We start from the raw sequence: 44,873 nt of genomic DNA, 5'->3' as shown, positions 1-44,873 counted from the left end.
TTTCAAGCCGTCGCCGAAAGATCGGGATCGAAGAAAGTCGGCATCATCGCCGTCGCCAGAAAGCTTCTCACTGTTCTCAACGCCATGCAGAGAGACAGAAAGGCGTTCGAATGAACACAGTTGCCAGGAACGTTATACACAACAGAAGCTTAAACGGCGCACTGGATGCTCGGGACGGAGCCCGAGCATGACGAGCGCGATAGAAGCGGACGCCTAATCTCAGACTGTCAGGCACTCGATATGCGCCGTTCGACGAGACTGCCGTGTGCACTGAATGGACGCACAAAGGACGCTCTAACCTGTTGAATCACCACATCGTGCTTTCCGAAAAACGATTCCGATTTTCGGGCCGATGCTTTAGCGAAAACCGGCAGCGCTGAGTGAAACAGATCACCTCGAAGCCATTCGAACGGCAACGCCGGCTCGATGTGTTCGCCGGCATGCGATAAGCTCTCCCGTCATCACCGACTGCCAGGAGATTGCAGCCGTATGAGAGCCGTGCGTTTCGAGCAGTTCGCGACACCGCCGAAAGTCGTCGAGGTCGATGACCCCGTGCCGACGGCCAAAGGCTGCGTCATCAAGGTCGAGGCGACCGGGATTTGCAGGAGCGACTGGCACGGCTGGATGGGACATGACAGCGGCATTGCGTTGCCGCACGTCCCGGGCCACGAATTTGCCGGTGCGATAGCGGCAGTCGGCAAGGATGTCAGAAACTGGAAGGTGGGCGACCGGGTCACGGTCCCGTTCATCTGCGGCTGCGGCGCGTGCAGCGAATGCCATGCGGGCCATCAGCAGGTGTGTTCACATCAGGAGCAGCCCGGCTTCACCCATTGGGGTAGCTTCGCGGAATATGTACCGATCCATCAGGCCGATCTGAACGTCGTGGCTCTGCCCGAAGCCATGGATTACGCCACCGCTGCAAGCCTTGGATGCCGTTTTGCAACCTCGTTCCGGGCCGTGATCGACCAGGGCAAGGTCAGCGCAGGCCAGTGGGTCGCCGTGCATGGCTGTGGTGGCGTCGGTCTCTCGGCCGTGATGATCGCGAATGCCGCCGGGGCGAATGTGATCGGGGTGGATCTCGACCCGGCCAAGCTGAAGCTGGCAAGGGACCTCGGTGCGGTGGCCGCGATCGACGGCAGGGGCGATGTGGTCGAGGCAATCCAGGAAATCACCAAGGGCGGCGCGCATGTCTCGCTCGACGCCTTGGGGCACCCGACCACGATGACCAATTCGATCCTCTGCCTGCGCGCGCGCGGCAAGCATGTTCAGGTCGGCCTCATGCTGGGCGACCACGCAGCCCCCGCCGTGCCCATGCCGAAAATCGTCGCAAAGGAGATCGAACTGCTTGGCTCCCACGGAATGCAGGCGCATCGCTACGGCGCGATGCTGGATATGGTGAGGAGCGGCAAGCTGGATCCAGCCCGGCTGGTCGGCGACAGGATCAGCCTCGACAGGGCCCCCGAAGCCCTGATGACCATGAATCGATTTCAATCCGTGGGAGCAACGGTCATCACGGATTTCGCAGCCTGATATCGCGCTGGGCTGTCAGCGACCGATCCGCTTGAACTGTTTCAAAAACGCGCGGTCGAGCGGAAAGGGGAGGGAGAAGCCGACTGGCTCGATCGGCTCGTACTCGACTTAAGGTGTTGCGTAGATGCTGGCGCAGCCGAGGTCGGTTCGAACCGCCAAACTGTCTTCAGCGATCCAGGCCATCGCGCATCTCTTTGCAAGGTGCTCCAGCACAAAACTGCGCGGCCGTTCGTCGTTGAAGATATCGTGAATTGAAGCATGGTCACGCCAAGCCACCGCTAGGCGGCTGCCTGAAGGCGACAATGCGATGCTGGCTCCGTCGAGTTTCAATTCTGACCAGTCTTGAGCGGGCCCTCCGGTGCCAAGATCGAGGCAACGCAGTGACCCGCGCCCATATTGCTCGACCACTAGCAGCCTGTTTCCATCTGGCAAAAAGTCCATTTGACGAACCATGGCAAAATCGCCGCGAAGCGTCTGGCGCACCTGCCCCATCGCCATATCGAAGACGGTGATCTCTCCCGGCACCGCGCACAGCGCCAACAGGCTGCCATCCCGGGATAGGGCACCCTCCATCTGAGGAGAATGGCCGCCGTAGAGTTCTGGCTGGGATGGAATTCGCATGATCTCGGCACCGTCATGAAGGTCCAGCACCACCGCAGCGCTCCCGTCGTAGCAAGCAAGACGGTTTCCACCGACGCTAAGGAAGCCGGGGGACGGGCGATACTGCAGCACCTGCGTAGCGATGTTGCTGCCCGGTTCCCATCGCGTAACTCCGCCATCAACTTGCAGCATCATCGACCCAATGGCGGGCACCCATGCGGCCTTCCATACCAATTGTCCGTTCGGCAAGGCGAGACCGGCCGTAACCTCCCCCTCCGTGCTGACATGGACCATGGCGTCGCTCCCGGAACCGTCCTCTTCCTCCCCGTCCACGAAGCGATTGCAAACGAAACCACCTCCATCGAAGGGGGCGATGGCCATGGCGCCGGTGTAAGCGCCGACGATGAAGCGATGCAGCTGCGGCTCGCCCGAAGGTGCATCGGGGGCGCGCAACACCATGCCCTTCTTCAAGCGAGTCCATTCTTCCTTGAGCGCCCAGCGGCGTGCAGCTTCCGCGTCGACGTGGTCCCGGGTGGCTGTTCTCTCGCGTCCCGGGGCACCTTGGCGGACCGTGGTCCCGGCTCCGTCGAGGCAGGTCGTCCAAGTTTTCCCGGACGAAGGATCATGAAGGGCTCTGACGCGCTGCATCCATACTTTCCATCATATGCCTGCTGATACTAGCAGATGGTGGCGGACGGGAAAGAGCGGCGTTGCGCGATGCTGGATATGGTGGAGAGCGGCAAGCTGGATCCAGCCCGGCTCGTCGGCGACAGGACCAGCCTCGACAGGGCCCCGAAGTCGTGATGACCATGGATCGATTTCAATCCGTGGGAACAACGGCCATCACGGATTTCGCAGCCCGATATCGCGCTGAGCTATCATCGATCGAGCCGCCTCAATGCTGAAACAGAATACAATGAAAGTGTTTCAATTTCGAGCGCGACATGGGGCAAAGGAACCCGCCTTCGCTAGTGCGGGTTTGCTAATTCAGCGAAGCCATCGTCGTGCAACGAAATCGGAATATCCAATCATATTTCCAATAAGGCTGAGCGCGGCTGTAATTAAAATAATTATGAGGAATGTAAAATTGGAAGGAAATGGGAAGTTTTGGTAATTTATCACGGATACAAACATTATTACGTCCAAAATAAAAGCAATTGACGTACTAATCGATACCATGAGCCAATATTCTCTTCCGAGTGGTGGACTGCTTTCGCGTCGAGTATAAAAATAGAGGGTTGTGAAACACGATAGCAGAACCGTAATGCCGCTTACGGCTGATCCGGATGCTGGAACAGTAGGAAGATAAAAAAGCAATGCAACAATAAAAATTCTCCAGAAAATAAAAGCCGACGTATATATCAGCTGATAGCCGAGCAATTCTTTTAATGGCATCCGAAAATTTCCTCGCCTTGAGCTACATCAGAGAGCGAGAGAATGCGCCGTGACGGCTATCGCGGTTCGCCCTCCTGCTTTCAGCTATGCGATCTGAAACGGAATTGGAAATTCTGTTGCAGGCCCCCGCATCCGTCCTCTCTCCCATCCTACTCCAGCAACTCGCGCTTGAACAACGCATACAGCGCCGCCTTCCGCTCGAACCCCACGCCCGGCGCGTCGGGTAGCCCGACCTGGCTGTCGACCACTGCGACGTCGTCGGCGAAGCCGCCGAAGGGCTGGAAGACGTCCGGATAGGATTCGTTGCCGCCGAGATGCAGGCCGGCGGCGATGTTGAGGGACATCTGGTGGCCGCCATGGGGCACCACCCGGCGGGAGGACCAGCCGTTTTCCGCCATCATCTCCAGCGTGCGCATATATTCGACGAGGCCGTAGGAGAGGGCGCAGTCGAACTGCAGGATGTCGCGTTCGCGGTTCATGCCCCCGTGGCGGATGAGATTGCGGGCGTCCTGCATGGAGAAGAGGTTCTCGCCGGTCGCCATCCGGCCGGAATAATGCTGCGAGAGCTCGGCCTGGAGGGCGTAGTCGAGCGGATCGCCGGCTTCCTCGTACCAGTAGAGATCATAGGGCTCGAGCGCTCTCGCATAGGCGAGGGCGGTCTTGAGATCGAAGCGGCCATTGGCGTCGACGCAAAGGTTCTGGCCTTCGCCGAGGACGGATAGCGCGGCCTCGACCCGTTTCATGTCGTCCGCCAGCGGGGCAAGGCCGATCTTCATCTTGGCGACCTTGTAGCCGCGATCGCGGTAGGACTTCATCTCGTCCTTCAGGCCCTCGATCTCCTTGCCCGGATGATAGTAGCCGCCGGCGGCATAGACCCAGACGCTGTCGTCGGCGATGCCCTCCCGGTAACGATCGGCGAGGAGACGATAGAGCGGTTTTCCCGCGATCTTGGCGACGGCGTCCCAGACCGCCATGTCGATCGTGCCGACGGCGACCGAGCGCTCGCCGTGACCGCCGGGCTTCTCGTTGGTCATCATCACCTTCCAGATGGCGAAGGGGTCGAGATTGTCGTTCTCACGGTCGATCAGGGCCTCAGGATTGGCCTCCATCAGCCGCGGAATGAAGCGCTCGCGCATCAGCGCGCCCTGGCCGTAGCGGCCATTGGAGTTGAAGCCGAAGCCGATGACGGGTTCCCCGTCGCGGATCTGGTCGGTGATCACCGCGACGACCGAGCAGGTCATCTTCGAGAAATCGATGAAGGCGTTGGCGATCGGGCTGGCGATCGACACGGTCTTTTCGCGGATCTCGGTGATGCGCATGGGGTGTGCCTTCCTGAGTGGCGGGGAATGCGTCTACCCCCCTCTGCCTGCCGGCATCTCCCCCACAAGGGGGGAGATCGACGTTTTCATTGCCTCGGCCAGCCTTCCTGCCGATCTGCACGGACAGACCGTTGGAGAGACGCTCCGCCATTCGGGCAGGCCCGATCTCCCCCCTTGTGGGGGAGATGCCCGGCAGGGCAGAGGGGGGTGCCTCGCGCCACACAGCCGGGCAGTCGGCGCAATGTCCTAGCCCGCGATTACGCTGGCGATCGCCTCGCCGCATTCCTTCGTGTTCGCCTTGCCGCCCATGTCCTTCGTGCGCGAGGCCGTGTCGGCGATCACCGTTTCGATGGCCTCGATCACCGCCTGTGCGGCTTGCGGATGGCCGAGATGGTCGAGCATCATCGCCGCCGACCAGATCTGGCCGATCGGATTGGCGATGCCCTGTCCGGCGATGTCGGGGGCGGAGCCGTGCACCGGCTCGAACATCGAGGGGAAGTCGCCTTCCGGATTGATGTTCGCCGACGGCGCGATGCCGATCGAGCCGGCGACGGCGGGCCCGAGATCGGAGAGGATGTCGCCGAAGAGGTTGGAGCCGACGACGACGTCGAACCAGTCCGGGTGCTGGACGAAATGGGCGCACAGGATGTCGATGTGGAACTGGTTCGTCTCGATGTCCGGATAGTCCGCCTTCACCGCCTTGAAGCGCTCGTCCCAGAACGGCATCGTGTGGACGATGCCGTTCGACTTGGTCGCCGAGGTCACGCGCTTGCGCTCGCGGGTCCTTGCGAGTTCGAAGGCGTAGCGCATCACCCGATCGACCCCGCGCCGCGTGAAGATCGCCTCCTGAATGGCGATCTCGTCCTCCATGCCGCGATAGAGCCTGCCGCCGGCCTCCGAATACTCGCCCTCGACATTTTCGCGCACCACGTAAAAGTCGATGTCGGCCCGGCCGCGTCCTGCAAGCGGGCTGGTTGTCCCCTTGAGCAGGCGGCAGGGGCGCAGATTGACATATTGATGGAAGGTTCGCCGGATCGGGATGAGCAGGCCCCAGAGCGAGACGTGATCGGGCACGTCCGGCCAGCCGACGGCGCCGAGAAACACCGCATCGTGCTGCTTGAAACGCTCCAGCCCGTCGTCGGGCATCATCTTGCCGGTCTTCTTGAAGACGTCGCAGCTCCAGTCGACCTCGTCGAACTGGAAGGCGATGTCGAACTTGCGGCCGACGGCCTCGAGGACGCGCATGCCCTCCGGCACGACCTCGCGGCCGATCCCGTCACCGGGAATGGTCGCGATCTTGAAGGCGTTCGTCTTGTGCATCGATGATTACTCCGCAGGTCGGTCGGCCCGAAACCGCGCGCCGAGGCGCGGCTTCGGAGGGTCAGAAGAACAGGCCGCGCGGCATCGGGATCAAAAGGACGTCGGCCATCAGGAGATAGAAACCGGTGAGGATTGCGAGCCCGATCACCAGAAGGACGACGATCTCCTTGGCCGGCAGCCGCTCGTGTGTGGCAACGGCCATGATGGAGAAGAAGCCGAGGACGCTGGCGACGAAGAAGCCAAGCACCGGAATGAGCGCCACCCAGGCTGCGATCAGGATCAGGAAGGCGATCCGTCTCGCCATGGAGCCGGGTGTCTCCGCTTCTGCCCCGGCACCCGCTTCCGGCATGTCGGCCGCTTGCGCCTGACGCATCCCGATGAACAGGTTGCGCGCGATCAGGATCAGCGAAAAGACGATCATCGCCACCGAAATCGTGATCGGAAACACCGAGCCGAGTGGCGACATCGTCCCGGTCGAGCTGATCAGCAGCGCTCCGAAGGCGACGAAGCCGACGGCGACCAGCGTCCCGGAAGGATCATGCAGCTTCATCGCCCGTCCTTTCGCCGTTTCAACGCGATCTGCCATCGCCGCTCTCCACCATGATGTCGGTTTGGGACCGTCTCGCCCGTGCTGCGCCGATCGCCTTGGCGATGAGGGGGTAGAAAAGCGTCAGTGCCGAGAAGACGATGATCACCAGCGAAATCGGCCGTCCGAAGAACATCCCGAGGACGTTCTGCTGGGCATTGCCGATCAGATAGCTCTGGACGAAGCCCTGCTCGGCGATCTGCCCGAGGACGAGGCCGAGGACGATCGGCGAAGGGGCGTAGCCGGCACGGTTCAGCACCCAGCCGACGACGCCGAGGCCGATCATGACGGCGGTGTCGTTGAGGTTGTTGTGGATCGCGAAGGAGCCGATCACGGTCAAAAAGGCGATGGTCGGGACGAGAGCGGCCTTCGGAATGGAGATGATGCTCTGATAGGCGTAGCGGCCGACCATCAGGCCGATCGGCAGCATCAGGATCGTGCCGATGATCAGGCCGAAGATGAAGGTGTAGACGATCTGGCTTTGCGCGGTGAAGAGCGCCGGGCCGATCTTGATGCCCTGGACGAGAAGGGCGCCCAGAATGACGGCATCCGGCGGGGTGCCGGGAATGCCGAGGACGAGGGTTGGAATGAAGCCACCGCCGACGGTCGCGTTATTGGCCGATTCCGTGGCGATGATACCGCCCGGGTGGCCCGTGCCGAAGCGCTCCGGCGTCTTCGAGGAACGTCTCGCTTCGGAATAGGACACGAGGCTTGCCACCGATCCACCGGCGCCCGGCAGGATCCCGACGAGCGTGCCGATGACGGAAGAGCGCAGGAGATTGACCTTGTCGCCCATGACCAGCCGGAAGGCTTCCTTCAGCCTGAAGCCCGTCTGCGCCCCCTCCACGCGAAGGTGGGGGTCCTTGGTGGCGATCAGATCGATCAGCACCGGAATGCAGTAGAGCCCGATCAGGCCGGCGACGATGTCGATGCCGCCGAGGAGGACGTGGCTGCCCATGGTGAAGCGGACGTCGGCGCCGATGACCGCGACACCGACCATGGAGAGGATCAGCCCGAAACAGGCGCCGATCAGCCCCTTCATGAGATTGCCGACGGACAGCGCGGAGATCAGTGTCAGCCCGAAGACCGCCAGCCAGAAATATTCCGGCGGCCCGAAGGCGAGGGCGATGCGCGCCAGGGGCGGCGCCAGGAACATCAGGAACAGCGCGCCGACGAGGCCGCCGGTGACGGAGGCGATGGTCGACAGCGTGACCGCCAGCGCGCCATCGCCGCGCTTGGCCATCGGGAAGCCGTCGAAGGTCGTTGCGATGGCGGAGGGCGTTCCCGGCGTGTTGACGAGGATCGCAGAATAGGAGCCCCCGTAGATCGCGCCCGTATAGATGGCTCCGAGCACGATCAGGCCGGAAGCGGGATCCATGGTGAAGGTAAAGGGCACCAGCACCGCCACCGCCATCGTGGCGGAGAGGCCGGGAAGCGCGCCGATGACGATACCGGCCAGCACGCCGACGGCGGCGAGCATCATGTTGATCGGCGTCAGCGCCTCTGCCAGATAGCCGAGCTTGTCCATTGCGAAGGCCTCGATGGGTCGCGGGCATCACACGGGCGGAGGCTCCGGTGTCGAAGCTCCCGCCCGACGAGATCGGGTGAAGGCTATTTCTGGGCGATGCCCATCAGCTTGGCGGTCGCCTGGTAGTCTTTCTCGCGCTCGGCCATGAACTTCGGCACGTCGGCGTAAGGCACGTTGATCACGACGAAGCCGCCATCCTCCATCTTCTTGATGAAGTCCGGATCCTTGTTCACCGCGTCGAGCCGGTCGGACACCGCCTTGCGAACGTCCTCAGGAGTCGACTTGGGCACCGCGACGCCGCGATAGGCGCCGCCCACCATGTCGTAGCCGAGCTCCTTGAAGGTCGGAACGTCGGGGAAGCTCGGAACCCGCTCGTCGGCGGCAACCGCCAGCACCCGCACGGCGTCGCCCTGCGAGATCGCGGCGGTCGTGTAGCTGAAGCCCGCCAGAACCTGGCTGCCGAGAACCGCGGCCGTTGCCGGGCTGGTGCCAGAGAACGGAATATAGGTGGTGGTGACGCCGGCGAGCTTGTCGAACTTGGTCTGCGCGACGTCGTTCGCCGAATTGGTGCCGGAGCCGGAGAACGTCACCAGGCCGGGATTGGCCTTGGCATAGTCGACGAGATCCTTCAGCGTCTTGAACTGGCTGTCCTTGGGAACGATGATCGCATCGGGCGTATACTGGAAGAAGTAGACATTGGCGATGTCGTCGGTCTTGTAGCCGACGTCCTGGGCCATGGGCTGCAGGATGATGTGGGGCAGGTTGGTGCCCATGATCGTATAGCCGTCGCCTTCCATGCCGTTCAGCTGCGACCAGGCCTGCGCGCCGCCCGCGCCGGTTACATACTGGATGACCATGGGCTGGCCGGTGAGCTTTTCCCAGACCGGCTGCTGCAACCGCGCCGCCACGTCTGATTCACCGCCCGCATTGAACGGGATGATGTAGTTGACCGGTTTCGTCGGATAGTCCTGAGCGCTGGCGGCGGCGGTGAAAAGACCGGCGGCCAGAACGACGCTCGTGAAAAGCGAACTGATGCGCATGAATTGTTCTCCCTGACACGCGACCACCCGTTGAAAGGGGCACTTCCTCCAAAGTGCGCCCGGGCGACCCGTTTCCGCATCAGGACCGAAGCGGTGCGGGTTGTCAACAATGCATTCGTTGTTCCATGCATCAGGGAATGCAAGGATGCCTTGTAGGGTATGGATACGAAGGCTACTGTCCGTTCCCGGGAGGACGAGATTGCATGACGAGCAAACGGTTGCTGTATGACAGCAGCGTGGCCGCGCGTCAGCCGACCCTGGTCGGGGCGGCCTATTCGGCGATCAAGGACGCCATTCGCGACGGCTTCTTCCCGCCCGGCTTTCAGGGCTCGGAGCTGGAGATCGCGCAGCGGCTCGGCATGAGCCGGACTCCCGTTCACCAGGCGATCATCCAGCTGCAGGCCGAAGGCATGGTCGAATTGCGGGCCAAGCGCGGCGTCGTCATCGTCGCGCTGTCACCGGACGACATGCGCGAGGTCTACGATGTCATCATCGCCGTGGAGGGCATGGCGGCGCAACTGATCGCGGTCATGCCGCCGTCGACGCGTGAACGCGTCTGCGCGTCCCTCGACCTTCTCAATCGGCAACTCGGCGCAGCGCTCGCAAAGGACGATCTTTTGGCCTGGGCCGATCATGACGGGCGCTTTCACGCAGCGCTCGTTGCCGGCGCGGGCAACGGGCGCCTGGAAAGGATCGCGACGATCAACATCGACCAGTCCTATCGGGCACGCCGCGTCACACTGGGGCTGCGCCCCAAGCCCTTCCACTCGCTCGGCGAGCATCAGGCGATCATCGACGCCCTGCGTGCCGGCGATGCCCGCCGTGCCAGCGATGCGGCCCAGGCGCACAAGGTGAAAGCCCGCGATCTTATCATCGAGCTCCTGGTCCGCCACAATATGCGCCACCTTTGACCGGCAGGTGCGTTTTTTGTACTCGCAAGAGCCGCGTGTGCCATATGCCCCAGCCTTCGCCCGAAGATGCGAAACCGTCCCTGTCTGGCAGGCGACATGTGAAAGCCAGGAATTGCCGGCAAAGGCCGCTGGACGATCTCAGGATCGGGGCACGCCTTTCGCCCAGTCCTTTCTCAAGAGCCTTTCAGGGGCCGCTTGTCGGCCCGTGTCCGCTATTTCTAGCGGAGCGGAGGTGTTCATGTTTTGGTTTTGGTTTTTGGATGACAGAAGTGTCACCCCCTTGTTTCTTGACTGAAGAACGCCCTTGAAGGGTTCGAACATTACCCTCGGCGTCGTCGCGAGCCACTTCGCCAGCCCCCTCGCCTCCTCGAAGAACGGCGCCACCTGATCGGTGATCCTGACGATCAGGCCGAGATGCATGCCGCGCGAATTGCGAAGCGTTTCGAGTTCGACATAGCCGAAGCGCACGAGATCGATCAGGTAGCGCCTTATCGTGCGCGTCGAGCGGGCCATGATGTTTCCGGCCGTGCCCTTGGTGATCGTCGTCTCCCTCCCCTTCCCGCAGCGGGCGCGCAGCACCTGGAGGAAGGCCTTGGCGTTGGGTGTCAGGCGATCGTCGCGGGCCGCGGTCGTCGCCATCGGCTGGGCATATTGGCGGCTTTCATTCGGCGACGGGCGCTGATGGCGCGGCCGGGCGACCGGCGGGCGGCTTTTGCCCCGCGCGCCCTCTGTCCTCGCCACGGGCTGCGTCGGCGCCGCGCCAATCGCGGCGGACCGGCGCTGTGCCTCCGCGAGCGAGATCAGACCGGCGCGCTGATCGCGCCAGATCGCTGCACGCGCCGTGAAGGTCGGGTGCGGGGCCGCCACTTCCTTGGGTGTCCAGGCAAACAGATCCGTTCCCGCCCCCTCCCCCGTGTCCGAGGCATGGGTGGGCATTGGCACGCCTTGCGGCGCACAGAATTGTTCTTCCGCCATCGTCTCTTCCTTGCGCGAGGCAAAGCAACGCCGTGGCGGGAAACCGCGATTTCAGTTGACGATGTCAGCGAAGGAGGCTAAGTCTGAATTCGACCAAGATATCCAGAACAGGCTCCGCGGCTCCCGCTTCGGGGCCTTTTCTTTTGCCGTTCACGTCTCCTTCGTTTTCGTTTCACGCCCTGACGGCGCCCTCTTCATCCGGCGGCGGTCGCCGCCGGCATGGTCCGATCGAGCCGCCGAGCATCCGGCCCGGCTTCAAACGACATGATCCAGGGTCTGAGCCCGTTCCGCCCGGCGCCACCGCATTGCGGCTTGGGCGGCTCAAATCTTTCCCCGTCCCGAAGGATGCGGATCGCGTCGTTGCCCCTGCCTCATCGCGCTTTTCGACCTATCCTGTCCGAAACTGAACGCGACTCGGCTGAGTCTGTGCTAAAGCCTAGCGGTATCGCGAAGCTGACGCTATAGACCTGCTAAACGAAGTTTTTCCGTCAGGAGACGCCTTGACCGCGAGTGCTGAAAATCCTGCGGGCGGCAAAGATGCCGCTGCCGTCATCGCCCGTCATTCCGACATCCTGTCGCGGCAGCTCCATGCCATGCGCCAGAGCCTGTTTCCGCCCGAAGCGCGCAAGTCGCTGCGCAGCTTCACCAGCCGGGAGGTCGCCGACCTTCTGAACATCGGGGAATCGACGGTCCGGCAGATGGCGATCGACGGCGAAGCGGTGACGCCGACCCAGCTCGACAATGGCCGCAAGCTCTACACCCTCGCCCAGGTCAACGGTCTGCGGCGTCACCTCGCCGAGAAGCGGCCGAACCAGGCCCACAAGTTCCTTCCCGGACGGCGCGAGGGCGACCACCTGCAGGTTCTGGCGGTGGCCAATTTCAAGGGCGGCTCGGCCAAGACGACGACCTCGATCCACCTTGCCCACTATCTCGCCTTCCAGGGGCTTCGCGTCCTCGTCGTCGATCTCGATCCCCAGGCCTCCCTCACCTCGATGTTCGGCATTCAGCCCGAATTCGACGTGCCGGCTGACAAGACGCTTTACCCGGTGATCCGCTACGAGGACACGTTGGACTTGAGCGAGGTGATCACCGAGACCTATTTCCCCGGTCTCGATCTCGTGCCTGGCAATCTGGAACTGATGGAGTTCGAGCACGACACGCCGCGTGCCATCGTCGAGGGGCGCTCGCGCGGCGATCAGATGTTCTTCCGGCGGCTGAAGGCAGCGCTGCGCTCGGTCGACGACCGCTATGACGTCGTCCTCATCGACGCCCCGCCCCAGCTCGGCTATCTGACGCTCTCGGCGCTCTATGCCTCGACCAGCATCGTCGTCACCATTCATCCGGCGATGCTCGACGTCGCCTCGATGAACCAGTTCCTGGCGATGACCAGCGATCTCCTCTCCGTCATCGAGGGTGCCGGCGGCACAATCCGGCAGGACTTCTTCCGCTATCTTCTCACACGGCACAATCCGCATGACCTGCCGCAGGTGAATGTGGCGACGCTTTTGCGCACCCTGTTCGGCGAGCATGTCTGCGTCACCCCGGTCCTCGAGACGACGGCCATCGCCAATGCCGGGCTCGAGAAGAAATCGCTTTACGAGATCGAGCGCGGTACGATGAATCGCGATACGCTGAGGCGGGCGCTCGACGCCGTCGATGCGGCGAATGCGGAGATTTTCGGTCTGATCAAACAGGCCTGGGGGCGATCATGAGCAAGGCGAGCGAGCGGGCCAAACGGATGAAGGCGATGTTCAGCGAGGCGCCATCGGCCCCGGATGAGACGTCGCAGCCGCCTGCCCGCAGCGCGCCGGCGGGCGCCGTGCGCTCGCTCGAATCCTCGCTTTCGCGGATCGAGCAGGAGAACGAGGCGCTGCGTCGGCGCATCGCCGAGGAACACCACGTCGTTGATCTCGACCCGCAGATGATCGAAGCTTCCTTCGTCCAGGACCGTCTCGTGGCGATCGAGGCGGACACCGGCTTCGGCGAACTGATCGACAGCATTCGCGAACACGGCCAGCAGGTGCCGATCCTGGTTCGGGCGCATCCGAAGACGCAGGGACGCTATCAGATCGCCTACGGCCATCGGCGCTGGAGAGCCTGCGCGCATCTCGGCCGGTCGGTGCGGGCGATCGTCACCGATCTCAGCGACGAAGAGATGGTGGTCGCCCTCGGCAAGGAGAACACCGAGCGCAAGGATCTCACCTTCATCGAGCAGGCCTTGTTCGCGAGCGAACTCAAGCGACGCAACTACAAGCGCGAGACGATCGCGGCTGCGCTGTCGCTTCCGCCCACCAATGTCTCCAAGCTGACCAAACTCGCCGAAGCGGTTCCGCGCGAGATCATCGAGGCGATCGGACCGGCGCCGAAGATCGGTCGGCCGCGCTGGGAAGCCTTGGCGAAGGTGATCGAGCAGTCCGGCGTGGCATCGGCCTTGGCCAGCATGACGGCATTGATCGAGGCTGCGGACTGGATCGACCTCGACAGCAACGCCCGCTTTGCGCGCTTCTACAAGAACTACGCGGCAACGCCCCGTGAACCGGGCGAGCGACTGTTCAAGGGGCAGGGGGTCACGGTCCTCCAGAACGGCTCGGACAGCTCGGCGACCTTCCGGATCAGCGACCCGAACGACACCGGCCTCGTCGCGCATCTGCGCGATGCGCTTCCCGGTCTCGTCGAAGCCTATCTTCAAAAGACCGGTTCGAACCGCCGGAGGTGAAGACGGCGCCCATGCGCCATGGTTGACCCGTCGCCGGAGAGGTGGCAGCTGCCACCTCGATCCGAAAGTGGCAGCTGCCACCTTTTCCAAAAGATACCAATCCCGGCTCGGAATGCGCATCCGGCTACCGGCTCTCCGACCTCCGCATCACGACACGCGGCCGGTTCATTCGTCATCCGTACCGGTTCGCCCTTTCAGCGGAACTGCTCGACCTTCAGTCCGAGGTCGGCGGCGACCTTCGACCACGCCTTGTCGGCGGTGACGACGGGAACGGCAAGCTTCTGGCCGAGCGCGAGACAGGCGCGATCGCCATGGCTGAGACCATAGGGTTTCGTCAGTGCGAACATGGCACCGGCGCTGAATGCGAGGTCGAGATCGAGAGGCTGGACGATCAGCCCCAGCGACAGGAACAGCTCTTCCGCCTCATTGCAGCTCATGCCGTTCTGACAAAGCTTGGAGACGGTCTCCTGGACCGTCAGGGTCGAGACCGCCGCTCCGGCATCGATCCAGCCCTCGACCGTCCCGGCGCCCCGTTCCGCGAAGGCGTAAGCGAGGATCGCCGACGTATCGACGACGCAGGCGATCACGCGCCGTCGCCCGTCTCGTCCGGTCGCGTCGCGGCATCGGGTTCAATGCGGGCGATTTCCCGCTCGGCTTCGTCGCGCTTTTCGGCGAGAAACTCGTCGACGACGCTGACGCCGGGACGGGCGTATTTCCGGGCAATGGCCTGCGCGCGCTTGCGCCGAAGCCGCGCCGTGGTCAATCTGACCTCGTCGCCCTCCGCCTCGATCAAGACCCTGTCGCCCTTCGAAAGCCCCAGGGACTTGCGCAAATCGGCAGGCAGCACGACACGCCCGTTCTCCTGCATCGGCAATTCGTAGAGTTTCATCACACTCTCCACAGGCTGGTCGCTCACCGCTCAGGGGACGACCTCAGGATATCGATCCTTCGATCGAGGAACCGGCCAGATTATCCTGGACTGGCCGGGACGCTCGACTGGTAAAAGATGCCCCAATGGGTCAAGCACTCTTGATATGGCACATCGGCGCAACAATGGCCATAAAGCACCGACAGGTCCGGCCTGTCACAATGACAGGCCGGGCAGGATCTGAGGAGGATCTCGACGTCGGAGTGCTCTGCGTCCCGCGGGACGCCATAGAACACGATGCTCGAAGGCGGGCCACGCCCTGAGCGAAAAGGCGCACCATTCGACGCGACGTCAGTCTCGGACCTCGCGCCGAGCATCCAGGAACGTTCGACCAAACAGAAGCTTCATCGGCGCACTGGATGCTCGGGAGGATCGCGGCGTTGTGCGACGAGGCAGGGCCGTGACGTGTCGATTGCAAGGGGAAGAGCAGCCGGCGGTGCGCGGCGGGACCAACCCCATGGAAGACGCTTGCCGCCGAAGGACCATCCGCGTCGCACGTTGCGATCAAGGATGACGAGGGGCGAGGAGAGGCGCCTCGAATGTGATGCGGTGGTTGCGGGGTTTCGAAAAAGCCGCCTGCGCCGAATTCTCCTTTGCCGCGACCCGTCCGAAAAGGCCGTCCAGCGGCCGATCGTCCGTCGTCGGGCCGACACGAAGGCCGCTTGACAGCTGTCGATTTCCCGATCAACATCTACAATTATGGAGTTTATTACCTAATAGAGGAACATGGCGATGCTCAAATCCGTGACTGTGATCCTGGCCGCGGCGCTGGGATCGGTGGCAACGCCGAGCCTCGCCGGCGGCGTCGTCAACGTTGCCATCGTCGGCGAGCCCGATACCCTCGATCCGATGGTCTCCACCAAGGACGTCGTCTCCATCGTCACCCAGCACGTCGTCGAGACGCTCTACACCTTCGACGGATCATGGAACGTGGCGCCGCTGCTTGCCAAGGATCTTCCGACGATATCCGAGGATGGCAAGACTTACGACATCGCGCTGCGCGAGGGCGTCACCTTCTCCGACGGCTCCAAGCTCGATTCCGCCGATGTGGTCGCCTCCCTGGAGCGCTGGCTGAAGATCGCCTCGCGCGGCAAGACGGTCGCCGACAAGGTCGAGAGCATCACGGCGAAGGGCCCCGACGCGGTCGAGATCAAGATGACCTCGCCCTATGCGCCGCTTCTGTCGCTCCTCGCCTTTTCGAACTCGGCGGCGGCGATCTATCCGTCCGAGATCGTCCCCAAGGGCGACGCTCCGATCGACAAGGTGATCGGCACCGGCCCCTACAAATACGGCAAGCACGTCCCGGATCAGTATCTGCAGCTCGTGCCCTTCAAGGGCTTCGTGCCCCGCAAAGACCCCGCCAATGGCGGCGCCGGCAAGCGCGGCCAGGGCCCGGACGAGATCCGCTTCATCCCGGTTCCCGATCCCAACACCCGCGTCGAGGGCCTCGTCTCCGGCCAGTTCGACTTTGCCGACTCGCTGCCGGCGGAAAGCTACGATCGGCTGGAGCCCAGCGACAAGGCCAAGCCCGTTCTCCTGAAGGATTTCGGCTGGCCGGTCTGGGCGATCAATCACAAGGCCGGCCTTCTCACCAACAAGACGATCCGCCAGGCGCTGCTCGCGGCTCTGCCCTTCGACGACATGCTTTATGCGGCCTTCGGCGACGACAAGTTCTTCAAGGTCGATGGCGCGCTCTATCCGGAGGGCTGGAAATGGCACACCGAAGAGGGCACCGAAGCCTATAATCAGAACGATCCTTCGAAGGCGGCCGAACTCCTCAAGGAGGCCGGTTACGACGGCAAGCCGCTGCGCATCCTGACCTCGCGCCAGTACGAGTTCCACTACAAGATGGCGGAAGTCGCCAAGCAGGCGCTGGAAGCGGCGGGCTTCAAGGTTCAGATGGACGTCGTCGACTGGGCGACCCTCGGCCAGCGCCGCAACGACCCGGCGCTGTGGGACATCTACATCACCCACTCGCCCTTTCTGCCTGAGCCGGCGCTGACCGACATGTGGTTCCCCGCCTCGCGCATCGGCTGGTCGAATCCACAAAAGGACAAGACGGTCGACGCCTTCGTCGCCGAGACCGATCCGGCCAAGCGCGAGAAGCTGTTCGCCGAGATGCAGAAGGAAAACTACGACGACGTCGGCTTCATCAAGGTCGGCAACTTCAACGCCCTTCTCGGCGAAGCCAAGACCCTCGGGGGCGTGCCGCCCTCGCCGTGGCCTTACTTCTGGAACGCCTCCAAGAAGTGAGGCCCGGGGCCGGACGGATCGAGGGTGGAGCGGGCGGCATTGGGGCGTCCGCCGGCTCCACCCGAACCCGTCCCGATCCCAAGTCCCGTTTCCCAGCCCCGTTCACGATGACGGACGCTGCTCGCCTTTCACCTCTCCCACGACACGCATTGCTCCCCCGAAACGGCTCGTGCGCATGCTGAAATACATTCTGAAGCGTCTGTTCGGCATGCTGGTGGTGCTGTTCCTGGTGCTCACCATCACCTTCGTCATCGTGCGCGTCGCGCCGGGCGACCCGGCAGCGCTGATGCTCGGCCCGGACGCCACGCCCCAGGATGCGGCGGAGCTCCGTGCCACCCTCGGCCTCGACCAGCCGATCCTCGTCCAGTACGGGAAATTCATCCTCAGCGCCGTGCAGGGCGATCTCGGCCAGTCGCTGTTCTTCCACCGGCCCGTCCTCTCCGTCATCGCCGAGCGGGCCGAGCCGAGCGCCTTTCTGGCCCTGTTCTCGCTCATCATCTCGATCGTCATCGCCGTGCCGATCGGCATCTTCGTCGCCTATCGGCGCGGCGGCGTCGCCGATCAGGGCGCGGTCTCGACCGCCATGCTCGCCGCCTCGGTGCCATCCTTCTGGACCGGCCTCGTCCTGCAACGCTGGCTCGCCTCGGATCTCGGCTGGTTTCCTGCCTCGGGCTATGGCGGTCCAGCCGCCGGTTTTCTCGACCGGATGGGCTATCTCGTCCTGCCCGCCATCGTTCTCGGCATCGTCAATTCGGCGCTGATCTTGCGCTTTACCCGGGCCTCGATGCTCGACGTTCTCGGCGAGGACTACATCCGCACCGCCCGTTCCAAGGGCATGTCGGAGGGCCGCGTCGTGATGAAGCACGGCCTGAAGAACGCCGCGATCCCGATCGTCACCGTCGTTGGCCTGACCTTCGCGCTGCTCGTCTCCGGCGCGGTCGTGACCGAGCGCGTCTTCAACATTCCCGGCATGGGCAGCCTCGTCGTCGGCGCGGTCCTGAGGCGTGACTATCCCATCATCCAGGGCACGCTGATCGTCGTCGCGACCCTCTACATCCTGATCAATCTGTGCACCGACCTCCTCTATCTCCTGATCGACAAGCGAGTGCGTTACTGATGACCGCGGCAGCGTCGACCTCTGAGGATCCCGGGCTCTGGAAGACCCTTACGGCACGGCCCGCGGTGCTCGTCGCCCTCGTCGTCTTCGGGGCGATCCTGGCCGCCGCGATCCTCGCGCCCTGGATCGCGCCCGCCGATCCTGCCCGCATGTCGGTCCGCGCGCGGCTTTCGCCGCCGCTCGGCGACTACATCTTCGGCGCCGACGCCTTCGGCCGCGACGTTCTCTCACGGCTGCTCTTTGCCGGTCGGGTGTCATTGTCGATCGGGCTCGGCGTCGCGGTCCTGTCGACGGCGCTCGGCATCGTCATCGGTCTGGCGGCGGGCTTCTTCCGCCGGCTCGACGCGCCGCTGTCGCGGCTGATCGATGCGATGATGGCCTTTCCCGACATTCTCCTCGCCATCGCCCTCGTCGCGATCCTCGGCGGCTCGGCCGCCAACGTCGTTCTGGCCCTGTCGATCGTCTACACCCCGCGCATCGCCCGCATCGTGCGCGCGGCAACGCTGGTTATCCGGGAATTGCCCTATGTCGAGGCGGCGAGGGCGCTGGGCTCGTCGAACCTGTCGATCATGGTCTGGCACGTCCTGCCCAACATCGTCTCGCCGATCACCGTCCAGGCGACCTTCATCTTCGCCTATGCGATGCTCGCCGAGGCCGGGCTGTCCTTCCTCGGCGTCGGCGTCGATCCCTCGATCCCGACCTGGGGGACGATGGTCAACGAGGGCCGGCAATATATCGACCAGGCGCTTTATCTCATCCTCTTTCCCGGCATCGCCATCTCGCTCGCCGTCCTCAGCCTGCAGCTGATCGGCGACGGCCTGCGCGATGCGCTCGATCCCCGTCTCGCAAAGGACGTCTGACCTTCTATGGCCTTCACTCTCACCAATTTCCGGCCGATCGGCCTTCGCAGCGGACCCGCCAGCCTTCACGTCGGCGACGACGGTCTGATTGCGGAAGCCCCGCCAGCGGGCGCCGAGACGGTCGATTGCGGCGGCGCCTATCTCTCACCGGGCTGGTGCGATCTGCACGTCCATGTCTGGCACGGCGGCACCGACATTTCGATCCGGGCCTCCGAGGCCGGGCGCGCGACGGGCGTGACCGCCATGGCGGATGCCGGCAGCGCCGGCGAGGCGACGTTCCACGGCCTGCGTGAATATGTCATCGATCCCGCCGCCGAGACCATCAAGGCCTTCCTCAACATCGGCTCGATCGGCCTCGTCGCCTGCAACCGGGTGCCCGAGCTGATCGATCTGCGCTCCATCGACATCGACCGGACACTCGCCGTCATCGAGGCCAATCGCGACGTCATCTGCGGGGTGAAGGTGCGCGCCTCCGGCGTCATCGTCGGCGACTGGGGCATCACGCCTGCCAAGATCGCCAAGCGTGTCGCCGAGATCGTCAACCTGCCGCTGATGGTGCATGTCGGCGAGCCGCCGCCGCTGATCGACGAGGTCTTCGACATCCTGACCGAAGGCGACATCGTCACCCATTGCTTCAACGGCAAGAAGGCCGGCTCGATCGCCGATACCGAGACTTTGTGGAACCATGCGATCAGGCTGGCCGGCGAAGGCATCCGCATGGATGTCGGCCACGGCGCGGCGTCCTTCGACTTCGCAGTGGCGCGCAAGGCCATCGAGCGGGGGCTGAAGCCATGGTCGATCTCCACCGACCTCCATCTCAACAGCATCCGCTCGCCGGTCTACGACATGGCGACGACCATCGCCAAGCTGCTCGCCGTCGGACTGCCGATGGAAGACTGCATCGCCGCCGTCACCGAGCGTCCACGCCAGCTGCTCGGTCTTTCCTCGGGCTTTGAGGTCGGAGCGAAAGCCGATTTCACCGTCTTCGACGTGGCGGAATCGGAAACCGAGACCGTCGATTCCATGGGCAATCGCCTGCGCCTTCAAAAGATGCTCGAACCGCGCCTGACCGTCGTCGGCGCGAGTGTCATGGAAGCGGCGCGGCGCCAGCCATGAGCGAGGCTCCGATCCTCGAAGTCGCAAAGCTCAGCGTCGCCTTCCGCTCGCGCGGGCGGGCGGTGACGGCGCTGCGCGACGTCAGCTTTGCGATCGAGGCGGGCAAGACCCTCGCCCTCGTCGGCGAAAGCGGATCGGGCAAGTCGGTCACGTCGCTCGCTCTCCTCGGCCTGTTGCCGCCCAACGGCAAGGTCACCAGCGGGCGGGCAAGCTACCGCGCCCGCTCCGGCGACAGCCTAGACCTTGCCGGGCTGTCGCAGCGCGATTTCCGCAAGATCCGCGGCAGCGAGATCGCGATGATCTTCCAGGAGCCCATGTCCTCGCTCAATCCGCTCTATTCCATCGGCGACCAGATCGGCGAAATGCTCGATCTGCACGAAAACCTCGACGGCGCGACCCGCCGCCGGCGGGTGATCGAGATGCTGGAAATGGTGGAGATCCCCGCCGCCGCCTCGCGGCTCGGCAACTATCCGCACGAGATGTCCGGCGGCATGCGCCAGCGGGTGATGATCGCTCTCGCGCTGGTCTGCGCACCGCAGCTTCTCATCGCCGACGAACCGACGACGGCCCTCGACGTCACGGTGCAGGCGCAGATCCTCGACCTGATGCGCCGGCTGCAGCGGGACATGGGCATGTCGATCCTGTTCATTACCCACGATATGGGCGTCGTTGCCGAAATGGCCGACGACGTCGCCGTGATGTATGCCGGCGCGGTGGTGGAGGCGGCCAGCGTGAAGACGCTGTTTGCCAACCCCGCCCATCCCTATACGCGCGGCCTGCTCGCCTCGATCCCGCGGCCGGGCCGTCCCGAGGGCGAGCGGTTGAAGGCGATCCCCGGCCAGGTCCCGCCGCTGACGGCCTTGCCGCGCGGCTGCGCCTTCGCGCCCCGCTGCGATCTGGCGCTCACCGCCTGCGAGGAACCGGTCAGTCTCGAAACGGTGGCGGCCGGGCATCGCGCCGCCTGCATCCGGGCCAGCGAGGTGATGGCCGATGCCTGACACGTCAGCCGCCATCAGAGAGGAGACAACGAGCGCCGACGCGCCGCTCCTTGCCATCCGCAATCTGTCGAAACACTACCACACGCCCGGCGGCACGGTTCACGCCGTCGAGGATGTCAGCCTCGACATTCCGCGCGGCTCGATCACCGGGCTGGTCGGCGAGAGCGGCTCGGGCAAGACCACCCTCGGCCGCACGCTGCTGCGCCTTGTCTCGCCCACCGCCGGGACGATCCGCTTCGGGGGGGCCGAGCTCACCACCCTGTCGGATCGGGAGATGGTGGCGATGCGCAAGCGCATGCAGATCATCTTCCAGGACCCGGTATCCTCGCTCAATCCGCGCCTCAAGGTCGAGCATATCGTCGCCGAGGGTCTGCGCGCCCACGCCGTGGGAAATCGCGGCGAAAGGCGGGACCGAGTTGCCGCGCTGCTGGAAGAGGTCGGCCTTTCGGCCGACCAGATGAAGCGCTATCCGCACGAGTTTTCCGGCGGCCAGCGCCAGCGTATCGGCATTGCCCGGGCCTTGGCGCTGGAGCCGGAATTCATCGTCGCCGACGAGAGCGTTTCGGCGCTGGACGTGTCGATCCAGGCGCAGATCCTCAATCTTCTCCTCGATCTGCGCGATCGGCGAAACCTGACGATGCTGTTCATCGCCCATGATCTGTCCGTCGTCGATTATCTCTGCGACCGGATCGCGGTGATGTATCTCGGCCGGATCGTCGAGACGGGACCTGCCCGCGACCTCGCGCGCGCGCCTGCCCACCCTTATACGCGAGCGCTTCTGTCGGCGGTGCCACAGCCGGACCCGACCCTTGCGCGCAGCCGCGACGTCCTCGAGGGCTCGATCCCGAGCCCGCTCGATCCGCCGTCGGGCTGCGTCTTCCGCACCCGCTGCCCCCGCGCCCTGCCGGCCTGCGCCGAGCGCTTTCCCGCGCCCTTTGCCATCGGCCCGGGCCGCCACGCCCATTGCATCAATCTCGAGGTCTCATGACTGCGAATCCCACCGCGACGCACCCTGAAGGCGAAAACCCTGTGACCCGGCCGGAGGCCGGTCCCGAGGCGAGGCTGAAGGCCGTCAACATCAAGCTGCCGGCGCTTCCGCCGGCGCCGATCGGCTCTTTCACCAACGTCCGCGAAAGCGGCAATCTCCTCTACGTCTCCGGCCAGGGGCCGGTTCTGCCGGACGGGAGCCTGATGCGCGGCAAGGTCGGCGCCGATGTCGATGCGCAGACCGCCCGCCAGCATGCGGAGATCGTCGCCATCAACATCCTCGCCGCTCTGCGCGGCCATTGCGGCAGTCTCGACGAGATCGGGGGCGTGGTGAAGCTCCTCGGCCTCGTCAACGCGACGCCAAGTTTCGACCGCCACTCCTTCGTCATCGATGGCGCGTCGGACCTTCTCGCCTCGGTGTTCGGCGCAGCGGGGGTGCATGCCCGCTCGTCCTTCGGCGTCTCGTCGCTGCCCAACGGCATCACCGTCGAGGTGGAGGCGATCTTCGAACGTGCCTGAGGCGGGCGCCCTTGTTGCAAGGCCAGTACGAGCTGCCTCAGCGGCCGAGCGAGCGCTCGACGGCGGAGGCTGCCGCGCGCACCGCATCGGCGAGCTCGCTCTCTCGCTCTTCGGCCTTGCGGTCGGGCAGGACGATCGAAATCGTGGCGATGCACGCCCCCGTCTCGCCGCGAATGGGGGCGGCGATACAGGCGACGGAATATTCGCTGGCGTTGAACTGCACGGCGAGGCGGTTCTCGAAATCGATGCGCGCCTGGGCCGAAAGCCTTTCGGGGTCGGTCTCGGCGATGCCCGTCGCCGACGGGCGGGCAGAGGCGGCAAAGGCGGCGAGCCGCTCGCCGTCGCCAAGATGGCCGAGCAGCAGGCGGCCGGACGCCGTCCAGTTGAGCGGCACACGGGTGCCGACGCGCGAGGCCACCTGAAAATGGCCGGGACCTTCCTCCATGCCCACGACCAGCATCATGCCGCCGTCACGGGTGCAGATCTGCACCGTCTCGCCGGTCGCCGCAACGAGGCGCTTCATCTCCTCCTCGGCCCGGCCGAAAGCGTCCAAGCGCTGGCGGTAGATCAGGCCGTAGCGCATCAGGCGAGCGCCGAGCCAGACCGAATTGTCGGGCCCGCGCGACAGCATCTCACGCTCGACCAGCTCGTCGACGAGCCGGTAGATCGTCGAGATCGGCGCGCCGACGGTCTTGGCGATATCATAGGCCGACATCGGCGCGCGCCGCTCCGCCAGCATGTCCATGACCTGCAACGTCCGGTCGATGCCGCTGGTCCGGGTCCTGGCTGTGGTGGCGCTCATGCTATCCTCGCTGAAAGAACCTTCCATAAGAAGGGAACAGGTGTCCGGTCAAGCGATGATCGAGGCCGCTCCCGATTTCAACCGCCATGCGCGCCGCCTTCGCGCCTGCCTCCCTCGATGCCGACAGGAACCTGACGATGCCGACAGCTCCCAACCACAACACCGACTACCGCTCGCGCCTCAATCTTCGCCCCGTCATCAACGTCTCGGGCACGATGACCTCGCTCGGCGCCTCGATCATGCATGCGGACGCGATCGCCGCGATGGCCGAGATCGCCCCGCAATGGATCGAGATGGACGACCTGCAGCGGCGAGCGAGCGCGGTGATCGCGCGGCTGACCGGCGGCGAGGCCGGATTCGTCACCGCCTGCTGCGCGGCCGGGATCTCGATGACCATCGCCGGCACCATGACCGGTACCGACATGCTGGCCATTGAGCAGCTGCCCGACCGGACCGAACGCCTGAAGGACGAGGTCATCCTGCAGCTCGGCCACGCCGTGAACTACGGTGCCCCCGTGGAACAGTCGATCCGGCTGGCCGGGGGCAAGCCGGTCTATGCCGGCACGGCGACGCAGGTGATGCCCTACCACATCGAGAATTCGATCACCGACCGGACGGCGGCGCTCCTGTTCGTCGTCAGCCATCACACCGTCCAGATCGGCCAGGTGAGCCTGGAAGAGGTGGTCGAGATCTGCCGCCCCCGCGGCATTCCGGTGATCGTCGATGCGGCATCGGAATATGATCTGCGCAGCTTCCTCGAGCGCGGCGCCGACATCGCCATCTATTCCGGCCACAAGTTCCTTTCCGGCCCGACCAGCGGCATCGTCGCGGGCCGAAAGGATCTGGTGCGCGCCGCCTATCTGCAGAACAAGGGGATCGGCAGGGCGATGAAGGTCGGCAAGGAATCCATTGCCGGCGTCATGGCCGCCCTTCAAGCCTGGGAAAAGCGCGACCACGTCGGCATTCGCGCCCGCGAGACAGCCGCTCTCCACCTCTGGCAGACCACCGTGAACGCGCTTCCCGGACTTCACGCCAAGATCATGCCCGATCCGACCAACAACCCGCTCGACCGGCTGGAAATCACCGTTGCGCCCGAAAGCGGCTTCACCGCGAACGGCCTCGCCAAGGCGCTCGCCGCCGGCGACCCGCCGATCATCGTGCGCGATCACGAGAGCGAGCTCGGCTTCTTCTATCTCGATCCCTGCAATCTTCATCCTGGCGAGGCCGAGGTGGTGGCGGACGCATTCGAGAAGGTCTTTGCCGCAGAGCGCCCCGCAAACGCCATGGCGCTGCCCCGCCACAGTCTCGCAAGCGCGCTGCGCTGGCCGGACTGAGGCTGGGTCTCCGCGAAAGCCGGTCCGGTGAACGTGGTATCCCGCGGATTGCGCAAGAAGATCCCATCTTCTCGGCGCTGAGTGTCAGGCACTCGATATGCGCCGTTAGCAACGCATCTGCGCAACGTTCCCTGATCAAATCACCCACCAGGTCGACGTCAGCGGGAATGTGGTTGCGCTACCCAGTCGGGAATTGACATCCAGCGCTAAAGGGACCGTTTTCGTGCGCCTCGCCGGCGCCACGACCAAAATATAGCGTCACGTATTTCTGCGCATGCCCGATATGATCGGACATGGTTTTGATGCAGATTGGCCGCCCTGCGGCCCGCTTCGATGCGCCGCCCGATGTAAAAAGGGGCGGGCTTCTTTCTTATCGAAATTGTCTGGCCTTGGGCCCTTGCTCCGTGTTGTCCTGCGATGCGTTGAAGTTCGCGGGTCGCATCGACACATGATGAGGCGAGAAACGAAGGAGGCTCGACCATGACTGACAAGACCGAACGCGCAATTCTTGCCGGCGGGTGTTTCTGGGGCATGCAGCAGCTCATCCGGCGGATGCCGGGCGTCGTCTCGACCCGCGTCGGATATTCGGGCGGCGACGTCGCAAATGCCACCTATCGGAACCACGGCACCCATGCGGAGGCGATCGAGATCGTCTTCGATCCGGACCAGACCAGCTTTCGCGATCTTCTGGAATTCTTCTTCCAGATCCACGACCCTTCGACCCTGAACCGGCAGGGCAACGATCTCGGCGTGAGCTATCGCTCGGCGATCTTCTATACGAGCGACGAGCAGAAGCGCGTTGCCGAGGAGACGATCGCCGACGTCGACGCGTCCGGGATCTGGCCAGGAAAGGTCGTCACGGAAGTCGCCGAGGCCGGTGATTTCTGGGAGGCCGAGCCGGAGCATCAGGACTATCTGGAGCGCATCCCGAACGGCTATACCTGCCATTTCGTCCGGCCGAACTGGAAATTGCCGCGTCGTCAGACGGCCGCGTGACAGCCAAAAAACCGCCGGCTCGCAAGGGCCCGGCGGCTTTGCCCGACAAAGACGGCGAACGGCCCCCGTTCGCCCGGCGGCAGGCCTCAGCCGGGGATCAGAATGATCTTCGGCGCCGGGGCGTCGCCCGCCAGAATGTCGGCGAAGGCTTGCGCCCCGGCCGCGAGCGGCCGCATCTGCGGCCAGTCGAGCGCCCCCAGACGGCCGTCGAAGATCGCCGCCGCCGTCTGCCTGAAATCCTCCTTCGTGTAGGTGTAGGTGCCGACGAAGGTGATTTCCTGAAGCGTCATGCGGCGAATATCGAGCCCGCCTTCGGCGCTGCCGAGGCCGATATGAACGATGATGCCCCCCGCTCTTGCGGCCCGCGTCGCAAGCGCCCGCGTCGCCTGGAAACCGACGCCGTCGACGATCACGTCGAAAGCTGCTGAAGATGGCTGCGCGGCCGCGTCGAAGATCTCGAAGGGCCCGGCCGATCTGATGGCGTCGTGACGCCGGGGATTGGTCTCGGCCACCGTCACCCGTTCAGCGCCCGCCGCCCGCAGCGACAGCGCCGCGCCAAGGCCGATCGCGCCACCGCCGATGACGAGGCACGATCCGGTCCGCACAGCGTCGGCGTCGTGGCGGAGCGCGACTCGCGCCGCGTGCCAGCCGCAGGCGATCGGTTCTGCGAGGCAGGCCTGTTCGGCCGAGACGCCATCGGGAATTTCGACGAGGTTCGCCGGCGGAATCGAAACATATTCGGCAAAAGCGCCGGGTCGCGGAGCCATCGAGATGATCTGCCGGTCGGGGCACAGGTTCTCGCGGCCCTTCAGGCAGGCCGCACATCGCCCGCAGGTCACGAGCGGATTGATGGTGACCCGCTTGCCGGCCATCGCGCCAGTCTTGACGGTGCCCGCCGCCTCATGGCCGAGAATGAGCTGCGGCGGGCGGCGCTCGTCATGGCCGAGATAGGCGTGCATGTCCGAGCCGCAGATGCCGACGGCCTCGACCTTGACGACGACCTCTTCCGCGCGCGCTTCGGGGTCGGGCACGTCGCGGTAATCCAGTTTCTCCGGAGCCGTATAGACGAGCGCTTTCATCGGGCCGTAAATCCTCCGTCGACGAAAAGCACCTGTCCGGTGACATAGGCCGAGGCGTTCGAGGACAGAAACAGAAGCGGTCCGCGCAGGTCCTCCATCTCGCCATTGCGGCCGATGCAGGTCTGGCGGGCATTCCTCTCGGCGAGTTCGGGGTCGGAGAAGACCGGCCCCGTCAGCTCCGTTGGAAAGAAGCCCGGCGCCAGCGCGTTGGCGTTGATGCCATGCTTCGACCAGGCCTCGGCCATGGCCCGCGTCAGCTGTTCGACGCCGCCCTTCGAGGCTCCATAGGCGATGCCGCCCGCAAACGCCCGGCGCGACTGCAGCGAGGCGAAGTTGACGATCCGGCCGAAGCCGCGGGCCTTCATGGCGGGCGCGAAGCGTTTGGCGAGCATGAAGGTGACCGTCAGATTGAGATGGATGGTCCGGTCCCAGCCATCGTCGGTGACGTCGTCGGCCGCTTCCCGTGTGTTGATCCCGGCGGCATTGATCAGGATGTCCGGCCCGCCGAACGGTTCCGCCGCCAGTTCCGCAATGTCGGCCAAAGCGTCGCGGTCGCCGAGATCGGCGGCGACGATCGCCGTCTCGCCGGTGGTCTCGGCCTGCCACGCCTCCAATCGCCCGACGCGGCGGGCGACACCGACGACCCGCGCGCCGGCCTGCGCCAGCATCGTCGCTGCGGCGCGGCCAAGACCGCTGCTCGCGCCGGTCACGCAGGCGACGCGGCCGGTGAGATCGAGGAGGTTCGTTGCGTCTGCCATGGCCAGCTTCAATCCGTCGCCGAAAGGTCGAAATTGGTGGTCGGAAAGTATTTCCTCAGCCGGATGTCGGCCGTGCGGGCATGGCCTTCCATGCCTTCGAGCCGCGAGATCCGGGCCGTCGCTTCGGCCACCGGACGCGACCCCTCGCGGGTGGCCCGCTGCCAGGTCACGATCTTCATGTATTTGTGCACCGACAGGCCGCCGGTGTAACGCGCCGCGCCCGATGTCGGCAGGACATGGTTGGTGCCGGACGCCTTGTCGCCATAGGCGACCGTCGTTTCCTCGCCGAGGAAGAGCGAGCCGTAGCATTTGAGGCGGCCGAGCCACCAGTCGAGATCCTCGGCCTGCACGGTCAGATGCTCGGGCGCGTAGTCGTCCGAGGTTTGCGCCATCTCTTCGCGATCGGCGCAAAGGATGACCTCGCCGAGATCGCGCCAGGCCGTGGCCGCGCTGTCGCGGTTGGGCTCGGGAAGCTCGGCGATCACCTTCGGCACGCGGTCGAGCACGGTCTCGGCGAGCTTGCGGTCGTCGGTCACGAGCCACACCGGCGAATTGTAGCCGTGCTCGGCCTGGCCGACGAGGTCGGCTGCGACGACGTCGTGATCGGCCGAGGCATCGGCGAGGATCAGGCTGTCGGTCGGGCCGGCGAACATGTCGATGCCGACGCGGCCGAAAAGCGCGCGTTTCGCCTCGGCGACGAACTGGTTGCCCGGGCCGACGAGGATGTCGGATGGCGGGGTCTCAAACAGCCCGAAGGCCATCGCGGCGACGCCCTGGACACCGCCGAGCGCCAGGATCGTGTCGGCGCCGCAAAGGTCGGCGGTGTAGAGGATCGCCGGATTGACGCCGATATCGGGGCGCGGCGGCGAACACACCGTGATATGCTCGCAGCCAGCGACCTTCGCCGTCGTCACCGTCATGATCGCCGAGGCGACATGGCTGTAGCGCCCGCCGGGCACATAGGCCCCGGCGGCTCTGACGGGGATGCTCTTCTGGCCGGCGACGAAGCCCGGCACGACCTCGTATTCGACGTCGCCGAGCGTTGCGAGCTGGCGCTCGGCAAAGCGTCGGACATTGTCGTGTGCGAAGCGAATGTCGTCCTTCAGCCGCTGCGAGACCTTCGAGCCGGCTTCGGCGATGGCGTCCTTGGTCACAACAGGCGGGCCATCGTAGCGGTCGAACTTAGCCGCATAACGAAGCGCGGCCTCCTCGCGTCCCGTCTCGATCTCGTCGAGGATCGAAAGGACAGTGTTACGGACGTCCTGGGCACTCGAGGCCGGTGCTTCGGCGGCTTTCTTCAGATATTGGCGGCTCATCGTGAATGACCTCTCGGCAGTGGCAATCGTGGCGGGGCGGGTTCGGTGGCGGTCAGAAGACCGGCATGGAAAGCGCCGGGATATAGGCGATCATCAAGACGATGATCAGCATGAACAGGACGAAGGGCACGGCCCACCAGGCGATCTTGAGGATCGGCTCGCCGGTGAGGCCCGCGGTGACGAAGAGGTTGAGCCCGAGCGGCGGCGTGATGAAGCCGACGCCGAGCGCGGTGATCATCATGACGCAGAACTGCAGCTCGCCCATGCCGATCTCGTCGGCGAGGGGCTTCAGGATCGGCGCGAGGATGACGATGTTGGGCGTCGTCTCCATCACGCAGCCGGCGGCGATCAGAACCACGATCATCAGGGCGATCACGAAGACCGGCTCGCTGGTGATCTGGGTGATCGAATAGACGAAGCCCTGGGGCACGTTGAGGGCCGCGAGCGCCTGGGCGAGCGGCAGCGAAAAGGCGATGATCGGCAGGATAACGCCGTTCACTTTCGCCGAGGAGAGCAGCATCGACGGGAAGTCCGCAAAGCTGAGAGTTCTGAGGATGAAACCCATGATGATGGTGACGACGACCGCGACGGCGCCGGCTTCGGTGGGTGTCAGGCGGCCCGAGAAAATGCCGTAGAAGATGATGCCGGGCACGAGAAAGGCATACCAGCCGCGCTTCAGCGACGAGCCGACATTGGATCGCCATTCGGCGAAGGAAATCGCCTCATTGTTCTCGAACGCCTTGATCCGGTTCATCACCGAATTGGTGACGAGAATGGACAGAAGGATCATGATGCCGGGGATGAGCGCGGCTTCGAAGAGGGTCGATGCCGAGATGCCGAGAACGAGGCCGATGACGATATAGGCGATCGACGGCGGGATCAGGATGCCGGTGCAGGCGCCGGCTGCCACCAGCGCGCAGGCATAGGGCCGGGGGTAGCCGGCTTCCGTCAGCCGGTCGATGGTCATCCGCCCGACCGCGGCAGCCCCCGCGGCGTCCGACCCCGAGATTGCCGAGAACATGCCGCAGACGAGAACCGTCGCCGAGCCGAAGCCGCTCCGTGACCACGAGGTGATCGCATCGGCGACGTCGAGAAACTTGCGGCTGAGACCGGTCCTGACCAGGACGTCGCCGGTGAGGATGAACAGCGGGATCGCCGTCAGGGCGAAGGCGTCGATACCGTCGAAGAGGGCCTCGCCGACCAGGGACAGCGGCAGAACGCCGGAAATGTAGAGCATCAAACAGGCGGCGACGCCGATCGCGGCCCAGACCGGCACCGCCAGCCCGCAAAGGACGACGAAGGCGATGACCGGGCCGTAGAAGGACCAGCCGAGATCGACCGTCTGTTGCTGAAGTTGTTGCCAGAGCATCGCGTCAAACCTCAATCGAACAGACGTTCGCCTTCATAGACCGGGGTTCCCGCAACAAGGCTGCGGGCATCGCGGATGATGGACTGGACGAGCCGGAAGACGACGAGCGCGAAGCCGATCGGCACGGCGGCGAGGAACCACACCATGGGAAGGCGCAGGCCATGGCTGACCGAGCCGAACTTCCATGAGACGGCGACCGTCTCGAAGGACCAGTAGAGCGCGATCACCGCGACGAGAAGCATGACGATGTCGCCGAAAATGTAGATCGCCGTCTTGGCGCGCCGGGGCACCAGCGCGGTCAGGATGTCGATGCGGATATGCGCTCTTTCCTTGATGGCCGCGGCAACACCGATCCAGGAGAGATAGATGAAGGAGTAGCGCACGACCTCCTCACCCCAGATCGAGGAATAGGAGAACACCTCGCGCCGCACGACCTCCACGGCCATGACGAGAACCAGGAGCGTGTAGAAGACGAGCAAGGCCCATCGTTCCAGATTTTTATCGACAGAAGCGAAGAAGGGACGCATCGGCGCCTCCTTTTTTCAGCGGGACGAAGACGGAACCGCGCAGGATCCGGTCCATCGGCAGGCCGTCGGGCGGGTCTGGAAAGACCGACAGCCGGGCGAGCCACGCGCGGCCGGGCGAGGGGGCGGGAGGTGGGGCGGTTGAGCCCGCCTTGCCGTCCCGGCCTGCCCGAAAGCGCCGGCGATGCGGCACTTTCAGGCCAGGGCGACAGGTCAGGCGTCGTTGACGTAGTATTTGCTGTCGGTCCCGGCGGCTTCCTCGAGCTTGGCGAAATTGTCCATCGAGCCTGCAAGATCGGCCTTGTAGCTGTCCCACTCGCTACGCTGATAGCCGCCCGCATCCTTCCACTCGGCAAGCTGATCGTCGCTGAGCGTATGGAACGCGACCCCGGCCTTGCGCATCTCGTACATGGCAAAGGCCCGGGCCGAGGGGACCTTGGCGAGGTTCTGCGCGGAGGTCATTTCCGAGGCCTCCTCGATCGCCTGCTTGAGCGCGTCGGGCAGGCCGTTGAACCATTCGAGATTGCAGGAATAGATCTGCGCGTCCGGCACCGCCTGGGTGAAGGTGACATTGGACAGGATGTCCTTGAAACCGAAGACGTATAGCGCTCCGACGGCGGGATCGAGAGCGTCGGCGACGCCCTGCTTGATGGCCGAGGGCGTTTCGCCCCAGGCGACCGGCGTCGGGTTGGCGCCGACCATCCGGTAATATTGCTGGAGCATCTCGGAGCCCGGCACGCGGAACTTCACGCCATTCAGATCGCCGGGCACCAGGACGGGCTTGTCCTCGCCCTTGCGCATGGCGACGACGCGCGGATCGATGACGACGTAAAAGAGCGGCTTGAAGCCACGCTCCTCAATCTTCGGATGGACCTCGCTCTTCCAGGCCTCGGACTTGACCAGATTGACGAAGCGCTGGTTCGATCCGCAGAAATAGGGAAGGTTGATGAGGTCGACCGCCGGGGCGAAGGGCGCGAAGTTCGAAATCGAATGCTGCGCCGCCTGAATGGTGTCGCTCTGCACCTTCTGGACCAGCGCGCCGCCGGCGCCCAGTTGCCCGCCCGGTGCGAGCTTCACATAGATGCGGCCATCGGAGAGGTTCTGGATGTTCTCCTTCAGGTCGAGCTGCATGATCGGATAGCTGCGCGATGCGCCGAGGACATAGGCCGTCGCGATCGTCATGGTCTGTTCGGCGGCGGCCTCGCGCTCGCGCTCTTCATTGGCGGTTCGAGCAGCGGCCGCGTCGGACCACAGCGTTCCCGCCGCCCCCGCGACGAGAGCGGCGGTGAAGCTTCCCGCCGCCGTGAGCTTGAGAAAGTTGCGGCGCTCGTTGCTTTCGATTTCAGCTTTCACAGTCTTGCTGGTCATGCGATCTCCTCCCGAGATAACGTGTCAGTGCTGGTGTGATCTGGGCTCGTGCGAACTGGGCTCGTTTGATCTGGCCCTGGCTTCGCTGCACAGCGTCCCGATGACGAACAGGACGCTCACCGCGATCATCATCAAGAGCTCGCCCGTCCGCCCGACGACGACCGTTCCGGCGGACGCGCCGACGAAGACGTTCGCGATGAAGGCGAGAAAGACGACGAGCGCGGCGACGAGCCAGATTTTGGGATTTTTCATCAGTCAGGCCCTCCCAAGCCGAACTGGATTTTTTGTAAGCGCTTACATTTCATTTGGCAAGCGCTTTCATTGCCGGCAAAACGGGCTATCTTTGCAAAGAGCCTCAGCCAGCGCCGAAAAGCCGCATGTCTCGAGGCACATGGGGCGATAATTCATGGACGTGTCCGCCAAGCCGAAACTCGACGACGTCGCGCGTGTGGCGGGTGTTTCGACGGCGACGGTGTCGCGGTGCCTCAACGAGCCGGCAAAGGTCACCTCGAAGACGCGGGAGAGGGTTCTTTCAGCGGTCGAGGCGCTGGGCTACACCCCGAATTTCGGCGGTCGGGCGCTGGCTTCCCGCAAGACGCATACGGTCGGCGCCGTCATTCCGACGATGGAGAACGCGATCTTCGCGCGCGGTTTGCAGGCCTTTCAGGAGGCTCTCGCCGAGGCTGGCGTCAATCTGCTCGTGGCGAGCTCGGGCTATGACGCCGAACGCGAAGCCGCGCAGATCCGGGCGCTCGTCGGGCGCGGGGCGGATGGCATCCTCCTGATCGGAACGGCGCGTCCTGAAAAGACGCGCGCATTCCTCAAGCGCTTCGCCACCCCTTGCGTGATCGCCTGGTCGATCGGCGGCCCCGGCGACGTCTATGTCGGCTTCGACAATGTGGCGGCGGCCAGGGCCATCGCAGAGAGGGTGATCGCCTTCGGCCATCGAAGGATCGCGATGATCTCGGGCATCACGGCGATGAACGATCGCGCGGCGGGCCGGATCGCGGGCGTGCGGGCGGCTTTGAGCGAGGCCGGGCTTTCGCCCGAGGGTCTCGTCGTCGAGGAAGTGCGATACGCCTTCGACGAAGCGGGCGTGGCGTTGCACCGCCTGATGGCGGCCCCGGAGCCGCCGACCGCGATCATCTGCGGCAACGACGTTCTGGGCGTCGGCGCGATCGTCGCCGCCAGGCGGCGCGGCCTGACCGTACCTTGCGACCTGTCGATCACGGGCTTCGACGACATCGACATCGCCGCCCTCGTCGAGCCCGGGCTGACGACCGTGCATGTTCCCCATCGCCGCATGGGCCTGGCTGCCGCCAAGGCGCTGCTGGACCTCATCGAGGGGCAGCCGCAGGACCGCCACGTCTCGATCGAGACATCGATCATCGAGCGCGGCTCGCTCGGGCCGGCGCCGCGATCCTCCAGCATCGGGCGTTAACTTCGCATCGCCCGATGCTGGAAATTCTCTCTGGCGCGCCGGCTTTTCGAAAAACCGGATTCCACTTTTTCGCCCGGCGCTCTCGGGAAAATCGAAACCGGTTTTCGGGCCGATGTCTTCGTCAGCCGGCGAGGCCGATCTCGACGGCGGTGATCGCCAGGGACAGGAGCACCAGCGTCTCGCCGACGACCATCGCCACATGGCGCCAGCCGAGCTGCAGCATGTCCTTCATGTTGGTGCGCACGCCGAGGGCCGAGATGGCGATGACGAGAAGCCAGCCGGACAGGTCGACCGCAACATCGGCGACGACCGGCGGCAGCAGGCCGAAACTGTTGATCGCCGTCAGAACGGCGAAGCCGATGACGAAGGGCGGCAGGCGGACCGACTTGGTGCTGCCCTTCCGCTTGCCTGCGAGCGCGAGCACGATGATGACCAGAACGACCGGCAGCATGGTGACGCGCAACAGCTTGATGATCGTCGCGACATCGCCGACCTCGGTCGAGATCGAATAGCCCGCGCCGACGACCTGCGCGACGTCGTGGATCGTCGCCCCGACCATGAAACCGCTCTGGTTCTGGGAAAAGCCGAGAAGCGTGAAGAGGATCGGATAGAGGATCATCGCGATCGTCGAGAGCGCGGTCACCGAGACGACGGTGAAGAGCAGATTGCGTTCGGTCTTCTCGTTGTGGGGAATGACCGAGGCGATGGCGAGCGCGGCCGAGGCGCCGCAGATCGCCACCGAACCGCCGGTGAGCAGCGAAAATCGCCACTGCTTGTCGAAGATCCGCCCGAAGACGAAGCCCGTTGCGATCGTCAGGGCGATGAGGCCGATCACCGTCGCGAAGGTCGATATTCCGAGCGACGCGATGTCGCTCGTCGTGATCCGGGCCCCCAGAAGCACGATGCCGATGCGCAGAAGCGTCTTGGAGGAGAATTCGAGGCCGGCCCTGAACCGCGCGTCCTCGGCGAGGAAATTGAATGCCATGCCGATGAGGAGCGCGAACAGCATCACCGGGGCATTGTAGTGATCGGCGACGAAACGCGCCGCCGCCGCCACGACAAGGGCAAGCAGAATGCCGGGAAACAGGGGCCAGTAGCGGGTCTTCAAAGCGGCGGGCGTGAGTGCGGACATGGGGCCTTGGATCGTCGAAGGGCAGGCGTGTGGCCGTGCCGCAAGATGTTGAGCGGTGAGGGGAGGGCGGCCGGGCTAAAGCTCGGCCTGGTAGTGACACTCGTCGGTCAGGCAGGTGGACAGGCGGTGTTCGATCGGGGTGTCGTCGAGAGCCATCGCCACGCGCTCGATGATCAGGACGGGGCGTCCCGCCTCGCAGCCGAGATGGGAGGCGGCGGCCTCGTCGACCAAGGCGGCTTTCAGCTTTTCCTCGGCCTTGCCGATGGTGATCCCGAATTCTTCCGAATAGAGCGCATAGACATTGTTGGGAATGTCCGCCATGTCGCCGAGCTGCGGGAAGCGCGAGACCGGAAGCCTGATCCGCTCGAAGATCACCGGCTTGCCGCCGAGCTGACGGATCCTGTCGATCCACCAGACCTCGGCCTTGGCGGGCAATGCGAGCCGGGCGCAGTCAGCGGCACTGGCCTTCGAGCGTCCGCGCCCGACGATCTGGCTCAGCGGAAACAGCCTCTCACCCCCGTCGGCGACCATGCGGAAGAACTTGAAGAGGATCCGCCCCTCTTCGGGCAAAGCGACGAACGTCCCCCGGCCCTGGCGGCGCAACAGAAGGTGCTCGGCCGTCATCGCGTCGAGCGCCTTGCGCACGGTCCCCTGGCTGACGCCGAGTTCCTTGGCGAGCTGAAACTCGCTCGGCAGCATCATCCCGGGTGTCCAGGATCCGGAGATCAGCCGCTTAAGCAGGGTATCACGCACCTGGACGTAAAGGGGCCTGAAAGCCGGCGCTTCGGAAATCGTCTCGCTCATCCGTGCCATCATCCCAAAAGCGCCGCCCGAAGGCTCATCGCGAGCGCCATCGGGCCCTCGAGCCCTCGCCCCATTCGATTTCCCGGTCGCTCAAAAATCATAATATATATCTTATACAAGACTAGATGAAAATGCAAAGAAGCTTTGTTCCGGAGCGCCGCTGCGTCCGCTCGGGCGCGCAGGGACCGCTCGATCTCTCCGATGCTGCAGGCCGTCGCGGCCCGGCCCGGCGAGACTGCGGCTTCCCCGCCGCGACGACCCGAAGTCCGCGCGAAGGCGGTGCTCATCCCCCCGGCCGCAGACCGATCTTCGAAAAGGAAGCGCGAAGGACGGCCCGGCACGCAGAGCCTCGAGCAGGCCTAAACGCCTGCTTGAGACTGCGCCGGTCACCGGGCGTCTCGCCCAAACCCCGCAAAACGGTCTGACAGACTGACAATCAGTCGCTATCGGTTGTATTGCGATGGAAACTGGTGTCCTGATTGCACCGCGATGCCGAACGGTCACCGACGCTTGGTGTCGTTCGCCAGCGCCTCGATACGGCGGGCTTGCGCGATATCGAGGGCCGGACGGGATCGCTTGGCTGGCCTTGGGCTGTGAAAAGAGCGGTCCGAGCTGGCCGAGCGGATATGAGGGAGACGCTGATGGGCCTGTGGGGCAGGCTCGCTTTGGCGAATGCCGTGCTGGTCGTCGCGACGGCTACCGTCGTTGGAACCTTGAGCTTCTACACTTTGCGCGCGCTCGTCGTGCCGAGCGCGCTGGAGCAGATCGAACGCCATCTGCGCCTTGTCTCCGATCCCATTGCGGAAATCGCCGACACAGCGGCGAACGACGTCCTTTCCGCGACCGCCCTCAGCGCCGTCGCCGGGATCGTCAGGGCTGCCGGTAACGGCGGTGTCGATCCGGAAGGCGGCATTGCGATCGACGTCTGGCGCGCAAGGCTGGCGCAGTTCTTCCTGCGCCAGCTCCAGGTCGAACCGAGCTATCTTCAGTTCCGTTTCATCGGCGTCGAAGACGGGGGACGGGAGATCGTCCGCGTCAATCGGTCACCGGCGGGAAACGGGGTTTACGTCGTTCAGGACGCCGCGCTGCAGCGAAAGGGAAGTCGCCCCTATTTTCGCGATACGGTCGCGGCATCGAAAAACCGTGTCAACCTCACGCCGATCGAACTCAACGAAGAAGAGGGTGAAATCGAGACGCCCCTGAAACCCGTCTTTCGTGCCGCAACGCCGGTGGTCGCGCCTGATGGCCGGCCCTTCGGCATTCTGATCATCAATATCGACCTGCGGGTCTTTTTCGCCGCGATGCGAGCGGCGACGGGACCCGAGCGGTCGATCTATGTGGCGAACGAAGCCGGGCAGATCCTTTTCTCGCCCGACGGCAGGGACGATTTTGCGTTTCAACGCGGCGGGTCGGCCCGCATCGGCGATGTGTTTCCCGCCCTTGGCACCGCCGTCGCCCAGCGCCGCGAGGTCCGTGAGGTCACCACGGATCGGAGTGGCGACACGTTCGGCGTCGTCTTCCAACCGATGGTTCTGGCCGGGTCCGAGCCGATCTTCGTTGTCGAAGCCGTACCCTACGATGTGTTGACGTCCATCGCCGACGCACCCCAGAGATCGATCCTTCTCGGTGCCATCATCGCTGCCGTCTGCGCCATCGCGCTTGCGCTCCTGGTCGCGCGGGGCCTCGTGCGGCCAATCCATGCGATGACGCGGGGCGCCGAGGCGATGGAGCGGGGCGAGCGGCCGAAACTGCCGACAAAGGCCGGCGGCGAGATCGGGACGCTCGCCCGCGCCTTCGAAAGCATGGCGAGCGAGGTGGAAGAAAAGCGCTCTTCGCTGACCCGGGCGCTCGCCGAGCAGCAGCGGATCAACGCCGAACTTCGCGACAAGACGCAGCGCGAGCGGCTCTTGAGCGCGGCGGTCGAGACGTCGCAGGATGCGATCTTCATCCTCGATCTTAAGGGCCGCATACAGACCTGGAATCAGGCGGCGGAGCGCCTTTACGGCTACAGCGCAGCCGAGATGGTCGGAAACGATACCGACAAGATCATTCCGGCGGATCGCAAGGACGAGAGGGACGATTTTCTGGACAAGGTCCGTCACGGCGAGAAGATCCATCTCTTCGAGACCGTGCGGGTCAAGAAGGACGGGACGCCGGTCGATGTCTCCTTGAACATTTCGCCGGTGCGCGACATCGACGGCAGGCTGATCGGTGCCTCGAAGATCGCACGCGACATCTCCGATCGCAAACGGGCCGACGCCGAGGCCGCCGCCCAGACCGAGGGTCTCAAGCGCTCGAACGCCGAGCTGGAACAGTTCGCCTATGTCGCCGCCCACGATCTGCAGGAACCGCTGCGGATGGTGGCAAGCTACACCGAGCTTCTCGCGCAGCGATACAAGGGGCAGCTGGACGAACGCGCCGACAAGTACATCGCCTATGCCGTCGACGGGGCCAAGCGCATGAAGCTCCTGATCAACGATCTCCTGTCCTTTTCGCGTATCGGCACCAAGGCCGCGCCGCTCGTGCCTGTCGAGACACGCGCCATCGTCGATGCGGTCGTCCTCGACCTTGATCAAACGCTTCGAGAGACGAACGCGACGGTGAAGGTCGGTGAACTTCCCGCCGTGGAAGGAGACCGCAGTCAGCTCAGCCAGTTGTTCCAGAACCTGATCGGCAATGCGGTGAAGTTCCGCTCCGACGCGCCGCCGCTGGTCGAGATCAGGGCCGAGCAGAACGACGAGGACTGGCTCTTTTCCGTCGCAGACAACGGCATCGGGATCGATCCGCAATATGGCGAGCGCATCTTCCAGATGTTTCAGAGGCTGCACGAGCGTGAGCGCTACGCGGGCAGCGGGATCGGCCTTGCAGTCGCCAAGAAGATCGTCGAGCGCCATGGCGGGCGGATCTGGTTCGATTCCCAACCCGGTGCCGGGACAACGTTCTACATTTCGTTTCCCAAGATGACCGAGAGGCTTTCATGACCGCCCCCATCAAGGTCCTTCTCGTGGAGGACAACCCGGCCGACGCCGATCTGACGATCGAAACCTTCGACATGAGCAAGCTCAAGATCGAGCTGTCGGTCGCAAGGGACGGTGTCGAGGCTCTCGCCATGCTTCGTGGGGAAACAAAAGACAGCGACGCGACGATACCCGATCTGATGCTTCTGGATCTCAACCTGCCCCGCAAGGGCGGGCGGGAACTGCTTGCCGACATCAGGGGGGACGAGAGGTTGCGCTCAATCCCGGTCGTCATCCTGACGTCTTCGGAGGCGGAGCGCGACATCGTCGAGAGCTATGCGCTGGGCGCCAACTGCTACGTCACCAAGCCCGTGGGGCTCGAGGCGTTCCAGCAGATCGTCCAGGCCGTCGAGGATTTCTGGTTCACCGTGGTGAAATTGCCGCCCAGCCGACAGTAACGGAAACCCACCTTGTGCATCGCGCCGCCGACCGTCGGTCGGCCAGGGACGTCACTTGCCTCGGGGCGGCGTTTGATGGCGGGCTTCAATGCGCCGAGCTGGCGCCGCCTGCCATAACGGAAGGAGTCACGCTGCGCAGGTGCCCGCCACTGCGAGCAAGCAACATGCCCGTGCTGCCATCGCGCTTCGGCGCATGGATTGCGCAATCCACGGCATCCATCAACTGCGCTGGCGTGAAGGGTTTGCGCAACGAGGCCGACGCGCCGTGCTCGACCGCCATCTTGAGGAAGTCGATCCCACCCTCAGCGGCAAACTGGACGGCATGGCCGGAAATGGCGATGACCGGAAGCTCGGGAAAGTCGGCTTTCATCAACTGGATGGTGGCGATGCCGTCGAGATCCGGCATGAAGATGTCGACGACGACGGCGTCGAAGTGATGCGTGCGCATGAGGTCCAGCCCTTCACGCCCGCCACCCGCAGACCGGCTGGTGTAGCCCCGCGCTTTGAGGATCGCCTCGATCGCCCGCCTTACGTCGGCTCTATCGTCGATGATGAGAATGCGAGGCATGCTTCCTCCTTCCTGGTGTGAACCGAGGCAGACTGCCCGCAGGTCATGTTTCCGGTGGGAACGTACGGTTGTCACGACCTCCACACGCCTTGATCCTAGATTAACAAATCTTTTACCATCTGCAATAGCAGGAAATACGTAGGATACATCATAAACACTGTTGTATTCGCGAATCGTATGGAGAATTTATCGTCATATACGGGAATTTAGCCTCTATAATATTTTATTATATTACCGGATGATTATTTTTATACACGACAATCAATTTACGAGCCTATTCATGGCGAAAGAATAGTAAACGCGGCAAATCATCACATCACGGGACAGCTGTAAGTAAATGTTACTTACTAATTAGAGTGCAAGATTGGTTCGTTGAAGGTTTTGTCAGTCCTTACATTTCTATGGGCATTGTATTCCCGCGCAACTTCCGGTCTACTCCCGCCTACGCCAGGCGGATGACCGGAAAGCGTGATGACGAGCATAAAATCACAACTCTCGCAGATCGAGGCCAAGAGTCGCCATCAGGCTCTCGTTTCTCTTCTGCTCGTCGAAGACAACCCCGCCGATGCCGACATCGTGGGGGAAATGCTCAGTCTCGTCGGCGACGGAACCGACTATGTGGTGCGTCACGTCGCGACGCTGGCGGCGGCGTCGGCCCTCCTCGAAAGTGAGCCGGTGGACGTCATTCTTCTCGACCTGCGGCTGCCCGATGCGCAAGGCGTGGAGGCCGTTCGGGCGATCCAGTCGGTTTCGCCGGAAGCGCCGATCGTCGTTCTGACGGGGATCGCCGACGAGGATGCCGCGCTCCAATGCATCGACGCCGGTGCGCAGGATTATCTCGCCAAGGACGAGCTCCAGCCCCTGCGCCTGCGACGCACCATCGGCTATGCGGTCGCGCGGCTGAGGGAGACGCAGCTTCGCGAGATGCAGACGGTTCTCAGCCATTACCGGGCCTTGTCGTCGTCCGGCGCGCATACAAGCGTGACAGCGACCGTGACCGGCGTCGGAGCCCTGCGCGATCGCGATCCGGGGTTCTTCGGCGACATGATCGAAGATTACACCACCCTTCTTGCCAGATACATCGAGCGGCTCACCCGCGACAGCGAAAAACCCAAGGACATCATGGGCCGGATCTCCACCGCGATCGGCGATGCCGGTGGAGGTCCTCGCGACCTCCTGGATATCCACGTAGCCGCGCTCGAGCGCTCGGTCCACCGCATTCCGTCGGAGCGCGCCAGCGCGACGGTCATAGAGGGTCGGCTGCTGGCTCTGGAGATGATGGGCCTGCTTGTGGATTACTACCGGACCGGCAGTAGTCGTCGCTTTGGCGCGAGGGGTCCGAAATGATCTATCGACTGCGCTTGTTCATCACCGGCCGCACGCCGCACTCCATACGGGCGCTCGATAATCTCCGATCGATCTGCGAGACGGAACTCGCGGGGCGCTATGAGGTCGAGATCATCGACGTTCTTGAAAATCCCGGTCTTGCCGATATCGAAAAGATCCTCGCGACGCCGACACTGGTGCGCAAACTGCCCGAACCGGTTCGCAAGATCATCGGCGACCTCAGCGACCGCGAGAAGGTCCTGCTCGGCCTCGACGTCTATTCAACTCATCACGAAAACGCATCGATTCAAACAGGAAAAGAGTGATGGCGGACGTCACCGACTGGCAGATAGAGCGCATGCCCACCGGGATCCCTGGCTTCGACCAGGTCACCAATGGCGGGCTGCCGAGGAATCGCACCGCCGTCGTGGCCGGGACCGCGGGAAGCGGAAAGACGATTCTTGCGCTGCAGTTTCTGGTGATGGGCTTGCGCAAATATGATGAAACCGGCGTCTTCGTGACCTTCGAGGAAAGCCCCGAGGACCTGATCCACAACGTTCGTTCCTTCGGCTGGGATCTTGCGGGAGAGGTCGAGAAAAAGCGGCTCGCCATCGTTGATGCCACCCCCGAACCAGGGGACGTTCAGATCGAGAGCGGCGCTTTCGACCTGTCGGGACTGATGGCGCGGATCGAACATGCGGTCCGGGAGGTCAACGCAAAACGCGTCATCCTCGATGCCATCGGCGCCCTGTTCCCGCAATTCACCGACCCCAACCTCGTGCGCCGCGAATTGCATCGGATCGGCGCTGGCCTCAGGAAACTCGGCGTCACCACCCTCATGACCCTCGAGCGCCTCGACGACGACGGGGCCGTCGGACGCTTCGGTGTCGAGGAGTTCGTCGCCGACAACGTCGTCATTTTGCGCAATCGGCTCGATCAGGAAAAGCGCCGCCGGACGATCGAGATCCTCAAGTTTCGCGGCGGCATGCACCAGAAGGGAGAATACACCTTCACCGTCGATGCCGACGAGGGCGTCAGCATCCTGCCGCTCTCGGCGATCGAGCTGAAACAGGGCTCGTCGAACAAGCGCGTCTCCTCCGGCATCGAGGAACTCGACCGCATGTGCGGCGGCGGCATGTACCGCGACTCCATCATCCTCGTCAGCGGCGCCACCGGCACCGGCAAGACCCTGACGGTCGCTCACTACATCAATGCGGCGATCCAGGCGGGCGAGCGCGCGATCCTCTTTGCCTCGGAAGAAAGCCGCGAGCAGCTGACGCGCAACGCCAATTCCTGGGGCATCGATTTCGAAGGGGCCGAAAAATCCGGCCTGTTGCGGATCGTCTGCCGTTATCCGGACATCATGGGTCTTGAAGACCATCAGCTGCAGATGCGGCGCGAGATCGACGCCTTCAAACCCGCGCGGATCGCCGTCGACAGCCTCTCCGCCTTCGAGAAGGCTGGAACCCGGCGGTCTTTCCGCGAATTCGTCATCGGCTTCACGAGCTACGTCAAATACCTGGAGATCACCGGGCTGATCACCGACACGACGGCGATGCTCATGGGCGGGCAGTCCATCACCGAGACGCACATCTCGACGGTGACCGACACCATTCTCCTGTTGCGCTATGTCGAGTTGCACGGCGAGATGCGCCGCGGGCTGATGATCCTGAAGATGCGCGGAACCCAGCATCAGAAGGATATTCGCGAATACAACATCGACGGACAGGGGATGCATATCGGCGCCCCCTTCCGCGGCATTCACGGGATCATGACCGGAACGCCCACCTATATGTTCACTCGTGAACGCGAGCATCTCGCTGAGATGTTCAGCCCCGAGACGCCGCCGCCGCCGCCGCCAAAGATTTGAGGTGGTGACGCGTGCAGTCCAAAGCCTTTCGATTGCTGCTGGTCGAAGACAACCCTGGCGACGCGGATCTCGCGCGCGAGTGGATCGGCGGCATGCTCGACATCGAGATCAACGTCGAGAGCGTCGAGACCCTGAACACCGCCATAAAGGCTCTCAGCCGCACGACGTTCGACGGCATCATCCTCGATCTCAACCTGCCGGATACGACGGGCGAGGCGACCCTGGACCGCCTGCTGCCCGTCTCGTCCAAGACACCGATCGTCATCTTCGCCGGCGCGACGTCGGGAATGGAAGTTGCGAAACTGGCGCGCAAGGCCGGTGTCCTCGGCATTGTCGCCAAGGATGACTCGCCCTCCCAGCATCTGGAACAGAGCGTCCGCTCCATGCTGGATCTGGCCAGCGCGGAGCGGCAGCACGATCAGTTCCGCAGCCTCGTCACGGTGATGCCGGACGCAGTGGTGGTCACCGACCCGTTGGGGCGCGTCCAGTTTCTCAACCCAGCGGCCCGCCAGCTGCTCGGCCGCAACGAGGACGATTTCCTCGGCGAGCTGATCGATTTCGCCGTCGAGGTCGGCCGGGTCTCGGATCTGGAGATCCTGCGGCCCGGGGGCCGGCGCTCGGTCGAGCTTCGTGTTGCCGAGTGCACATGGGATTACCGGCCAGCCTTTCTTGCGACGATGCGTGACGTGACCGAGGAGAAGCGCCTCGCCGATCAGTTGCGCCACACACAGAAGATGGAAGCGCTCGGCCTTCTGGCCGGAGGCGTTGCCCACGACATCAACAATCTGCTGCTGGTGATGATGCTCTATGCCGAGCTGATCCGGGGCGCGGAGGAGCCTGCGCTGTTTCACGACGAGGCGTCGGAGATCGTCGATGCCGTGTCCCGGGCGCAGGCGCTCACCCGCCAGTTGCTGACATTCTCGCGGCGCCAGCCGGTGGAGAAGGTGGTCTTCAACGTCACCGACGTCGTGACCGGCATGCATGCCATGCTGCGCCGCCTGATGCCGATCGAAATCGAGATCACCTCTTTGATCGACGACGGCGTCTGGCCGACGATCGGTGACGGAAACCAGCTCGAGCAGGTGCTGATGAATCTCGCGGTCAATGCACGCGACGCGATGCCGAAAGGCGGCCATTTTACGATCAGGCTGGAGAACCACACCCTCGCCCAGGATTGGGAAGGCATGCCGAAGGGCGACTATATCCGCCTCAAGGTCAGTGACGACGGCTGCGGGATCGGCCCGGCCGAAAGAGACCACATCTTCGAGCCCTTCTTCACCACCAAGGCGCGCGGGCAGGGAACCGGCCTTGGACTGGCGACGAGCTACGCCATCGTCATGCAGATGGGCGGGCATATCTCTTTTGAAAGCAAGGTCGGCGCCGGCACGACCTTCTCGATCCTGCTGCCCAGGGCGGAAAGCGAACTGCTCGATCAGGCCGAGACCGCCGTTCCGCCCGACCGCCTGCGAGGAAACGAAACGGTGCTCGTGGTCGACGACGATCAAGCCGTCGCGAGGGCCGCTCGCAGGATCCTCGAACGCAAGGGCTACCGCGTCTTTTCGGCCGCGAACGGGGCGGAGGCCCAGACCCTCCTTGGGAGCGCGGACGGCAAGACGGTCGATCTCGTGCTCAGCGACGTCGTCATGCCGCTCATCGGCGGACCGGAGCTGGCGAAATTCGTCATCGCCCACCATCCCGGCACGCCCGTCGTCCTCATGACGGGATATAGCGACCATCCGATCGCGCGCCAGGAAGGCGAAAGCACGATCCAGGGCTACCCGGTGCTCCTGAAGCCGTTCCGGCCGGAAGAGCTGCTCGTCCTGCTTCGTGAAGTCTTCGACCGGACCGCCGACAAGCCGAAGCGCTCTTGAGCGTGGACTTGATTGAGAAGGCGCATCATTCGACGCTTCGTCATTCTCGGGCCTCGTCCCGAGAATCCTGTGTGTTCGAATTGGTGTATGGTGGGAGGCGGGAAGGAGGCCGAGAGAATCCTGGTCGTCCGCAAGGCAGACCGGTGCCTGGCATGGCCCCTTCCCGCGCCGTCTTCGAAACCTGAACAGTTGCATGAGGCTG

At 64.1% G+C, this 44,873-nt stretch carries 40 protein-coding genes; 20 read left to right on the top strand and 20 right to left on the bottom strand.

The window, feature by feature from the left end:
• The first annotated feature begins 489 nt into the window (after nucleotides 1-489).
• Nucleotides 490-1,530 (top strand): zinc-dependent alcohol dehydrogenase family protein, encoded by a 1,041-nt coding sequence (locus J6595_RS21610; protein ID WP_209597671.1) that lies wholly within the window; start codon nucleotides 490-492, stop codon nucleotides 1,528-1,530.
• 108 nt (nucleotides 1,531-1,638) lie between these two features.
• On the opposite strand, the gene J6595_RS21605 is transcribed toward J6595_RS21610, so the two are convergent.
• The 6 genes from J6595_RS21605 to J6595_RS21580 form a co-directional block, all read right to left on the bottom strand.
• A complete protein-coding gene (locus J6595_RS21605; protein WP_209597669.1) occupies nucleotides 1,639-2,601 on the bottom strand; it encodes a WD40 repeat domain-containing protein in 963 nt (320 codons plus the stop codon).
• Nucleotides 2,602-3,674: 1,073 nt separating this feature from the next.
• On the bottom strand, nucleotides 3,675-4,844 hold the full coding sequence (locus J6595_RS21600; protein WP_209597667.1) for a mandelate racemase/muconate lactonizing enzyme family protein: 1,170 nt from the start codon (nucleotides 4,842-4,844) through the stop codon (nucleotides 3,675-3,677).
• A 246-nt stretch (nucleotides 4,845-5,090) separates the two neighbouring features.
• Nucleotides 5,091-6,164, bottom strand: a complete 1,074-nt coding sequence (locus tag J6595_RS21595; protein WP_209597665.1) for a tartrate dehydrogenase — start codon at nucleotides 6,162-6,164, stop codon at nucleotides 5,091-5,093.
• Nucleotides 6,165-6,225: 61 nt separating this feature from the next.
• Entirely contained in the window at nucleotides 6,226-6,750 is a 525-nt protein-coding gene (locus J6595_RS21590; RefSeq protein WP_209597662.1) for a tripartite tricarboxylate transporter TctB family protein, read from the bottom strand.
• Nucleotides 6,734-8,278: a tripartite tricarboxylate transporter permease gene (locus J6595_RS21585; protein ID WP_209597660.1), complete on the bottom strand. Its 1,545-nt coding sequence runs from the start codon at nucleotides 8,276-8,278 to the stop codon at nucleotides 6,734-6,736. The genes J6595_RS21590 and J6595_RS21585 overlap by 17 nt, the downstream gene beginning before the upstream one ends.
• An 83-nt stretch (nucleotides 8,279-8,361) precedes the next feature.
• Entirely contained in the window at nucleotides 8,362-9,318 is a 957-nt protein-coding gene (locus tag J6595_RS21580; protein ID WP_209597658.1) for a Bug family tripartite tricarboxylate transporter substrate binding protein, read from the bottom strand.
• 203 nt (nucleotides 9,319-9,521) lie between these two features.
• Here J6595_RS21580 and J6595_RS21575 point away from each other — a divergent pair, with 203 nt between their 5' ends.
• A complete protein-coding gene (locus tag J6595_RS21575) occupies nucleotides 9,522-10,229 on the top strand; it encodes a GntR family transcriptional regulator (RefSeq protein ID WP_209597656.1) in 708 nt (235 codons plus the stop codon).
• A 138-nt stretch (nucleotides 10,230-10,367) separates the two neighbouring features.
• Here the strand turns inward: J6595_RS21575 and J6595_RS21570 are convergent, their stop codons facing one another.
• Nucleotides 10,368-11,204, bottom strand: coding sequence for a helix-turn-helix domain-containing protein (locus J6595_RS21570; protein ID WP_245199030.1), 837 nt, complete (start codon nucleotides 11,202-11,204; stop codon nucleotides 10,368-10,370).
• A 500-nt stretch (nucleotides 11,205-11,704) separates the two neighbouring features.
• Here J6595_RS21570 and repA point away from each other — a divergent pair, with 500 nt between their 5' ends.
• Both repA and repB read left to right on the top strand, forming a co-directional pair.
• Nucleotides 11,705-12,916, top strand: coding sequence for a plasmid partitioning protein RepA (gene repA, locus J6595_RS21565; protein WP_209597655.1), 1,212 nt, complete (start codon nucleotides 11,705-11,707; stop codon nucleotides 12,914-12,916).
• Nucleotides 12,913-13,920, top strand: coding sequence for a plasmid partitioning protein RepB (repB, locus tag J6595_RS21560; protein ID WP_209597653.1), 1,008 nt, complete (start codon nucleotides 12,913-12,915; stop codon nucleotides 13,918-13,920). The genes repA and repB overlap by 4 nt, the downstream gene beginning before the upstream one ends.
• Before the next feature lie 194 nt (nucleotides 13,921-14,114).
• Here the strand turns inward: repB and J6595_RS21555 are convergent, their stop codons facing one another.
• Together J6595_RS21555 and J6595_RS21550 are read right to left on the bottom strand one after the other, a co-directional pair.
• Nucleotides 14,115-14,507: a type II toxin-antitoxin system VapC family toxin gene (locus J6595_RS21555; protein WP_209597651.1), complete on the bottom strand. Its 393-nt coding sequence runs from the start codon at nucleotides 14,505-14,507 to the stop codon at nucleotides 14,115-14,117.
• Nucleotides 14,504-14,809, bottom strand: coding sequence for an AbrB/MazE/SpoVT family DNA-binding domain-containing protein (locus tag J6595_RS21550; RefSeq protein WP_209597649.1), 306 nt, complete (start codon nucleotides 14,807-14,809; stop codon nucleotides 14,504-14,506). The genes J6595_RS21555 and J6595_RS21550 overlap by 4 nt, the downstream gene beginning before the upstream one ends.
• Nucleotides 14,810-15,580: 771 nt before the next feature.
• Here J6595_RS21550 and J6595_RS21545 point away from each other — a divergent pair.
• The 7 genes from J6595_RS21545 (at nucleotide 15,581) to J6595_RS21515 (ending at nucleotide 22,698) form a co-directional block, all read left to right on the top strand.
• A complete protein-coding gene (locus J6595_RS21545) occupies nucleotides 15,581-17,101 on the top strand; it encodes an ABC transporter substrate-binding protein (protein ID WP_209597647.1) in 1,521 nt (506 codons plus the stop codon).
• Nucleotides 17,102-17,276: 175 nt separating this feature from the next.
• On the top strand, nucleotides 17,277-18,218 hold the full coding sequence (locus J6595_RS21540; RefSeq protein WP_209597645.1) for an ABC transporter permease: 942 nt from the start codon (nucleotides 17,277-17,279) through the stop codon (nucleotides 18,216-18,218).
• Nucleotides 18,218-19,078, top strand: a complete 861-nt coding sequence (locus J6595_RS21535; protein WP_209597644.1) for an ABC transporter permease — start codon at nucleotides 18,218-18,220, stop codon at nucleotides 19,076-19,078. Before J6595_RS21540 ends, J6595_RS21535 begins: the two co-directional genes overlap by 1 nt.
• 6 nt (nucleotides 19,079-19,084) lie before the next feature.
• Nucleotides 19,085-20,194 (top strand): amidohydrolase/deacetylase family metallohydrolase, encoded by a 1,110-nt coding sequence (locus tag J6595_RS21530; protein WP_209597642.1) that lies wholly within the window; start codon nucleotides 19,085-19,087, stop codon nucleotides 20,192-20,194.
• A complete protein-coding gene (locus J6595_RS21525; protein ID WP_209597640.1) occupies nucleotides 20,191-21,192 on the top strand; it encodes an ABC transporter ATP-binding protein in 1,002 nt (333 codons plus the stop codon). Before J6595_RS21530 ends, J6595_RS21525 begins: the two co-directional genes overlap by 4 nt.
• Nucleotides 21,185-22,180 (top strand): ABC transporter ATP-binding protein, encoded by a 996-nt coding sequence (locus J6595_RS21520; RefSeq protein WP_209597637.1) that lies wholly within the window; start codon nucleotides 21,185-21,187, stop codon nucleotides 22,178-22,180. The genes J6595_RS21525 and J6595_RS21520 overlap by 8 nt, the downstream gene beginning before the upstream one ends.
• Nucleotides 22,177-22,698 (top strand): RidA family protein, encoded by a 522-nt coding sequence (locus tag J6595_RS21515; RefSeq protein ID WP_209597635.1) that lies wholly within the window; start codon nucleotides 22,177-22,179, stop codon nucleotides 22,696-22,698. The genes J6595_RS21520 and J6595_RS21515 overlap by 4 nt, the downstream gene beginning before the upstream one ends.
• Before the next feature lie 37 nt (nucleotides 22,699-22,735).
• Here the strand turns inward: J6595_RS21515 and J6595_RS21510 are convergent, their stop codons facing one another.
• Complete coding sequence (locus J6595_RS21510; RefSeq protein WP_245199029.1) at nucleotides 22,736-23,500, bottom strand: IclR family transcriptional regulator; 765 nt, start codon at nucleotides 23,498-23,500, stop codon at nucleotides 22,736-22,738.
• Nucleotides 23,501-23,637: 137 nt separating this feature from the next.
• On the opposite strand from J6595_RS21510, the gene J6595_RS21505 reads away from it, so the two are divergent.
• Complete coding sequence (locus tag J6595_RS21505; RefSeq protein WP_209597630.1) at nucleotides 23,638-24,834, top strand: aminotransferase class V-fold PLP-dependent enzyme; 1,197 nt, start codon at nucleotides 23,638-23,640, stop codon at nucleotides 24,832-24,834.
• Between the two features lie 480 nt (nucleotides 24,835-25,314).
• Nucleotides 25,315-25,830: a peptide-methionine (S)-S-oxide reductase MsrA gene (gene msrA / locus J6595_RS21500; protein ID WP_209597628.1), complete on the top strand. Its 516-nt coding sequence runs from the start codon at nucleotides 25,315-25,317 to the stop codon at nucleotides 25,828-25,830.
• Nucleotides 25,831-25,916: 86 nt separating this feature from the next.
• On the opposite strand, the gene J6595_RS21495 is transcribed toward msrA, so the two are convergent.
• The 7 genes from J6595_RS21495 to J6595_RS21465 form a co-directional block, all read right to left on the bottom strand.
• Entirely contained in the window at nucleotides 25,917-26,909 is a 993-nt protein-coding gene (locus J6595_RS21495; protein WP_209597626.1) for an alcohol dehydrogenase catalytic domain-containing protein, read from the bottom strand.
• Nucleotides 26,906-27,667, bottom strand: a complete 762-nt coding sequence (locus J6595_RS21490; RefSeq protein WP_209597624.1) for an SDR family NAD(P)-dependent oxidoreductase — start codon at nucleotides 27,665-27,667, stop codon at nucleotides 26,906-26,908. Before J6595_RS21490 ends, J6595_RS21495 begins: the two co-directional genes overlap by 4 nt.
• An 8-nt stretch (nucleotides 27,668-27,675) precedes the next feature.
• Nucleotides 27,676-28,983: a histidinol dehydrogenase gene (gene hisD / locus J6595_RS21485; protein WP_209597622.1), complete on the bottom strand. Its 1,308-nt coding sequence runs from the start codon at nucleotides 28,981-28,983 to the stop codon at nucleotides 27,676-27,678.
• A 52-nt stretch (nucleotides 28,984-29,035) separates the two neighbouring features.
• Nucleotides 29,036-30,352, bottom strand: a complete 1,317-nt coding sequence (locus J6595_RS21480; protein ID WP_209597620.1) for a TRAP transporter large permease — start codon at nucleotides 30,350-30,352, stop codon at nucleotides 29,036-29,038.
• An 11-nt stretch (nucleotides 30,353-30,363) separates the two neighbouring features.
• Nucleotides 30,364-30,879: a TRAP transporter small permease gene (locus tag J6595_RS21475; RefSeq protein ID WP_209597618.1), complete on the bottom strand. Its 516-nt coding sequence runs from the start codon at nucleotides 30,877-30,879 to the stop codon at nucleotides 30,364-30,366.
• Nucleotides 30,880-31,089: 210 nt separating this feature from the next.
• A complete protein-coding gene (locus J6595_RS21470) occupies nucleotides 31,090-32,244 on the bottom strand; it encodes a TRAP transporter substrate-binding protein (RefSeq protein ID WP_209597616.1) in 1,155 nt (384 codons plus the stop codon).
• 24 nt (nucleotides 32,245-32,268) lie between these two features.
• On the bottom strand, nucleotides 32,269-32,496 hold the full coding sequence (locus tag J6595_RS21465) for a hypothetical protein (protein WP_209597614.1): 228 nt from the start codon (nucleotides 32,494-32,496) through the stop codon (nucleotides 32,269-32,271).
• A 154-nt stretch (nucleotides 32,497-32,650) separates the two neighbouring features.
• Between J6595_RS21465 and J6595_RS21460 the strand changes: the two genes are divergently transcribed.
• Nucleotides 32,651-33,685, top strand: a complete 1,035-nt coding sequence (locus tag J6595_RS21460; RefSeq protein ID WP_209597612.1) for a LacI family DNA-binding transcriptional regulator — start codon at nucleotides 32,651-32,653, stop codon at nucleotides 33,683-33,685.
• Nucleotides 33,686-33,806: 121 nt separating this feature from the next.
• Here J6595_RS21460 and J6595_RS21455 read toward each other — a convergent pair whose 3' ends face one another.
• Together J6595_RS21455 and J6595_RS21450 are read right to left on the bottom strand one after the other, a co-directional pair.
• Nucleotides 33,807-34,817 (bottom strand): YeiH family protein, encoded by a 1,011-nt coding sequence (locus J6595_RS21455; protein ID WP_209597610.1) that lies wholly within the window; start codon nucleotides 34,815-34,817, stop codon nucleotides 33,807-33,809.
• A gap of 75 nt (nucleotides 34,818-34,892) precedes the next feature.
• Nucleotides 34,893-35,621: a GntR family transcriptional regulator gene (locus tag J6595_RS21450; RefSeq protein WP_209597608.1), complete on the bottom strand. Its 729-nt coding sequence runs from the start codon at nucleotides 35,619-35,621 to the stop codon at nucleotides 34,893-34,895.
• Nucleotides 35,622-36,247: 626 nt separating this feature from the next.
• Between J6595_RS21450 and J6595_RS21445 the strand changes: the two genes are divergently transcribed.
• Nucleotides 36,248-38,602, top strand: coding sequence for a sensor histidine kinase (locus J6595_RS21445; RefSeq protein WP_209597606.1), 2,355 nt, complete (start codon nucleotides 36,248-36,250; stop codon nucleotides 38,600-38,602).
• On the top strand, nucleotides 38,599-39,036 hold the full coding sequence (locus J6595_RS21440) for a response regulator (RefSeq protein ID WP_209597604.1): 438 nt from the start codon (nucleotides 38,599-38,601) through the stop codon (nucleotides 39,034-39,036). Before J6595_RS21445 ends, J6595_RS21440 begins: the two co-directional genes overlap by 4 nt.
• An 85-nt stretch (nucleotides 39,037-39,121) precedes the next feature.
• Here the strand turns inward: J6595_RS21440 and J6595_RS21435 are convergent, their stop codons facing one another.
• Nucleotides 39,122-39,604 carry a response regulator gene (locus J6595_RS21435; protein ID WP_245199032.1) on the bottom strand — a complete coding sequence of 161 codons (483 nt, stop codon included), beginning with the start codon at nucleotides 39,602-39,604 and terminating at the stop codon, nucleotides 39,122-39,124.
• 471 nt (nucleotides 39,605-40,075) lie between these two features.
• Here J6595_RS21435 and J6595_RS21430 point away from each other — a divergent pair, with 471 nt between their 5' ends.
• Genes J6595_RS21430 through J6595_RS21415 form a run of 4 tightly spaced genes read left to right on the top strand, consistent with a single transcriptional unit; the run spans nucleotide 40,076 to nucleotide 44,671 of the window.
• On the top strand, nucleotides 40,076-40,951 hold the full coding sequence (locus J6595_RS21430) for a response regulator (protein ID WP_209597600.1): 876 nt from the start codon (nucleotides 40,076-40,078) through the stop codon (nucleotides 40,949-40,951).
• Nucleotides 40,948-41,256: a circadian clock protein KaiB gene (kaiB, locus tag J6595_RS21425; RefSeq protein ID WP_209597598.1), complete on the top strand. Its 309-nt coding sequence runs from the start codon at nucleotides 40,948-40,950 to the stop codon at nucleotides 41,254-41,256. The genes J6595_RS21430 and kaiB overlap by 4 nt, the downstream gene beginning before the upstream one ends.
• Nucleotides 41,256-42,800, top strand: a complete 1,545-nt coding sequence (gene kaiC, locus J6595_RS21420; RefSeq protein ID WP_209597597.1) for a circadian clock protein KaiC — start codon at nucleotides 41,256-41,258, stop codon at nucleotides 42,798-42,800. Before kaiB ends, kaiC begins: the two co-directional genes overlap by 1 nt.
• A gap of 11 nt (nucleotides 42,801-42,811) precedes the next feature.
• Nucleotides 42,812-44,671, top strand: coding sequence for a response regulator (locus tag J6595_RS21415; protein WP_209597596.1), 1,860 nt, complete (start codon nucleotides 42,812-42,814; stop codon nucleotides 44,669-44,671).
• Nucleotides 44,672-44,873 lie beyond the last annotated feature (202 nt).

This window comes from Jiella mangrovi (assembly GCF_017815135.1).
In the GTDB taxonomy this organism is placed as follows: domain Bacteria; phylum Pseudomonadota; class Alphaproteobacteria; order Rhizobiales; family Rhizobiaceae; genus Jiella; species Jiella mangrovi.
The sequence above is the reverse complement of the archived record's forward strand: the minus strand, read 5'-3'. Positions and strand labels throughout refer to the sequence as shown.

Bases quoted from the DNA above. Each gene is read 5' to 3' on its own strand.
- J6595_RS21435 (WP_245199032.1), bottom strand. From the start codon at position 39,604: ATGCCTCGCATTCTCATCATCGACGATAGAGCCGACGTAAGGCGGGCG.
- J6595_RS21460 (WP_209597612.1), top strand. From the start codon at position 32,651: ATGGACGTGTCCGCCAAGCCGAAACTCGACGACGTCGCGCGTGTGGCG.
- J6595_RS21550 (WP_209597649.1), bottom strand. From the start codon at position 14,809: ATGAAACTCTACGAATTGCCGATGCAGGAGAACGGGCGTGTCGTGCTG.
- J6595_RS21570 (WP_245199030.1), bottom strand. From the start codon at position 11,204: ATGGCGGAAGAACAATTCTGTGCGCCGCAAGGCGTGCCAATGCCCACC.
- J6595_RS21510 (WP_245199029.1), bottom strand. From the start codon at position 23,500: ATGAGCGCCACCACAGCCAGGACCCGGACCAGCGGCATCGACCGGACG.
- J6595_RS21545 (WP_209597647.1), top strand. From the start codon at position 15,581: ATGCTCAAATCCGTGACTGTGATCCTGGCCGCGGCGCTGGGATCGGTG.
- J6595_RS21455 (WP_209597610.1), bottom strand. From the start codon at position 34,817: ATGTCCGCACTCACGCCCGCCGCTTTGAAGACCCGCTACTGGCCCCTG.
- J6595_RS21480 (WP_209597620.1), bottom strand. From the start codon at position 30,352: ATGCTCTGGCAACAACTTCAGCAACAGACGGTCGATCTCGGCTGGTCC.
- J6595_RS21430 (WP_209597600.1), top strand. From the start codon at position 40,076: ATGACGAGCATAAAATCACAACTCTCGCAGATCGAGGCCAAGAGTCGC.
- J6595_RS21580 (WP_209597658.1), bottom strand. From the start codon at position 9,318: ATGCGCATCAGTTCGCTTTTCACGAGCGTCGTTCTGGCCGCCGGTCTT.
- J6595_RS21515 (WP_209597635.1), top strand. From the start codon at position 22,177: ATGACTGCGAATCCCACCGCGACGCACCCTGAAGGCGAAAACCCTGTG.
- J6595_RS21470 (WP_209597616.1), bottom strand. From the start codon at position 32,244: ATGACCAGCAAGACTGTGAAAGCTGAAATCGAAAGCAACGAGCGCCGC.
- J6595_RS21490 (WP_209597624.1), bottom strand. From the start codon at position 27,667: ATGGCAGACGCAACGAACCTCCTCGATCTCACCGGCCGCGTCGCCTGC.
- J6595_RS21590 (WP_209597662.1), bottom strand. From the start codon at position 6,750: ATGGCAGATCGCGTTGAAACGGCGAAAGGACGGGCGATGAAGCTGCAT.
- J6595_RS21450 (WP_209597608.1), bottom strand. From the start codon at position 35,621: ATGAGCGAGACGATTTCCGAAGCGCCGGCTTTCAGGCCCCTTTACGTC.
- msrA (WP_209597628.1), top strand. From the start codon at position 25,315: ATGACTGACAAGACCGAACGCGCAATTCTTGCCGGCGGGTGTTTCTGG.
- J6595_RS21520 (WP_209597637.1), top strand. From the start codon at position 21,185: ATGCCTGACACGTCAGCCGCCATCAGAGAGGAGACAACGAGCGCCGAC.
- J6595_RS21445 (WP_209597606.1), top strand. From the start codon at position 36,248: ATGAGGGAGACGCTGATGGGCCTGTGGGGCAGGCTCGCTTTGGCGAAT.
- J6595_RS21610 (WP_209597671.1), top strand. From the start codon at position 490: ATGAGAGCCGTGCGTTTCGAGCAGTTCGCGACACCGCCGAAAGTCGTC.
- J6595_RS21465 (WP_209597614.1), bottom strand. From the start codon at position 32,496: ATGAAAAATCCCAAAATCTGGCTCGTCGCCGCGCTCGTCGTCTTTCTC.
- J6595_RS21440 (WP_209597604.1), top strand. From the start codon at position 38,599: ATGACCGCCCCCATCAAGGTCCTTCTCGTGGAGGACAACCCGGCCGAC.
- J6595_RS21575 (WP_209597656.1), top strand. From the start codon at position 9,522: ATGACGAGCAAACGGTTGCTGTATGACAGCAGCGTGGCCGCGCGTCAG.
- J6595_RS21595 (WP_209597665.1), bottom strand. From the start codon at position 6,164: ATGCACAAGACGAACGCCTTCAAGATCGCGACCATTCCCGGTGACGGG.
- J6595_RS21475 (WP_209597618.1), bottom strand. From the start codon at position 30,879: ATGCGTCCCTTCTTCGCTTCTGTCGATAAAAATCTGGAACGATGGGCC.
- J6595_RS21600 (WP_209597667.1), bottom strand. From the start codon at position 4,844: ATGCGCATCACCGAGATCCGCGAAAAGACCGTGTCGATCGCCAGCCCG.
- J6595_RS21535 (WP_209597644.1), top strand. From the start codon at position 18,218: ATGACCGCGGCAGCGTCGACCTCTGAGGATCCCGGGCTCTGGAAGACC.
- J6595_RS21585 (WP_209597660.1), bottom strand. From the start codon at position 8,278: ATGGACAAGCTCGGCTATCTGGCAGAGGCGCTGACGCCGATCAACATG.
- J6595_RS21525 (WP_209597640.1), top strand. From the start codon at position 20,191: ATGAGCGAGGCTCCGATCCTCGAAGTCGCAAAGCTCAGCGTCGCCTTC.
- hisD (WP_209597622.1), bottom strand. From the start codon at position 28,983: ATGAGCCGCCAATATCTGAAGAAAGCCGCCGAAGCACCGGCCTCGAGT.
- repB (WP_209597653.1), top strand. From the start codon at position 12,913: ATGAGCAAGGCGAGCGAGCGGGCCAAACGGATGAAGGCGATGTTCAGC.
- J6595_RS21495 (WP_209597626.1), bottom strand. From the start codon at position 26,909: ATGAAAGCGCTCGTCTATACGGCTCCGGAGAAACTGGATTACCGCGAC.
- J6595_RS21530 (WP_209597642.1), top strand. From the start codon at position 19,085: ATGGCCTTCACTCTCACCAATTTCCGGCCGATCGGCCTTCGCAGCGGA.
- J6595_RS21505 (WP_209597630.1), top strand. From the start codon at position 23,638: ATGCCGACAGCTCCCAACCACAACACCGACTACCGCTCGCGCCTCAAT.
- J6595_RS21540 (WP_209597645.1), top strand. From the start codon at position 17,277: ATGCTGAAATACATTCTGAAGCGTCTGTTCGGCATGCTGGTGGTGCTG.
- kaiB (WP_209597598.1), top strand. From the start codon at position 40,948: ATGATCTATCGACTGCGCTTGTTCATCACCGGCCGCACGCCGCACTCC.
- kaiC (WP_209597597.1), top strand. From the start codon at position 41,256: ATGGCGGACGTCACCGACTGGCAGATAGAGCGCATGCCCACCGGGATC.